General features: G+C 51.3%; 51 protein-coding genes (1 of these 51 only partly in view). 15 read left to right on the plus strand and 36 right to left on the minus strand.

Going from position 1 to position 57,671, the window contains the following annotated elements; genetic code table 11:
• The 12 genes from ACODSV_RS02635 to mobH form a co-directional block, all read right to left on the minus strand.
• A protein-coding gene (locus ACODSV_RS02635; protein WP_489044930.1) for an Ig-like domain-containing protein crosses the window boundary here: on the minus strand, positions 1-5,922 show its 5' portion. Its footprint begins 855 nt before the window's first position; the window shows 5,922 of its 6,777 coding nt (coding positions 1-5,922); the start codon lies at positions 5,920-5,922; its stop codon lies beyond the left edge, outside the window.
• A 78-nt stretch (positions 5,923-6,000) separates the two neighbouring features.
• Complete coding sequence (traA, locus tag ACODSV_RS02640) at positions 6,001-6,372, minus strand: TraA family conjugative transfer protein (RefSeq protein WP_185710069.1); 372 nt, start codon at positions 6,370-6,372, stop codon at positions 6,001-6,003.
• A 34-nt stretch (positions 6,373-6,406) separates the two neighbouring features.
• Positions 6,407-6,934, minus strand: a complete 528-nt coding sequence (traV, locus tag ACODSV_RS02645; RefSeq protein WP_185710068.1) for a type IV conjugative transfer system lipoprotein TraV — start codon at positions 6,932-6,934, stop codon at positions 6,407-6,409.
• A gap of 66 nt (positions 6,935-7,000) precedes the next feature.
• Positions 7,001-8,353: a TraB/VirB10 family protein gene (locus ACODSV_RS02650; protein ID WP_218538204.1), complete on the minus strand. Its 1,353-nt coding sequence runs from the start codon at positions 8,351-8,353 to the stop codon at positions 7,001-7,003.
• A gap of 9 nt (positions 8,354-8,362) precedes the next feature.
• Complete coding sequence (locus ACODSV_RS02655) at positions 8,363-9,538, minus strand: TraK domain-containing protein (protein ID WP_489044732.1); 1,176 nt, start codon at positions 9,536-9,538, stop codon at positions 8,363-8,365.
• Positions 9,528-10,166 (minus strand): TraE/TraK family type IV conjugative transfer system protein, encoded by a 639-nt coding sequence (locus ACODSV_RS02660; RefSeq protein WP_185710065.1) that lies wholly within the window; start codon positions 10,164-10,166, stop codon positions 9,528-9,530. The genes ACODSV_RS02655 and ACODSV_RS02660 overlap by 11 nt, the downstream gene beginning before the upstream one ends.
• A gap of 7 nt (positions 10,167-10,173) precedes the next feature.
• Positions 10,174-10,455, minus strand: a complete 282-nt coding sequence (gene traL / locus ACODSV_RS02665) for a type IV conjugative transfer system protein TraL (protein ID WP_010466560.1) — start codon at positions 10,453-10,455, stop codon at positions 10,174-10,176.
• Positions 10,455-11,267 (minus strand): DsbA family protein, encoded by an 813-nt coding sequence (locus ACODSV_RS02670; protein ID WP_454838458.1) that lies wholly within the window; start codon positions 11,265-11,267, stop codon positions 10,455-10,457. Before ACODSV_RS02670 ends, traL begins: the two co-directional genes overlap by 1 nt.
• A 122-nt stretch (positions 11,268-11,389) precedes the next feature.
• A complete protein-coding gene (locus tag ACODSV_RS02675; RefSeq protein WP_489044735.1) occupies positions 11,390-12,043 on the minus strand; it encodes an IncC plasmid conjugative DNA transfer DtrJ family protein in 654 nt (217 codons plus the stop codon).
• 2 nt (positions 12,044-12,045) lie between these two features.
• Positions 12,046-12,459 carry a hypothetical protein gene (locus ACODSV_RS02680; RefSeq protein WP_198865508.1) on the minus strand — a complete coding sequence of 138 codons (414 nt, stop codon included), beginning with the start codon at positions 12,457-12,459 and terminating at the stop codon, positions 12,046-12,048.
• A 23-nt stretch (positions 12,460-12,482) separates the two neighbouring features.
• Positions 12,483-14,354: a conjugative transfer system coupling protein TraD gene (gene traD / locus ACODSV_RS02685; protein WP_185710061.1), complete on the minus strand. Its 1,872-nt coding sequence runs from the start codon at positions 14,352-14,354 to the stop codon at positions 12,483-12,485.
• Between the two features lie 5 nt (positions 14,355-14,359).
• On the minus strand, positions 14,360-17,950 hold the full coding sequence (gene mobH / locus ACODSV_RS02690) for a MobH family relaxase (RefSeq protein ID WP_489044738.1): 3,591 nt from the start codon (positions 17,948-17,950) through the stop codon (positions 14,360-14,362).
• A 138-nt stretch (positions 17,951-18,088) separates the two neighbouring features.
• On the opposite strand from mobH, the gene ACODSV_RS02695 reads away from it, so the two are divergent.
• Positions 18,089-18,628, plus strand: coding sequence for a hypothetical protein (locus tag ACODSV_RS02695; protein ID WP_185710059.1), 540 nt, complete (start codon positions 18,089-18,091; stop codon positions 18,626-18,628).
• 32 nt (positions 18,629-18,660) lie between these two features.
• Here ACODSV_RS02695 and ACODSV_RS02700 read toward each other — a convergent pair whose 3' ends face one another.
• Positions 18,661-19,029, minus strand: a complete 369-nt coding sequence (locus ACODSV_RS02700) for a hypothetical protein (RefSeq protein ID WP_185710058.1) — start codon at positions 19,027-19,029, stop codon at positions 18,661-18,663.
• Positions 19,030-19,313: 284 nt separating this feature from the next.
• Here ACODSV_RS02700 and ACODSV_RS02705 point away from each other — a divergent pair, with 284 nt between their 5' ends.
• A complete protein-coding gene (locus ACODSV_RS02705) occupies positions 19,314-20,447 on the plus strand; it encodes a ParB/RepB/Spo0J family partition protein (RefSeq protein WP_489044740.1) in 1,134 nt (377 codons plus the stop codon).
• A 67-nt stretch (positions 20,448-20,514) separates the two neighbouring features.
• Here the strand turns inward: ACODSV_RS02705 and dnaB (ACODSV_RS02710) are convergent, their stop codons facing one another.
• The 3 genes from dnaB (ACODSV_RS02710) to ACODSV_RS02720 all read right to left on the minus strand — a co-directional run bounded on the left by dnaB (ACODSV_RS02710) (position 20,515) and on the right by ACODSV_RS02720 (position 24,128).
• Positions 20,515-21,909 (minus strand): replicative DNA helicase, encoded by a 1,395-nt coding sequence (dnaB, locus tag ACODSV_RS02710; protein WP_489044742.1) that lies wholly within the window; start codon positions 21,907-21,909, stop codon positions 20,515-20,517.
• A 66-nt stretch (positions 21,910-21,975) separates the two neighbouring features.
• On the minus strand, positions 21,976-23,499 hold the full coding sequence (gene dnaB, locus ACODSV_RS02715) for a replicative DNA helicase (protein WP_489044744.1): 1,524 nt from the start codon (positions 23,497-23,499) through the stop codon (positions 21,976-21,978).
• A 140-nt stretch (positions 23,500-23,639) separates the two neighbouring features.
• Positions 23,640-24,128, minus strand: coding sequence for a hypothetical protein (locus ACODSV_RS02720; protein ID WP_416146500.1), 489 nt, complete (start codon positions 24,126-24,128; stop codon positions 23,640-23,642).
• Positions 24,129-24,269: 141 nt separating this feature from the next.
• Here ACODSV_RS02720 and ACODSV_RS02725 point away from each other — a divergent pair, with 141 nt between their 5' ends.
• From ACODSV_RS02725 to ACODSV_RS02755, 7 genes are all read left to right on the plus strand, one after another.
• Positions 24,270-24,491: a hypothetical protein gene (locus tag ACODSV_RS02725; protein ID WP_185710054.1), complete on the plus strand. Its 222-nt coding sequence runs from the start codon at positions 24,270-24,272 to the stop codon at positions 24,489-24,491.
• A 78-nt stretch (positions 24,492-24,569) separates the two neighbouring features.
• On the plus strand, positions 24,570-26,684 hold the full coding sequence (topA, locus tag ACODSV_RS02730; protein ID WP_489044747.1) for a type I DNA topoisomerase: 2,115 nt from the start codon (positions 24,570-24,572) through the stop codon (positions 26,682-26,684).
• A gap of 95 nt (positions 26,685-26,779) precedes the next feature.
• Positions 26,780-27,244 (plus strand): hypothetical protein, encoded by a 465-nt coding sequence (locus ACODSV_RS02735; RefSeq protein WP_489044749.1) that lies wholly within the window; start codon positions 26,780-26,782, stop codon positions 27,242-27,244.
• Positions 27,223-27,432 (plus strand): hypothetical protein, encoded by a 210-nt coding sequence (locus ACODSV_RS02740; protein ID WP_010466535.1) that lies wholly within the window; start codon positions 27,223-27,225, stop codon positions 27,430-27,432. The genes ACODSV_RS02735 and ACODSV_RS02740 overlap by 22 nt, the downstream gene beginning before the upstream one ends.
• Positions 27,433-27,528: 96 nt before the next feature.
• Positions 27,529-27,720: a carbon storage regulator CsrA gene (gene csrA / locus ACODSV_RS02745; protein ID WP_218538191.1), complete on the plus strand. Its 192-nt coding sequence runs from the start codon at positions 27,529-27,531 to the stop codon at positions 27,718-27,720.
• 149 nt (positions 27,721-27,869) lie between these two features.
• Positions 27,870-28,193 (plus strand): hypothetical protein, encoded by a 324-nt coding sequence (locus ACODSV_RS02750; protein ID WP_185710043.1) that lies wholly within the window; start codon positions 27,870-27,872, stop codon positions 28,191-28,193.
• A gap of 105 nt (positions 28,194-28,298) precedes the next feature.
• The gene (locus ACODSV_RS02755; RefSeq protein ID WP_489044752.1) at positions 28,299-28,994 is read left to right on the plus strand and encodes a GNAT family N-acetyltransferase; all 696 of its coding nucleotides are present in this window, start codon (positions 28,299-28,301) and stop codon (positions 28,992-28,994) included.
• Here the strand turns inward: ACODSV_RS02755 and ACODSV_RS02760 are convergent.
• The 4 genes from ACODSV_RS02760 to ACODSV_RS02775 all read right to left on the minus strand — a co-directional run bounded on the left by ACODSV_RS02760 (position 28,980) and on the right by ACODSV_RS02775 (position 36,656).
• Positions 28,980-34,271, minus strand: coding sequence for a hypothetical protein (locus tag ACODSV_RS02760; protein ID WP_489044754.1), 5,292 nt, complete (start codon positions 34,269-34,271; stop codon positions 28,980-28,982). The genes ACODSV_RS02755 and ACODSV_RS02760 overlap by 15 nt on opposite strands.
• A 171-nt stretch (positions 34,272-34,442) precedes the next feature.
• A complete protein-coding gene (locus ACODSV_RS02765; RefSeq protein WP_489044756.1) occupies positions 34,443-35,120 on the minus strand; it encodes a hypothetical protein in 678 nt (225 codons plus the stop codon).
• The gene (locus ACODSV_RS02770) at positions 35,092-35,616 is read right to left on the minus strand and encodes an SEL1-like repeat protein (RefSeq protein ID WP_185710040.1); all 525 of its coding nucleotides are present in this window, start codon (positions 35,614-35,616) and stop codon (positions 35,092-35,094) included. Before ACODSV_RS02770 ends, ACODSV_RS02765 begins: the two co-directional genes overlap by 29 nt.
• Positions 35,617-35,720: 104 nt before the next feature.
• Complete coding sequence (locus ACODSV_RS02775) at positions 35,721-36,656, minus strand: hypothetical protein (RefSeq protein ID WP_489044758.1); 936 nt, start codon at positions 36,654-36,656, stop codon at positions 35,721-35,723.
• Between the two features lie 154 nt (positions 36,657-36,810).
• Between ACODSV_RS02775 and ACODSV_RS02780 the strand changes: the two genes are divergently transcribed.
• Positions 36,811-38,280: a 3'-5' exonuclease gene (locus ACODSV_RS02780; protein WP_185710038.1), complete on the plus strand. Its 1,470-nt coding sequence runs from the start codon at positions 36,811-36,813 to the stop codon at positions 38,278-38,280.
• Positions 38,281-38,901: 621 nt separating this feature from the next.
• Here the strand turns inward: ACODSV_RS02780 and ACODSV_RS02785 are convergent.
• The 6 genes from ACODSV_RS02785 to ACODSV_RS02810 form a co-directional block, all read right to left on the minus strand.
• Positions 38,902-39,837 carry a DsbA family protein gene (locus ACODSV_RS02785; RefSeq protein ID WP_489044761.1) on the minus strand — a complete coding sequence of 312 codons (936 nt, stop codon included), beginning with the start codon at positions 39,835-39,837 and terminating at the stop codon, positions 38,902-38,904.
• Positions 39,838-39,925: 88 nt separating this feature from the next.
• Positions 39,926-40,495, minus strand: a complete 570-nt coding sequence (locus ACODSV_RS02790) for a hypothetical protein (RefSeq protein ID WP_010466512.1) — start codon at positions 40,493-40,495, stop codon at positions 39,926-39,928.
• 103 nt (positions 40,496-40,598) lie between these two features.
• Complete coding sequence (locus tag ACODSV_RS02795; RefSeq protein WP_489044763.1) at positions 40,599-41,012, minus strand: TraR/DksA family transcriptional regulator; 414 nt, start codon at positions 41,010-41,012, stop codon at positions 40,599-40,601.
• 274 nt (positions 41,013-41,286) lie between these two features.
• A complete protein-coding gene (locus tag ACODSV_RS02800; RefSeq protein ID WP_489044765.1) occupies positions 41,287-41,532 on the minus strand; it encodes a hypothetical protein in 246 nt (81 codons plus the stop codon).
• Positions 41,533-41,628: 96 nt separating this feature from the next.
• Positions 41,629-41,787, minus strand: coding sequence for a hypothetical protein (locus ACODSV_RS02805; RefSeq protein ID WP_489044767.1), 159 nt, complete (start codon positions 41,785-41,787; stop codon positions 41,629-41,631).
• Between the two features lie 200 nt (positions 41,788-41,987).
• A complete protein-coding gene (locus ACODSV_RS02810) occupies positions 41,988-42,887 on the minus strand; it encodes a hypothetical protein (protein ID WP_489044769.1) in 900 nt (299 codons plus the stop codon).
• Between the two features lie 157 nt (positions 42,888-43,044).
• On the opposite strand from ACODSV_RS02810, the gene ACODSV_RS02815 reads away from it, so the two are divergent.
• Positions 43,045-43,428, plus strand: coding sequence for a DUF4870 family protein (locus ACODSV_RS02815; protein ID WP_489044771.1), 384 nt, complete (start codon positions 43,045-43,047; stop codon positions 43,426-43,428).
• 412 nt (positions 43,429-43,840) lie between these two features.
• Here ACODSV_RS02815 and ACODSV_RS02820 read toward each other — a convergent pair whose 3' ends face one another.
• Both ACODSV_RS02820 and ACODSV_RS02825 read right to left on the minus strand, forming a co-directional pair.
• Positions 43,841-44,293, minus strand: coding sequence for a hypothetical protein (locus tag ACODSV_RS02820; RefSeq protein WP_489044773.1), 453 nt, complete (start codon positions 44,291-44,293; stop codon positions 43,841-43,843).
• A 46-nt stretch (positions 44,294-44,339) separates the two neighbouring features.
• Positions 44,340-44,879 carry a hypothetical protein gene (locus ACODSV_RS02825; protein WP_489044775.1) on the minus strand — a complete coding sequence of 180 codons (540 nt, stop codon included), beginning with the start codon at positions 44,877-44,879 and terminating at the stop codon, positions 44,340-44,342.
• Between the two features lie 222 nt (positions 44,880-45,101).
• On the opposite strand from ACODSV_RS02825, the gene ACODSV_RS02830 reads away from it, so the two are divergent.
• Together ACODSV_RS02830 and ACODSV_RS02835 are read left to right on the plus strand one after the other, a co-directional pair.
• Entirely contained in the window at positions 45,102-45,461 is a 360-nt protein-coding gene (locus ACODSV_RS02830) for a histone-like nucleoid-structuring protein, MvaT/MvaU family (protein WP_489044777.1), read from the plus strand.
• Positions 45,462-46,104: 643 nt separating this feature from the next.
• Positions 46,105-47,589, plus strand: coding sequence for a hypothetical protein (locus ACODSV_RS02835; RefSeq protein WP_489044779.1), 1,485 nt, complete (start codon positions 46,105-46,107; stop codon positions 47,587-47,589).
• A 69-nt stretch (positions 47,590-47,658) separates the two neighbouring features.
• On the opposite strand, the gene ACODSV_RS02840 is transcribed toward ACODSV_RS02835, so the two are convergent.
• Complete coding sequence (locus ACODSV_RS02840) at positions 47,659-48,486, minus strand: hypothetical protein (protein WP_185709532.1); 828 nt, start codon at positions 48,484-48,486, stop codon at positions 47,659-47,661.
• A gap of 196 nt (positions 48,487-48,682) precedes the next feature.
• Here ACODSV_RS02840 and ACODSV_RS02845 point away from each other — a divergent pair, with 196 nt between their 5' ends.
• Positions 48,683-49,201, plus strand: a complete 519-nt coding sequence (locus tag ACODSV_RS02845; protein ID WP_489044781.1) for a hypothetical protein — start codon at positions 48,683-48,685, stop codon at positions 49,199-49,201.
• A gap of 427 nt (positions 49,202-49,628) precedes the next feature.
• Here ACODSV_RS02845 and ACODSV_RS02850 read toward each other — a convergent pair whose 3' ends face one another.
• The 5 genes from ACODSV_RS02850 to ACODSV_RS02870 all read right to left on the minus strand — a co-directional run bounded on the left by ACODSV_RS02850 (position 49,629) and on the right by ACODSV_RS02870 (position 54,524).
• Positions 49,629-50,024 carry a hypothetical protein gene (locus ACODSV_RS02850; RefSeq protein WP_489044783.1) on the minus strand — a complete coding sequence of 132 codons (396 nt, stop codon included), beginning with the start codon at positions 50,022-50,024 and terminating at the stop codon, positions 49,629-49,631.
• A 417-nt stretch (positions 50,025-50,441) separates the two neighbouring features.
• Positions 50,442-51,926, minus strand: coding sequence for a DUF5710 domain-containing protein (locus ACODSV_RS02855; RefSeq protein ID WP_010466487.1), 1,485 nt, complete (start codon positions 51,924-51,926; stop codon positions 50,442-50,444).
• A 119-nt stretch (positions 51,927-52,045) separates the two neighbouring features.
• On the minus strand, positions 52,046-52,522 hold the full coding sequence (locus ACODSV_RS02860; protein WP_489044786.1) for a hypothetical protein: 477 nt from the start codon (positions 52,520-52,522) through the stop codon (positions 52,046-52,048).
• A 76-nt stretch (positions 52,523-52,598) separates the two neighbouring features.
• Positions 52,599-53,663, minus strand: a complete 1,065-nt coding sequence (locus ACODSV_RS02865) for a helix-turn-helix domain-containing protein (protein WP_010466482.1) — start codon at positions 53,661-53,663, stop codon at positions 52,599-52,601.
• A gap of 159 nt (positions 53,664-53,822) precedes the next feature.
• Complete coding sequence (locus ACODSV_RS02870; RefSeq protein ID WP_489044788.1) at positions 53,823-54,524, minus strand: hypothetical protein; 702 nt, start codon at positions 54,522-54,524, stop codon at positions 53,823-53,825.
• 148 nt (positions 54,525-54,672) lie between these two features.
• Here ACODSV_RS02870 and ACODSV_RS02875 point away from each other — a divergent pair, with 148 nt between their 5' ends.
• Positions 54,673-55,482, plus strand: a complete 810-nt coding sequence (locus tag ACODSV_RS02875) for a hypothetical protein (protein WP_489044790.1) — start codon at positions 54,673-54,675, stop codon at positions 55,480-55,482.
• Between the two features lie 432 nt (positions 55,483-55,914).
• Here the strand turns inward: ACODSV_RS02875 and ACODSV_RS02880 are convergent, their stop codons facing one another.
• Positions 55,915-56,346 (minus strand): hypothetical protein, encoded by a 432-nt coding sequence (locus ACODSV_RS02880; RefSeq protein ID WP_489044791.1) that lies wholly within the window; start codon positions 56,344-56,346, stop codon positions 55,915-55,917.
• A 121-nt stretch (positions 56,347-56,467) separates the two neighbouring features.
• On the minus strand, positions 56,468-57,280 hold the full coding sequence (locus ACODSV_RS02885; RefSeq protein ID WP_489044793.1) for a hypothetical protein: 813 nt from the start codon (positions 57,278-57,280) through the stop codon (positions 56,468-56,470).
• Positions 57,281-57,671: the final 391 nt, after the last annotated feature.

The raw sequence follows: 57,671 nt of genomic DNA on the forward strand, positions 1-57,671 counted from the left end.
ATTGATCCAAGCGCGGTAGCTCAGATAAGTGCGCTCATCGGTGATATCAGAATCCACGGGCGTGTACTTGGCCTCTTGGCCAGGGACGATTGTTTTCCCGTCCGGCATGATGAATTCACCATCCATTGTTAAATCCATGTTCGGGTACGGCATAAGCAAGTTCGCTACCCATGTTGACTCTTTCCCAACTTCCGGACGACGCGGTCCGATCAGCTGCACTCTGGGTGGACGCACCTTTCTGAATGCAACGCCAGAACGAATCGTCTTCCAAACCCGAGGATCGTCGGTCGGAGAATCTTTGTACCTCATTCTCATGTAGACATAGACGCGCTCCTCGGCACTACGAGTAAACACAACGCTATCGCTACCTGGTGTCCACGTGACACCACGGTCATAGCTCCACTCGACATCGATATTTGTAAGATCAATTGGCTGTGCATTCACCTGCAGCACTCTGAATCGAGCATTCGCATCAAGAAACGTGTTGCCCGCCCCTTTGAGTATCCCCTTGGGAATGTTGTAGGCAGCAATCTCAATTTCGTCGGTCATCGATTTTGCGCCAGAGTTCTTGTTCGTGAGCTCCGCGCGAATCTTGTATTTCCCCTTGGCCAGGGTCAGAGCAATTCGTTGTGGTGTGCGGCTTTTATTTGGAATTTCAGTCCATGCACCACCTTCAGTGGATTGCTCCCACCGGACATTACCGAGGTCTTTGGTCCAGGCACGATTGGTGACATCCGCGAACAGCGTTACCCGGAGGGGAGCTTCACCCGTTAACCGCAGCGCACGAATCGATCCGTCTAGCGCTGCGCCGTTCAAAATTGCAAGTGACAGTGGCTGTGGCGATGTTCTGGTAACGGTGTACTCCGGAACGGGAGATATGATCCGAGCCTCCGCGAAGACGCGAAGGTTTTTGCCAGCAAGATCTGCAACGTTCAAAGCGAATGACGCATGACCGGCACCATCAGCTTTTACCCATGGTGCAACTTCCGTCACAGTGTTCCAAGTCGGCTTCTGAATCAGACGAATCTCCCATGACCCCATCGTTGACTCGTTGTAGGTCTTGGTTGAGTCGTATGCATCACCGATCCCAACATTAACCTCCAGTGCCTCAGTGGAAAGAATCTTCCCATTTTCGTTATCGATAATCGGAACAATGCTCTCGTCAGGAACCGCAAGAACGTCGACCAGGGAGTGTGTGATCAAATCAGGTAACAGCGTGTAGTTCACATCAACGAAGAGCGAACGTTTTTGCCATAGAGCGGTGAATGGGGCCGTGTAAATACGGCGGTACACCGTCATGATGTCCCCAAAGGAAGGCGCAACTTCCTCACTTTGGACCTTACCTTGATTGACGTTGTTTTTGAGCTGTAGCCGTGCACTCACAGAAGTCACGACGGCATCGCCGATGTAACCACCGGCCAGCGGTGACACCAACAACGAATCGTTTACCTTCGTCTTGGACGTATAGGTAACTGTAGGGAACGACGGCTCAATAACGTCAAAAGTGAATTTGTCCGATCCTAGTTCAATTTTTTTGCCCGACGGTGTGAAGACAGAAAGCTTCCACTGAATCTTGTTTTCGCCGAGCATTTGTGCGTTGCCAACCAGGTATGGCCTTTCCCAATTGGGTCGAATGGTGAGACCTGGAGAAATCTCCTCCCACTCGACAAAGCACAGAGGCTTAGTCGAATAAGACGAAGCTGCAGTCATTGCGCGGCGCTCAATTATCGTCAAATCACAAGCAGTTCCTGACTGCTGAACGAACTCAATATCCAGATCTTCGACTTTGAAATACGCTTTATCGAACGGGTATTTTGGCCCTATTTTCACAGTGGCTACTGGGGAGACAAAGGTCACCGCCTTTGAATAGGTGCCAAGGAGATACTTCTGACCATCAGGTCCAACAATGTAGGAAGAGGCCTCGATTGGGTACGAGCCGACATCCGCGGCGGTGCCCTGCAAAGCCAACGTAGAATCGCTGGACAGGTCCTTGTACTCCGGCAATGCCTTTGTAAACTCAAGTAGACATACCGGATTGTCGTAGGGGTTGGAGTTCTGGGCCGATAGTGTCCGAACCGTGTTCAGACAAACATTATTTCCCGGCTCGAATTGCGCTCGTACAGATTGCAGGCCCAAAGGCACGCTATCCGCTGAAGTCTTTATCGCGCCCTGCAGAGCCCATACTTCATATGGAATCGCAAAGGCCGAACCAGTCAGGTCGCCCCTAAACAGCAGTAGCCTCCCTTTGCCAGCCTCACCTGCAGTAAGGGCTGCGACAGCGGCACCCAGGCTATCAACTGTCACCCGATCAATAGGCAGACGAACTGCTTGACCTGGTTCTAGTGGTTTGCGACCTACCTTCAGACCAAGGCCTGATGATTTCTCTACAAACGCAATAATGTCAGTCCCAAGAGCCTGTATAGCTACAGGCTCTGTCACCATTAACCCTGGTCGACCGTCTGTTCTGTTGAACTCCTTAGTGATGGCAGGGGTGGACAAGCTATCTTTATCAATCTGTTCGATTGGCATCTGATCCACTACATCAGCGATGCTTTTCGGCATGAGCACCACGGTAACGTTCACCGACTCCCCATCCTGGTCTGTGACCTTGATGACGACTGAGGTCTGAGTACGACCGTCAGTCTTGAAGTTCATTTCGTCATTACCGTTGAACCATACATACCCATGCTCAGGCTGCGAAACGACCGCGAATGTATGGGAACCCCAATCGTTGGCGTCAACAGCACTCAGTCGCTCCTTTCCTCCAACCCCCTCGTAGAAATATACGACCGTTGGTTTAAGGCCTGTCGGAGGCGTGTTCTTCCTTAGAACTGCTACTCGAGCTAGAGACTCAATATATTCGCCACCTGCGTCGACCACTCGGAAAGCAAACGAATCATTGCCCACGTAGCTAGGGTTAGGCGTGTAGATGTAGCCATTTTGACTGGCGAGTACGCTACCGTGCGAAGGTTGGCTTACAACTTCGTAGCTGAAGGAATCCCAGACGTTTGGATCATCAACCTCAGGCTTAAAAGCGGCCGACTTGGTGTTTTCGTAGGTGGTAATACTCAGCGCTGCACTCTCTGGCTGCAGGTTGTTTGGGAGTACGTGAACGGCAACCGAACCAGTGGCCTTCAAGCCCCCTAAATCAGTTGCCTCAACGATAAATGAATCATCACCAATAAAATCTTTGGCCGGTGTAAAAATAAGCATATTGCCGGTCACAGCCACGGATCCGTTTGCAGGTTGGGTAACCACTTTCAGAAGGTGCTGGCCTTGGTCGTACAGATTCTTGTCTGTAATCACAGGGTAATAGGGTGCTGCCGGTGTATTTTCGAGGCCTGTGATTAATCCAACCAGTCCCTCTGGCGCCAGGTTGTTCGGTACTACGGTCACAGTGGCCAGCCCTGTTACTGTAGATCCCGCTGCGTCTGTAGCACTGATGAGGAAACTATCAGTCCCTGTCCAACCTTCACGAGGGGTGTAGCTAACTTTGCCTCCAGCAGCTATAGCGGTGCCTCCTACTGGCGTGCCAATGACCTTAAAGGCAAATGCATCCGTGGGATTTGGATCAACCACCGTTGGAACGCCGGACACAGGCGTGATCTCCGTGGTCTGCATATCAAGTGCGACCATTGTCGGCGGAAAGTTTTTAGCGATAACCGTCACGTTTGCCGTGCCGATCACCTCAGCTCCAGCTAAATCACGAGCAATAAATTTGAACGACGTTTTGCCTTGGAAACCGAATGGTGCGTTGTAAATGAGCTTATTGCTCACGACCTCTGCGACACCCGTCATTGCTTGGATTGGCACACTGAATGTGTGCTGACCAGCGTCATACAGGTTTTTGTCCGCGACTGTCGGCGCTACAGCAGCTGACGCTTCACCTTCGTATGCTGTGAGATCAGCACTCGCTAATGTTGGTGCAAAGTTGGTTTTATCGACAATGATTACGCCGTCTTTAACAGCTGATTCCGAGCCGGCTGTATCCCGAACCTTGTATTTGAATGATCCAGGCCCGAAGTAACCTTCAACGGGGGCAAAGGTTACATTCATTCCGACCGCTGTGATTACCCCGACATTTGCCGGCGGTTGTTGCACGATGACAATAGCGTGGGTATCAGGCACGTCGGGATCGTAAGCAACAATCTGATCCGCCTGAACGTTGAATGTAATGGACTGGCTCGCAGAGACAGCGCCGGCAGTATCTGTTGCGGTCACCTTAGATGTCGCCGTTCCTATAAACCCTGTAGCCGGGGAAAAAGTAAGCACATTTTTTACAAGCGTCAGTGAACCCGCAGCGGGTGCTACCGATTGTGCAATAGCAAATGTTAGTGGCGAGTCATGGTTCGCATCTGTCGCGGTCAGCTCCACAGAAACAGGCGTCTCGATCGATGTCAATGCATCAATGGCGTCTACAACCGGAGCTACGTTTACAGGTAGGACTTTGACTGTGATGAACCCCGTATCAGAGCTAAGGCCGAAAGAATCTTTGGCCGTGTACGCAATTACACGACTCCCCACGAATGATGGGGACAGTGTTAATGAAAGCTTTGAGCCGCTGAAAGAATACGAACCAAAGGTCGCGTCTTGTGGTGTTGCGCTGGATAGAGAAACGGTGTCGACCTTGTCGGGATCTGTTACTGAGAGAGTCACCGACGTCGAGGCGCCCTGATTCATTGTCACCGTCTTACTTTCTACGACCGGCTTGTCTGGAACCGGGTTGACGTTGATTGACACTACTGCAGGTTTTGAAGATGTGTTACTGGCGTCAATTGCCGTAACTGAGCATGTGGTTTGGCCGTTCCAGTCTTTCGCGGGCGTGAAAACAACATAATTACCGTCAATACCGCATCCACCAATAGATTTTGAGGGCTGGCCACCTACGGTGAAACGATATGGCGCTTGACCATCTTGGTCGGTAAAAATAATCGGCGCCCTGCCGGCGACGTCCTCTTCAGTGGTAATTGATATTGCATCAACATTCGGAGCGTCGTTGACCGGCTGAATGACAACCCGAATGTCCGTGACGGTACTTTTTTCACCTGCAGCATCCATTGCAGTGATCTTGATAAAGTCCTCACCATTCCAGTTGAGTTCAGGTGTGATTTTCAGGGAATGGCGATCATCCGAAACCGATGCGGATACGTGCGATCCTTGGGCTTCGACAACGAGCTGATAGATGTCGACGCCATCAATATCCTTCACCACCGGTGTGAAGGTAAAAGGGATGTCCTCTGAACCGACTGCAGGATGAGGTATTACAATTGGCGGATCATTCATGAGGCTGGTGACGATGCGAACATTCGCCACATTTGAGTAAACGCCGTGCTGATCCTTGCCTCGATACGAAAATCCTGTAATACCGCTCCAACCTGGTAGGGGTATGAACGTGACTGTGGTGCCTTTAAGAAGGATTTGCCCTACATTCGAATCAGGCAAATTTTCTAACTCAAATGAATCCGCTGTTACTCCAGCGCCCTTCAATACGAGCGGAATTACGAGAGTTTTATCTTCATCATTCAGCACCTCCATGTCTTCAGCGACTGGCTGCGTTTGCTTGGGTTGAACGATCGTCTCGGCTAATACCCCTCCTACGCTAATAACCAGCGGGCCCGTGAATCCAGCCGGCAATGCTGCAGATCCATTACAGGAAAATTCTTCCTTTGTACGAACACCCTCACATTTTCCGAGCTGCGCACCCTTTGGCCCTCCAATTGCGATCGGAAGACTAAATGAGCCCGTCGAAGTGCAGTCATTGCGCTTCAGTGAGTACGAGACAGTAACGGAACCGCCTTCGAAGGAAGCTATTGGGTTGATGGCCAGCGACTCGGCGCTTTCAATACATTGAGAAGCAGCATTACCGGTCAGCGACCACGATAAGGCCAATGCTGAAAGCGCGAGAATTCCCTTTTTTTTCATCCCGTTCACATTCGAACTCCGATCCCGTTAAGAAAGCCCAAAAGCCGGCAAGGCCGGCTTTGGTTATTGCGTTTGAAACTAGATCTGCTGAGCCAGTGGTACGGCCGCGGTTACCAACGAGTGGGTAGCCGGCAGAGTAGCGGTCATGATCGATTCGATGATGGTCGGAGTGTTGTAGAGACCGACGCCGCCACCGACACCCGTCGCGAAACTCATGATCGACTGTCGAACGATCCCGGAAACGATGCCTACGAGAACCATAGAGCCAGCTACAACTCGGCCCAAGGTGCCTTGCATCCAGTCGGTCAGCGTTACCCAGATGGAGTCGAAGCTGTCACCACCGGTACCTGCCATAGCCTGGGTGGCCATGACTGTAACCATCAGTGCAACGCCGAATTTCATAACGTCTTTTGCGCGACGTTTTTGGTGGTTGTTCATGCTCAGTTGCATGGGGTGTCTCCTGCTTATTGCTTTTTGGGGGGTGTTAGTTTTGTACCGTTGGCGGCACGGCTTTACGCGACTCAAGTGGTCGAATCGAGGCAGTTGGTTTCGGCGCTGGGGTGCCGATCTCCCAGCGACGTGGCTCAATTTCTGTGTACATGTAACCTGGTACGTTCAGATCGCCCTTGTCGGACTCCCATGGGGCAACCCAAATACGCATCACTGTTGCTTGTGAACGAATCGGTATCGGATCACGGGCTGGTTTTGGAACGACGTAGCGCTCACCAGCGGCAATATGCGGGCTTACCGCCGGCATAACTTCCTCGATCGTCTTGCCCTCTTTAATTGCCTCGTCCTTTGCGGCCTGACGTTGCTCTACAACTTGACGAAAGTTCTCGTTTTCCGTCAGCTGATAAACGTCACGTGCAGACATACAAGTAACGCCATCAGGCATGCCCTTACATGAGTAATCCGACTGACCAATCTGAAGAAACGAGCAACCGCTCAGCGCTGAAACAAAGCCAGCAGCGATAAGCAGGCGCGCGAATGTGAACCGTGATTTCATTTTCATGGTTGGAGTATCCGTATTTGAATTTGTAGACAGGGGCTAATCTGCCCCTGTCTAGGGTCTGCGAAATCAGCGCTTTGTTTGAAGCTTTAACTGCACACCCTTCTTCACGACAAAGTCGATTTCACGAGCAGCATCTACCTCAATGACTGGGTAGAGGTTCTCAGCCATCTCGAGGTAGAAATCAGCAATGCGCTCCAAGGCCTTGCCGGTACCACCGATCGCAGCACCTTGCATTGCTTGCGAGCTGAAGGCCTGTTCGTAAACGGGGCTTACCACCTTGCCCGAGCCACCGCTGCTGCTACCGGTACCCGTAACGTTGATGCTTGGTACTTGGCGGACACTGAATGCTTCACTCACACCCTGCATGAAGCCGGCCATGAGCGACCTTGCCAAAATCGCACCTTGCTTCGAAATCAGTCGACCACGAACGCCAGCTTTACCGTCCTCACCAGAGGCATATGCATCCATACCAGTTTCGATCACAGCGCCGTCGTCACGTACGCAAGAAATCGTCTCGGCTCGCATGTAGGCGCGTTCGGAGGAAAGATCACCAAAGGCACTCGCGATGAGGAAACATTCACGCACATCCGCCCTGAAGCGGTTAGGCAGAACAGCCTCTTTCTTCACACGAAGCAGAACTGGGAAAGGATCTTTCCGAGCTCCACTACCGGTTGGCGCGTCGATACCAGTGATGATTGCGCCAGATAGGATCGAGCCAGCTGGGAGGTAAACCTCCTCTTCCTTGTTCTTGTCCTTGCTTTCCTCAGGCTCAGTTGCGCCGATAGTGCTGATTGTGAGTCGCTCTTCTTTCTTTGGACTCTGCCCTGGCTTTACCGGATCTGCGGCGGGTGCCGGAGCATTGGCAAAAAAAGCACCGATGTTTTTGTTAGGATCAACGGCTGCATTGTTATATCGACGTTGAGCCAGTTGCTCAGCCTTGACTCTCTCTTCCTTCTCTTTAAGAACAGCCTCCTTTTCAGGCGGTGGCGCCTTATCTTGAGTTTCTTTTAAAGCTTGCTGCAGCCTTTCATTGTCAGCCTTCAGTGCTTCAGCTGTCTGAGTAGTCGAACTCAGCTGCGTCGAAACATCCGCAACCTGTTTTGATAGGTCTTTCAGACCATCGCGTAGCTCCTGCTGCTGTGTGGCCCCGTCAAGCAGCGTCTTCACGTTCCGCGTCAGATCGTTGAGATTTTTCCCCTGTTGACGCTGGGTGGCATTTAACGCATCTAGACCGACTGCACGTGGATCGCTGTCAGTTAACACGTTACCGATGGTTTGCTTACCACCAGACTTACGTTTCTCATTGCCGCCAATGGCACTGAGAGCAGTAACTATCGCCAGCACGACAACAATACAGCCGCAAATGACAAGCACTCGCTTAGTGGTGGGGCTCAGGCGAGCCCAGTATGACTTGAGCATGTCCCCTCCTTAATTAAGCAAACTTGGGCGTGCAGATTCATCCGCCGGCGCTTCGCCGACCCTTGTGATGATGTAAACCTCGGTCTTGTCGCCTGGCTCAAGCATGTTCCGCGGCCATGCCGCGGACGCCGCTAGCATTGGATGAGTGCAAGATGTCTCATCGAACATAACCGGTACATTCAATGTATTTCGGACGACGCCAACGAGAACTTTGAAGTTGTGCCCCATCATCAATTGGGACCGTGAAAAATCGAACTGGATGCCGTCCTGGTAACACGCAGGCAATGTATCGGTGCTGGCCAACTTGCCCATGGAGTAACCTTTTGGAATTCCACCCAATGCTAGCGCCCGCATGATCCCCTTGATGGATTCCATGTAGGGCTGACCCTCCTCCCATTTCTTCGCCTGGCCAGAGTACCGATAACCACCAGCCCCACTTAGACCGCCAGCCTTACCGCCCGAACCAGGTGCCTGGCCGAGTACAAGATTTGCTTGAATTGGAGGAACCTTTTTAGGAGCCAGCGTCAAGCTAATAGCGACTGACTCATCTTCCTTGGGGGTGATGTACATCGTGATGGGAGTTTCATCGTTCGCCGTGACGTAGATGACGTTTTCCTTGATGGTGTAATCCTTTGGATTGGAGGTCGTTTGAACAATCGGCTTTTCAAACGGCGTCACAATCCGGTTCAAATGGTTGATTGCCGCGGGAATGATTGTGTTAACCCCAGGTTGAACAACCACATCAACGAGAGACGCGACCATCTCAGCTGCCGCTTCTGGTGCAGCACCCTTTGCGACCGAAGCCGGTACTGCTTGTAAATCATTGGCCCGACCACCGCCGCTGACTTGCACCAGGTCCTGGGTACCTTTTGGATCAGCCACGGGCTCCTTCTGCTTTGCACCGCTGGAAGCCGCCGACGCACTCGATGCTGGTGCTTTTGGTTGCAAAGGTTGGACGGTCTTCTTATCTTGAGCCTCGCTAATTGCTGCGCGCGCTGCGTTTTCGTCTGCCTCTTCAAGGCCATATTCCGCAGGATTAATTTGTGCGGGCGGCACCGCCTCGACAACTTGCTCCTGACCCGTCGACGATGGCATCTGTGGGATTTTGAGTTCGCGAGCAGAAGCCATTTGCGCGGTTGCAACCGCAGCCAGCAAGATCGCAAGTTTCATGGTTTTAGTTTTCATCGTTATTCCGATCCATACGCTTACGAGCCTCACCAGCTTTCTCCTCACGACGAATTACGTCTTCTGTTCGTGGGGCACCCGAATACACATCAATGAAGTACAGGACTGGCTTATAGTTTTTAACGCGGAGATCAAGCTCGTAGGTTTTATTGTCCCGGACAGGTTTGCCAGTAGGACCACTCATAACGGAGCGGCCAACAACATAGAACTTGTTCGTTTTATTCTTATCCCGAAGAACTTCTTTTGGCTCAAATGCAAGAACAACGCGATCCTGACGAATCTGTTGAACCTGGCTTTCAATTTTGTTGATGACATCCTGATAAATATCAGCTGAAAGAAGTGGCTCAAGAGAATTTCGAATCATGCTTGCAGACTTAGGCTTTACATTGCCCAATCGATCAGCAATGTAAAGCGCCCAGCCCTCCACATAAGCATCCGAGGCACGACTTTCATCAACCCAGGCACGCTCTGCCAGACCTGGCGGCTGCATATCGATCACCGTGCTTTTATTGAGCCAACCAACAACAGATACAAAGTTAGTTGCTAGCAAAGCCGCGATAATAACTCGATGAAATTTGCTCTCATCGACAAGCTGGCGATAAGTTTTTCTTAAATTATCAATATTCATAGATGCCTCAGTGAAACTCCCGAATGAACGAGTTCGGTATCGTTCTGGCCTTGGCGCCTGTCATTCCAGTAAACCAATAAATCATGTGAACCATGAAACCGTCGGGATGATCGTCACGATATTTACGATACCAGCGAGTTAATAAAAAACCGCCGATGGTGCATACGGCTGCGTAGCCGGTGAACATCCCAAAAACGAGACCAATCCCGATTGGCGCAATTTCGTCTGCCTGCCAAAAAAGTAAATGGGGTGGATCATCTACATACTGAGGAATATTAATAGGCTGCATTATTGTGATGCTCCACTGCTTTTAACTAGATTGGCCATCGCCTTCAAAATATCTTCAGGCGTCTTTGCACCGCTCAGAACAACTTGTTTATTGGTCGGGTTGTAGCGAACAACCGTCGTAGGCGTTTCTTTGATACCAAGATCGATAGCTTCTTTAAAATCTGCTTTGATCTTGTTGTAAAAATGGCCTTCGTCTATGCATTTAGACAAGTCAGAACCTTTAAGCCCGATTTTGTCTGCAACGACACTTAAAGGCTCGTTAGTTCCAGTTCCATTTGCTTGAGTCGAGCTAAATATTGCACCGGCCATGCGATAAAATGCGTCGTTGCCGCCCTGCGCCCCTGCACATTCAGCTGCGTAAGCCTCCTTCCTAGAGGCCTCACCATGAATAGGAACATGCTTAAAGATCACCGAGATATTTCCGCGGGAGCCGTCTGCTAGAGCTTTAGGCACAGGGAAAAACTGACTACAGAAAGGGCATTCAAAATCGGAGTATTCGATCAGAGTAAATTGGGCTTTAGGGTCACCGTAGCGACGCTCAATATCTCCGGGGTAGCTCTGAGGGGTTGTCTTGCTCGGCTGAGAAGTTTCTTTTCCAGAAATCAACGATTGAAGCCGTGCTTCCTCCAGGACCGCGTCCAAAGCATCGCGCTGCAAAGCCCACGGCTTAACCTTTGCGAACGAGCGATTGGTTTGCTCAGATAGACGAGCAGCCTCATCAACCTTCTTGTTTAACGCAAAAAATGCACCTGCGCTGGCTACCGTCAAGGTCGCCAGGCAGATGGACAAAACTGTGTTGGAGTTGAGCTTCATAGATACCTCACCGTATGTATAAATAGTGAGGCCTTAATAATCAGCGGGGTGGCTAATCTGACCCGACAACGGGGTCAAAATGCAGTTTCCAGATGGGACCTGGATTCAGTACGAGCGCCGATCTAGAGGCGTTTCGGCAGGTTACCGATCAGCAAGCTGGAGGCTATGGGCATGAGCACAATGATGACGACCGGGATCACCATCGGCGGTATGGGTAGCGGCGCAATAAAGCTAATCATCAAGGACACGACGATGAACGATATGATTTTCGAGCTATATGTATTCAGGAACGGGGATGAGTGCTGAAACGTATATCGCTTTATGTTCCAAGTCATATACCCACCCAGAACAGATGGCACCAGTATCACAAGCATGTAAGGCAACCACATTACTAGCAATAAAAATCTGTAGTAAACATGGTACAACACCTTCGTTAGTGCCTCTCCACGATTGGATAGAAATTTAAACCACAAATTACCAAGATTTTCCCAAGCTTTAGATTTCTCTCGCTCTTCATCTGTAGGAACGAAAAGGCTCCCCACCCACTTGTTAAGACCGTTATCTAGATGTAACTGTGTGTAAAGCGAATCTGTATCTCGAATAAGCTGCTCATGTTGAGATTTACCCATGAGAGCCTCTCCCCAATCCTGCTCCTTAAGGATGGCTGTATCGATAAAACTGTTGGGCACAAGTACGACTATCAACAAGATTTCAATGCAGATAAATACAAGAGCAGCCCAAAGAGTTTTGGGCATCTTCTCTTCAACGTCAGCCATTGTCAGATCGCCTTGATGTCGCGCCAGACCTGGCCAATGGAAGAATCTTCTGGAAGCAGAAGGCTCTCGATTCGATTACGTGCCACTAGATTCGCATCGGTTTTTACCAACCCATCCAGAAGCGCTTTTAATTCCAGGACAGCTTGCGTTGGCGCAGGGTCAAGAAGCAATAAGTCCGTGAAACCTGACAGAAACGGCTCCAAAAACGCTTCGAGACGATCGCGATCGCGACCACCTAAAGACTGCTGGTATGAGGCCAAAGATACTTTCAACAACGCAACGCATTCTGGACTTGTAGATTCCCTACTCACCATTTTCATTGCTTCTGGAATAACCTGTACGGCGGTAGGCCAATCTGCATCAAGAATATTGAGCACCATGCGTGCTTTGTCATCTTTATCAAGAAGTCGCGTCACGCTATCATTTCGTAGTCGCACGATTAAGCTGCCTCTCTTACAAGCAGTCGAGCTTTTTCGACTGCTTTATCAAAAACTTTTGGTCGAGTTAGAACTGGAATTCTGCCCTTCTCAATTTGTCCGCCCGCCAAAATGGCAACAAATTCGAGATTAGGTAATTGCCCAAATAGCTGCGCTGGGAACAACTCTCCCTCCTCATCCATCAACCGTTCGCCCACATTCAAAGAGTGCATATGAGGATCATCTTTGGTCGAGTTACCTTGTGTGCGCATAACGTACTTGTAGTACGTTTTAGGGATCTTGTCGGCAATATACTGCTGTGTATCCTGATCAGTGATACGAAGTGCAATTGTATGGTTAGTGTTGCCAAGCACCTGTCTTGCTTTAGCAGGCGACCCCATTCGAGCTTCAAAGTCCGCAATTGTCTGAGTCGCAACATAAAGGCGCATCCCTGCTCCACGCCCTTTGTTAAGAAGCTGAACTAATTGATCATTTACTGTTTCTGCAGCCTCATCAACAAAGATATTAACAGGGCGGCGTTTTAATTCTTCCGCATCACCGAAGTTATACCGTTGACCTGCCACCGCAGCCAAGTCAGCCAAGAAGATAGAGCCAATCGCGGAGCCGACCATGGAGTCGGACAGAGAGTCAAGCCCCATGTATAGGACTTCTGCGCCCTGGATAACTTTACTGGAGTCAGTAATTTCACGTTCGTCCTCTGGATCATCCATATTAGGGGAAAGAATCGGTCCCATATGCCCAGAAGTAAGCATGTTCAGCACCGGCAGCAGGGACGCAATCATTTTGCCGAAGTGAGCCTTGTCGTGCTCGAACATCGAAAGCAAACCTTCAAGATCCGAACTTGGTTGCAGCGGAACAATTTCCTCACGATAGAGTTTGAGAAGATTCTTGGCCTTCATCTCATCATTTTTTGCCGATGCCAAAGCACCACGCTGCAGTGCTTCATAGAGTGGGTGAACCTTTGAGCCGTAAGCATTAATAGCTCGAATCACCAACGGTGCTAGGCCACCCTCAAGGCAGCGGCGAAGCTCCACCAGGGTCGGCAAAACTCCACAAAGCAACAGAGCCTGGATAACGTTGTTAAGCGCCATCTGAGCAAATGCTTGGAACGGGTCACCGCCCTCAGATTTCATAAGTGCAGCGATGCGTGAGGCAACTTCTGTCGCCCGACCAAAGTTCTTGGTTGGGGAGATCCGAACGCTTATTTCCGGGAACGCTGGGTGGAAGTACTTAAACCGCTCAGGGCGACCTGCCAATTCGCAAGCTCGCTTGGCGTTCTCGGCCATCTCCTTATCGCCCTTCGGATCTAATATAATTACAGCTTCATTTCTAAGAACGGCCTGACTTATAAGTAAATCGAATAGGCGAGTTTTTCCGGAACCTGTTGTACCAACAATTAGGGTATGGAGCGACGACAGGTCTTCCTGGAAACCAATAGGGCGATCAGGCTGTAGCGAAATCCCATGAATCCAAGGCGAGCCCATGTATCCATCAGGAATCTTGGGCATGATCTTGGTAATGTCCCGCTTAAGCAGTTCGAATACCTGCTGCCCTTCCCTTTGAGTCCACTTAAACCCGGTCCCCAGGAATAACTTGCCGCGGTTTTCCAGCATCTGCTCAATGAGTTCATCCTGCCCCATCAGGACAACGTCTTTTGCTCTTAAACCTTGACGGACTCGATAGAGATGGACAGCAGCTGGCACACGCCTTAGGGCGAATCCTCCCATCACAATCATTGAGAGATAAAACGGCTGAGATGGCAAACTGGTGTAGAAGTGGACAGCACTTGTTGCCGCCATTCCAAGGACCCAGCCTCCTACCTCGAAAGCCTCAAAATTTGGCCTCCAAGGCATCTCATATGCCCACTCACTCATCTCTATCAATCCATCAATTCAATGACATGATTGTTCCTGACCATGAGGTATTGATGGGTCGCTATTAGCGCCCTCTTGAGGGTCGATTCGTCGACCTGCAGGGCATTCGAGATTTCGCTCAACTTTCGAGGTTGGATACTTACGACTCGCCGCCCGTTCATCTCATGCTCTTTGCACAATGAGATTGCCGATTCAGCGACGTTGGCCAAGTATCTCGCCTCCTCACGATTACGAGCCGAAGCCATGGAGTGTCTGTACTTGCCTTTTGTGAGGTACTCGAAGATCTCACCAAGGTAACTCGTAAGAAGCACCCCTTTGGGGTTCTTCCAATTTATTGTTCCTGTGAAGTCGTCCCACAGCCACCCGGCACGCTCCAGCTTAGGAATGTCATCAATGACAAAACCCTGACCTTCGAATGTGAAAAACGGTTTATAGCTATTCATTGACACTGTCTTATCGAGATTTTCCGCATACCACTTCAATGCCCTCCCCAATTCCGGAGTGACTTCAAGGTACGCATCAAATTCCTCAGCCAAATCTTGCGCACAAAAATAATCCCCTCCGGAAGACGACAGTGGCTGTACTTCAACCGTAGCTGGGGGCTTAACAGGAGTGGCAGACAGCGGCTCGCGCGGTTTACGTGCCTGGCCTATGCGGATTTCTGAAGAAACCTCAGAACCGCTTTGTACCTTGATACCGCCAGGGCCTCCCGGTGATCTACCACTATTTTTTTGTGATCCAATGCCGCGTTTCACCGTTTCTTTCTTGGGCAGGATTTCTGGCGGAGGCTGAACACGATTTTGTGGCTTCAACTCTTGGCCATCGCTTGTTTGTAACGAGCTGACAGAAGTGCTGCCTTGCACAGTGTGAGTAATTGCTTCCTGAAACAGTGGCTCATCGAATACTGGCCAATCGGCGTCACGATTTAAATCGGGACCGTCCCAAAAAACCTCTGGTGGGGGTTCTAGAAGGACGCCGGCGCTTAAGTTAGGAAGATCGTACTCTTCTGTAAGAGCACTAAAAGATTCTTCTTGGGGTGATAACTCGACGGTAGATGGATCGTATTCGTGGTTTGTCAGATCTGAAGGAGGAAGGTCAAAGCCTCCAGACGAATCATGCGACGTTATGCCTACAGGATCTGTAAACCGCTCTACTCCCTTTGGCAGGTTCACAGTTAATGGTGAATCCGCAGGGATTTCTCCGATGAACTGAAGCGAAAGGTCCACGTTAAAGTTGTTGAAACCAAATTCATCTGAAAGAGCCAGTTCAGGTGGAATAACCAGTTGTGAACTAGCAGTATCCAGCTTCTTTTCAGTCCGAGGAGATTTGAACTCAACGGAAGGCACGCGAGGTAGTTGGGGCTCCGCGAAAACATCCTTATCGAGGGCAGGCTCAGAAGCCGAGATGGGCTCTTCATGCTTAATATCCAGACGCAAGGATCTATCAGGCAGATCCATGCCGGCCAGCTCAAGGACTTCGTCATCGATATCACCAAAGTCGTAAGTATATGCCCTGGCAGCATCGTCATTAGCCGCAGAGGCTTCACATTCCGATTGCAATTGGTCAGTTGCTGGCGGATGGAATGCGATGCTACCTGAATCGCTCTGGTCGCCAGGCACATTGAAAGTTGAGTTAGCGTCAGATGCAAAATCACCCAATTCTAGCTTTTCACCGCGGGCGGATAGATCCTGTTCGGTCCTAGTTTTTTTCTTGCTTTTCTTCGCCTGAGTTTGTCCCGCAGGCGCAAGAAGTGGAGCTACCCCCCCTCCGACACGAATTCCCAATTCCGCGCCAGGAATCGCACCAGCCACAACGATCGCACCGTCCGGCTTCACGCCTGTGCTATCGGCACCTTTCACCCTTATGGTGGTATCCGTTGCATCTTCGATAGCTACCAGGTGAACTGCGCCTGCACGCGGCGTTTTTTGGCCAGATTGACTTGGCCCTTTTGGAGACGCTTGCTTGATTGGAGCAGATGTCTCAGGTCTTGTGCTTGGCGCCTGAATATGAGGCGGAGACTGTGGGATGGACTGAGCAGCTGATGGTTTCGGCGTCACAGCGCCGAATGGGTCCTGCATGCCGGCCGGAACAGAGAAATCAGGAGCTTTAAATTGCTGATGGACAATCTCCGCAGCTTGGGGCGTCGAGATGGCCTCCTCACTTGGCATCGTGAACATGGCGGGCATTGCACCATCTGCAGACAGCCCAGCGAGGTCAGAGTTGGACCCGTCAATTACTGAAACAGTCAACGGGAGACTTCCAACAGGATCACCAGTAGCAGACGAACCAACGCTGAATCTCATTTCATGCTCATCATCTCCCACCGTACCTACAGCAGACGCAGGAAGCGGTTCGAAAGGAAATAACAGCGTCGACGATGAAAGCTTTACGCATTTGAGCTTTATTGGCTTTGACCTTCCTGCATTAAGAATGTCAGGCGCTACAGACCAATATATCGAGCCCTCAGGCGAGCGTTCAATGATGTTGTGGTCGAGCAGCATCTCACCCAAGGCATCCGGGCTTCTTGGCACTGCCTTTATCCCTTTCTCCACCAATGATTCAGTGATATCACGGACACCTTGCGCCCAAACGACAAACACACCGTCACCGAACACCCATACTCGCTGCCCGCTTTCATTGATCTTCCACGTACCAACACTTTTTAGTAGCCTCATCGCATCCACAACCAGGGATGCAACTGGAACACCAATCCCCATAGCAGACTGACCAGAAGCATCTCCTCCATATTTACGAAGATCCGCTTCCACAGAGCTTGAGTCTGCCTTGATAACAAGGCCAGTTAGAAGCCGCTTTTCATCCTCGCAAGCAATGGCGCTGATCATTTCAAAGTAGAGATCTTGGCCTGCCTCCATCAGCCATAAACGCAGATCCCTGTGCAGCAATCGCTCAACCATCGTCGTTGAGAGGTGCTTATGGATTTCGTGTCGATTAGGGTTCCAATGAATAAAGTATCGATCAACACTATGTTCTTCAGCCCACTCCGGAATTGTGTTGGCCACAGGGTGCCAGATCTTTTCCGCGGAGCCATCCGTGACTCTCAAATCGTAAAGCGGCTTACCAACATCATGCAGAAGAGCGGCCAGAACAGCCGCAACGTTCCAGCGGTCGCGCCGCTTGATGCGTTCAGCGGGATAGCGATCATGGTCAAAACTTGTCACTTGACATGAGTTGAGAGCATGAACGGCTGCCTCTAGGGAGTGAGCAAGCAGCCCCCCCGGCCCTCTATGATGATGTGCCTGTGATGCAGGCAGCATGTGAACAAAGTCGGCGAAGGCGTCCAAAACAGGAAGGATTAAACGATTGAATTCAGCAGGCGGAAGACCAATGCCACTGGCGATCTGTCGGACTTTTGAAGCCTGAGCATCCAAAAGTACGCGGCCAGGCACATTCGCCAACCATCCTTTTTGGAAAGGCGGATATCGCAGTGATGCCTCGTCACCGGTTTTCAGATACTTCTGAATTTCAGGGGACCTGAGATCGAGTACTTGAATCTGGTTATCTGTGAGGCTGCCTGGCCGTTTTGACGCAGGCGCATTCGCCTTGCCGAGGCCTAATAGCTTTTTGAGAAATTGCATTCCACTCTCCTGTTGCAATGCATTCTCCGCAGCCCAACCCTTCCCTGTTGACCAATCCGAACCCATAAGGGGGACAGACTCGAATCCGTACGCTTAATGGCACCCATATGATCCCCAATACACAAACCGGGGGGCGACATGCTTAAGACCAAACTCATAATCCTAGCCACAGCGGTTTTTCTATCCGCATGCTCTACGCATGAAAATCCATACGATGCTCAGTCAGCAGCAACCACCACCTACGTGCCTGTTCGATTAGCACACGAGTTTTACAGCAGCTGGGGACACGACGGACGCGGTGGAGCGGCCTTAAGGAAGCCTGCCTATCAACACGTGATGGGCAGCGAAGAAATGGTCATGACTACGCACGGTAACTATGCAGATCTGCGCTCAGGGAGCGGAGTTCCTCCTGGAGACAGCGTAATTGTGACTGCCCTCAACAGCGGGATGAACTCGGCGATCGATAAAGCCTTAACCGTCGCGCCTGAACGGCCAATCACCACAACCTCGTTTCGTCCTCCCTTGGAAGCTACAGAGGCTGAGTATCTGATTGCCTATCGGAAGTTCTGCAAGGGCGCCGGTTCGGAGCTGACTGAGCGCGAATGGGAACTCGTTGCTCGTGGTGGTCCTAAAGGCATTCCACCCTCATTGCGAGGGAAATGCCTTCAGATGAAATGACCTTAAAAAAACCCGCTCGTGAGCGGGTTTTTTTAGATTCCTAAGAAGCTAAGAGTCGCTTCACACGCACTGGAGCCGTATGACAAATAACCAAGGATTGGCCCAATAACAAAGCCAACACAAATTGCGAAAAGGACGGCGTGGCCAGGTCGGATTTCAAGCGCACCGTCATTATCGGAAACCATAACGGCACCTACGTTACCTTTCGCCCCTCGCTTTTCGTCATGCTCGATCAGCTCGCCATTTGCGGGTTGAATCTTTGACTCTAGCAGTCTTGAGATATCGCTCAAGATCGCAGCAAGACCATCGATGGACTTCACGATGCTCTTGATACTGCGGGCAGGTTCATTTTTCCGAACAAAGATGGTCATAAATCGTCGTCTTGTCTGCACACCGTTCATAGCAGCTCCTCGGCCATTTGGAATGCATAGACGGTAAACACAATCAACCCCAAACAGCGGCCTATTCGGTACCAATCATGGGTTCGATATACGGACTGCGCCGTGAAATTTCTCGATATGGTTGTCACAAAAGCTGAGTCGGTTATCGATGCCCTGGTATCACGCCCCTAGCCAGACATTCAAAAACGATCGTTCTCGGACGATGTTAATCCCGATCTGGTCAATGCCGGCTCCACGGTCTCATGCACTCAGCGGCCAATCACAATCTTCGAAGAATCTGACTTATGACTAATCACGAGAAACTCACTGATAGCATTCCAACAGACAATGAAACCCAGAAGTCGAATGACCTACAAAGCTTCGCGGAAGCAGTAGCTGAAAGGGATCAATCGCTTGTCGGCGAAACGCAGATGACCTGGCTGTCGCCTCTTCTGATCGAGGAGGAGGAAGGCTTCAATGAGCGTGACTACAACCTTCCGCACACGATCGCGCATATCGAGATGCTTGCCAAAGCGTGGGCCCAAAGTGCTCAGATGAAACCAATCGAAGTTCAAGTCGTTGATGGCCGATGCTTCGTTCGGGACGGGCATTGCCGCCTGCGTGGAGCCCGCCTGGCAATCAGCCGGGGAGCGATGATCAAACGCATTCCCGTGATCGAGCTCAAAGGTAACAACCAACTCGCTAGCCTTCGAATACTGACCTCGAACGAACAACTAAAACTGACAATTATGCAACGTGCCAGAATCTACCAGCGACTGCGCAGCTGGAACTGGGATGACCATCAGATAGCCGAACACATTGGTAAAACCTCCACCCATGTGCGCGAGACCCTTCGCCTCCTTTCACTACCGGCACAGATACAAACCCTGCTCGAACAAGACGTAATAAAGCCGCATCTTGCGTTGGACCTCTTTCGCAAATACGGTGATGAGAGCGTCGAAATCATTATGAGCTCCTATCGTAAGCGCCAAGAAGAGATTGAGGGTGCGGCCCCGCTGCAGCTGGACATTGATCAAAGCTCCAATACCGATGCAAGCGATCTTCTGCAGGCAGCTTCAACCCAGGTCAATAATGAAGCATTCGAATCATCGCAAGTTGGGCAGAATCCGCCTCAGGTGGCGTCGGCGAAACCTGGGAAACAGATCAAACTGACTAGTAAAAACATCGCCGTACCAACCCGGCGAATAGGCAAAAAACTGGTGACGAACATGACATCCTCTATGACAGGCATTTCGCAAATTATGCGCAAGACAGCCGTGGTTGACGCTAAGGGTGGCACCGTTGCAGTGGCCATTCCCGTCGAGCTGTACGAGCAGTTTCTCCTAGTCTCGGATGAAGCAGCGCGGCATCGTAAAGAGGAACCTAAAAGCTCAGAAGGCGATCAGGAGAAACAAGTAAACTTGAGCCTAGCGAGTTAATTCGTTAATTTAAAAAAACGCCCTAGTAGGGCGTTTTTCATTGATACCCAAGAAAAGCTAGCGTTGATCACTCATCGTCGAAGTTATAACTGCCCGGAGCCAGGTTCTCGAATCTGGTGTATTTACCGATGAACGCCAGTCGAGACGTACCGATCGGACCGTTCCGCTGCTTGCCGATGATGATCTCGGCGATGCCTTTGTGCTCGGTTTCCGGGTGATAGACCTCGTCCCGGTAAACAAACATGATCACGTCGGCATCCTGCTCGATTGCTCCTGATTCCCGGAGGTCAGAGTTGATCGGGCGTTTGTTCGGTCGCTGCTCAAGAGAGCGGTTGAGCTGGGACAACGCCACCACCGGGCAGTTGAATTCCTTAGCCAGTGCCTTCAGGGAACGGGAGATCTCGGAAATCTCATTGGTCCGATTGTCCCCCCCGGAGCCAGGAATCTGCATCAACTGCAGGTAGTCGATCATGATCAAGGCCACGTCGCCGTGCTCACGCACCAGACGACGGGTCCGCGCGCGCATTTCCGAAGGGCTGATGCCGGCCGTGTCGTCGATGAACAACTTGCGATTGTTTAGGAGGTTAACCGCCGAGGTAAGGCGCGGCCAATCGTCGTCCTCGAGGCGACCGGCACGGACTTTGGTCTGGTCGATGCGCCCGAGGGACGACAACATACGCATGATCAGCGATTCGCCAGGCATCTCCAGAGAGTAAACCAGTACGCATTTGTCGCTGCGCAACACGGCGTTTTCCACCAGGTTCATCGCGAAGGTGGTTTTACCCATCGACGGACGGCCGGCGACGATGATCAGGTCGGACGGCTGCAGGCCGCTGGTCTTCTCGTCGAGATCGGTGTAGCCGGTGGACAGACCAGTGATGGCGTTATCGGTGTTGAACAAGGTGTCGATGCGGTCGATGGCCTTGGTCAGCAGGTCATTCACGCTCACCGGGCCACCGGTTTTAGGCCGGGCCTCGGCGATCTGGAAAATCTGCCGTTCGGCTTCGTCGAGAATCTCCTCAGCCGTGCGGCCTTCGGGGTTGAAGGCGCTGTCGGCAATCTCGGTGGCGATGCCGATCAACTGCCGCAAGGTTGCCCTCGCGCGAACGATCTGCGCATAGGCCTTGATGTTGGCGACGGAGGGCGTGTTTTTCGCCAGTTCTCCGAGGTAACCGAGGCCACCGACTTGCGAGGTCTGACCTTCCTTGTCCAATTGCTCGGCCAGGGTCACGACGTCGATTGGCGAGTTCATGTCCGCCAGTTTGGCGATCGCACGGAAGATCAGGCGGTGGTCATGTCGATAGAAATCACCGTCGGAGACTTGATCGAGCACGCGTTCCCAGGCGTTGTTGTCCAGCATCAGACCACCAAGCACTGCCTGCTCGGCTTCAATGGAATGTGGTGGGACCTTTAAAGCGGAGGTTTGAAGGTCGTACTGAGAGGGTTCAGTAATCTCGTTCATTGATCGCCTTCTATTTTCGCCCTTAAGGGCTGTTCGTTAAAGACAAGCGAAACTCACGATCTAACACTAAGGAGACCGGCGTTTAGCCCTTGGGGTCCTACTCCTGCGTTCTTTCTCTGCCTTCACAGCGGTCGCCACAACATGTGCGTTAACACGCCCGAGCCTTGGGTTTCGAATAACTTGCGGCACGCCCATCTCTGCATCTGTAAATTCGTGCGAGCCAGCCTTGAGCTCCTCAAAGCGAGTGTATCGACCATCAAAGCCTAATCTGACGAAGCCAATAGGGCCTTCACGTTGCTTCCCAATAATGATTTCCGCTGTCCCTTTGAATCTGGAGTCAGGGTTGTAGATTTCATCCCGGTACACGAACAGGATCACATCGGCGTCCTGCTCAATCGCGCCGGATTCACGCAGGTCTGAATTAATCGGCCGCTTGTTGGGTCGCTGCTCCAGCGAACGGTTGAGTTGCGATAACGCCACAACTGGGCAGTCGAACTCTTTAGCCAGCGCCTTGAGCGACCGCGAGATCTCCGAGATTTCGTTGGTTCTATTGAGTCCGCCAGCTCCAGGCACCCGCATGAGTTGCAAGTAATCGACCATTATCAGACCGATTTCACCGTGAACACGGCGAATTCGCCGCGTTATTGATCTCATCTCTGATGGACTGAGGTTCGCCGTATCGTCGATAAATACACGGTCATGCTGATTAATTATTTCCGCAGCACTGACCAGCTTGGGCCAGTCCTCATCTAGCAACTGGCCAGATCTGACACGTGACTGCTCTATGCCGCCGATAGAGGAAATCATGCGGCTAACCAACGTGTCTCCTGGCATCTCAAGCGAATACACCACGACAACCTTTTCTGATCGTTGTATGGCGCTTTCCACGATGTTCATAGCAAAGGATGTTTTGCCCATCGACGGTCTTCCAGCAACGATTACAAGATCAGCAGGCCGAAGGTAATTGAGACGCTTATCCAGCTCCTCAAATCCAGTGGAAAGACCAATAGCCTCCCCACCAGATTGGTTCAGTGTGTTGATTGTATTTACGGCTTTACTGAGAAGCTGCTCCAGTCCAACCGGACCGCCCTCCTTCGGCCGCGTACCAGCCACACCCAGAATCGCTTGTTCTGCCAGATGTACTAGGTCGTCAGCGGACTTGCCCTCTGGTCTGAGTGCGCTTTCTTCAATGTCATCACATGCCTTAATGATGCTTCGAAGTCTTGCACGCTCACTGATTACACGCGCGTAAGAGACGATATTGGCAACAGAGGAGGTGTTTTCATACAACTCGCTCAGATAGCTGAGACCGCCGGCGGCCTCCAGGTGACCGTTGGTTTCAAGAACGTCGTTTAAAGTCACCACGTCCATCGCTTTACCGGATTCAGCCAGAAATTCGAGAGCCTTGAAGATCAGCCTATGATCACCACGAAAGAAATCATCTCCGGCCAGATAACCTGAAACCTTCATCCAAGCCTGATTTTCACGCAGCAGCCCGCCCAAAACCGCCTGTTCAGCCTCAACAGAATGCGGTGGCTCCTGATTGGATAACCCGACAGCTTCGGAAGGGGTGAATAGGAGATCGTTCAAGCGGTTAGCCTTGGTAAGTAAGTCTTGTTTGGATGGTTGATCAGGGCACGGCCCGGAAGATTAGCACGGCAGATGATCAACAACCCGCCATAACCCAGACCAACAGTCGGGGGCAAATTCACAGCCTAGAAGCCTTGGAACTACCGGCCCCTCCTACCCACTGGGCAATTGAGTCGCTTAGGGCAACCGGAGCAAGAAGCGGCATTGGGATGCGTCGGACGCGCCCTGAGGCCTTCTGAACGCAGAAACCAATAACGATTCCAAAGGCTGATTACTTGACTGCTGTTCAGCAGCTGCACAGGCTTGTATTCAGTACCACGGGGGGTCACACAGCGAACAAATCCAGTAGCGGAAACAGGGTAGTTCACACCAAACAGTGCAGTGGACTGGCGTGCCAGAATGAATGCATAGACACTTAACTGAATCACGTCCTTCATGTACACGCGTGCAATTTTTCGCCGCTTTGTATCAACGGCAACAAGCCAACCGCGGGCAAGAAACACTTGATCTCCACGACCATGCAAAGGGACGGGGATTTCAGTCGATAAATTGCGCTCAGACAGCACTACCTGCGCACCACGCAGTTGCTCTGGTAACGCCTCTCTCCAACTACCTATCCCGTTGCTCATCCTGTCACCTTACCCGCTTCTTATTTCCACACTATCAGCCTTTGGTGAATTGCAACCCGTAAGCTAAGAAGATGGAAAATTGCATTTTTGCTGACCTGTGCGAAGGTGGTTTTGACAACGAGTCAATGAATGAGGTGAGTGATGGCAGAACGAAAAAGACGGCTCCATCCGCATTCCGTTTCGGCAACAGAGCTTTCCAAGCTTGGACACTGTGAGCTGATGGTGGCGTTGAATATTCAGGATGACGGAAACAGCGATAGCGCTGTGGCCGCTCACGAAGGCAACCAGGAACATGATCGTTTCCATGTCCGAGCGGTACTAAATGCGGGTTCAGCAGCAGAGGTTGAGCGTCTACATCGGTAACGGGGTAGGGATCGAATAGCCGCCCCGTTCACCTGTCCTCTTGGCATTGTGGTCTCAATCATTAGGAGACCCGCCATAGTGTTTGATCTGGTCGTTGTAGAGTCGCCGAAAAAGGCGAAAACAATTTCAAAATACCTCGGTGATAACTTCAAGGTAGCGGCTTCAGCTGGACATATTCGTGACCTTCCGGCAAGGGAGATGGGTGTTGAAGCACCCCACTATCGACCTCAATATGAGGTGTACGACGAAAAGAAGAAAACGGTTGGCTGGTTAAAAAAACTAGCGCAGGAGGCCCGATCCGTTTATCTCGCAACTGACCTTGATCGTGAAGGTGAAGCAATTGCCTGGCACCTGCTTGAGGTGCTCAAGCCGAAGCATCACAAAAGAATGGTTTTTAACGAGATCACTAAAAAAGCACTATTGGCTGCGGTCGAAAGCGCAGGCCAGATCGACATGGCAAAGGTCGCAGCCCAAGAGGCAAGACGCGTTAGCGATCGAATTGTTGGTTACACGGTTTCTCCCCTCCTTACAGAACTGACTTCTGCTCCTACCCACCTTTCCGCTGGCCGAGTGCAAAGCTCTGCCCTCCTTTTGGTAGTTGAGCGGGAGGAGGCGATCCGGGCATTCAAGTCAGTTGACTATTACAAGTTGTCTGTCGGATTCCCTTGGCCAGGGAAAGAGGAAGGCTGGAAAGCCCAATGGCTACATAAACCGTTCCAACAGGCATCGCAAGTAGCGGTTACTGAGGTTTTCACTCAGTTTGATGTTGTACGCGGACTCGAGGATGCAATCAAAAAGCTACCCGTCTTCATGGTTTACAAGGTTGAGTCGAAAGAGGCGCTTCGAAATGCCCCTCCTCCATATACGACCTCGACACTTCAACAAGCGGCAAGTAACTCATTAGGAATGGAGGTCGACGACACCATGAAGCGTGCACAGGCGCTTTTTGAAGCCGGTCTGATCACCTACCACAGGACTGACAGCGTCAACCTTTCCGAAGAGGCCACGATGGCTATTAGGGAGTGGCTGACCTCAAACAAATATCCAGTACCGGACAAGCCGAATAAATGGTCATCGAAAGCTGATGCTCAAGAAGCGCACGAAGCAATTCGACCTTCAGATGTGGCAAATCTGGAAGCAGGTGAATTTTCAGCCGACAGCCCAGAGGGAAAGCTATACAAGCTCATTTGGCAGAGAACGATGGCCAGCCAAATGCTCCCAGCCCGGTACAACGCCAAAAAGATTCTTTTACTCTCCGCAGTGAAAGTTGCAGACCAGCACCTCCAATTTTTAGCCACTGGCAGAACACTTACCTCGCCTGGTTGGTTAGCGCTAACCCCCGAAGATGCCGCCGTCGAAGTTAGTGAGGATGAAAATGAAGAGGGAAATGCTCTCCCAGAGATCGCTGAAAACACGCGACTTCAATGCAAGGAGCTCAGTGTTACGCGGTCTGCTACCAAGCCGCCACCGCGGTTCACTGACGCATCACTGGTAAAAGCACTGGAATCGCACGGGATAGGCAGACCGTCGACTTATGCGTCCACTATGGCCACGTTATTTAAACGATCCTACATAAGCAAAGAAGGTAGAAAGCTGTTTGCCACAGAGCTTGGCATGGGAATCATCGGCCTTACACGAGGGCGCTTCAGCTTTGTGTCCCTCGACTTCACTCGCATGATGGAAGGTGCCCTCGACCAAATTGCGCAAGGCCAAGCATCCTACATCGGGGTGGTTGCCTATCAGCATGATTTGCTTCTTAAGGAAGTCGCCGGAATCAAAGCCGATCCCACGATTACGGCCCTCGCCCAGGAAAAGCGGCTTTTGATGTTCGGCCCTCAACAGATCTGCCCCATCTGCAAAGTAGGCGAGATGAGGCGGCGAGGCTCCTCCACTAATGGGTTTTGGGGGTGCTCAAACTATCCCACCTGTACAGCTACATGTGGTGAAACAAAGTCTCGAGGAAAAGCACCGGCACCTGACTTGGCCTCTATTAGACTCAAAAGCACAGGCTCGGAAGCATCCAGCAAAGCTGAGCTGGTAAAGTCGGATGAGAAATGCCCCAAGTGTAAAAAGAACCATTTAGCCTTAAGAAACGGCAACAACGGACCATTCTGGAGCTGTCTCGGGTATCCGAAGTGCAAATTCTCCACGAACGATGATGGCGGGAAGCCCGCTGTCAGTTCTGGAAAATAATCGTGATTCGCCCCATTTCAAGGGGCGAATTCATGAAACAGCGGCAGCCGAAGCTTTGATAATCCGCACCACGAATGGATCATCGGAAAAAAGTTATGTGCATCGACGCCGCGATTGCGGTTGCCAGCTATTCATCTGCCAATCACAGACTTCCAATTGAGATTGGTATCGCCACGGGACATAACACGCTCAATATCGTGATCAGGCGGGTTCCTGGCCAAATTGAACTTCATGAGGAGCATGAGGAGGCAGTGGGCCTCAGCTCCATCGAAATGGATGCTGTAGGCCTTTCAGCCGAGAAGGCCTGTGACCTCATAAATGAATTTCTGGTCGGCGGCATCGTTGGTTGCAGAGACGCGCGCGAGAAAGAGGCCCTCGACTGCCTTTTCCAACTGGCCAAGCAAGAAAAGGAATTCCAACTCCATGAGCTTGGTAGCTTCAACATCATTGCGCCACCGTGTGAGGACAAGTCTTGTGTCGAGATGGAAGCCAGAATGATGGTCTTCATGGCCAAACAACATCGCTCAAGGAGCCAGACATGCTTCGTAGCCACGGCCTGACTGGTGAAGTACGAGAACAGCTGCAGAGACTTGTTGATTTAACCGCGGCACTTGAGCGAACCCAGACGAAGATTCTTTACGGGCATCAGCCCACACCCGACGACTACCAGATGCTTGGCGAGGGCCGTCGTGAGTTCGGCGACTTACTATCAGCTTTTGAACTACTCCCGCCGACGTCGAAGAGCTAGTTGCATACGTAAGAACGTAGGTTATTAGTAGTTCAACACTCAACAGACGTCCTTAATTCTCAAGGGGCGTCGCTCATACCGAAAGGATCGGAAACAATGCTCATACTCTCCCGCCGCGTTGGCGAAACCATCTGCATCGGCGATGACATAAAGGTCACCGTATTGGCTGTTAGCGGTAACCAGGTGCGAATCGGCATCGACGCCAAACGCGATACCCCAGTCCACCGTGAGGAGATCTATCAACGAATTCAATCCGGGACGGGTTACCAGGACAAAATTACTGCGTAACCTGTACTGCTCACTCAAGCCGGCCATGCGCCGGCTTTTCTATTTTGGCTGCCGCAAAAAAACTCGTCGCAGCAATCTCCGTATAAGGGGGCTAAAATCGCTAAGACACACGAGCGTCACGCCTATTTTTCTGTTGCGAGAACCCTACAATGAGTAAAGACCTGACTGAAGAGGAGATGCGCCAAGCGCTCTTTGGCAGTAGCCAGAACAGTCATCCGTCACAGAGCGAAAAACCGGCGCCGGTTGTCACTCCAACGGCAAAGCCAGTTCAGAAAGCCAAAGCTTCCGCAAAGCCACACTCCCCCAAATTAAGGGTCACACTGCACGTGTCGAGAGAGTTTGAAGGCGAAATTGACGTGTTCGTCCATGACGCGAACACCCTCAGTACCTTCGTTGCTGAGCAAGAGGCCAAGAACGAGGCCAAAAAAAAGAAGTACAAGTATTTTGAAGTGGTGTCGACAAAACCCATCTAGTCGTCTTTCCGCTCACTCGCGCCCCCCTTTGTCAGAGGCAAACCCTAGGCGCGTTCGGGCTCACTCTCGACTTTGAAGTTAATACGCCCATGGCACACATAACCAATGATCAAAATTGCACTCTACAAAGACGCAGTACCTGAGGCCTTAGCTGAGCAAATCATCCGTATGGCGGTTCTGTATACGTCAGAATTGGGAACAGATGCCTGCCCACCTGAGCATCCTCTGTATTTGATCTCCCAGATCTATCTGGGATTTGAAGTTCACGCGTACCTTAATGCGATTGGCCATCCAGGTGGTGGACATGGAGAGCTGCTCGTCGCTTTCGATGATGAGCAGCCAGGAGCACCTCTTGGTTTTCTTCTGTACATGCCAATCACAAACTCAGTGGATTCCTGTGGAGTAAATTACGGGGCTGTCCTCGAGGAATACCGCGGCCTTGGAATTTTCACGGCTCTGATGCGAAAAATGCTTTCACGATATCCGTTAGCTTCTCTTTCTTGCTTCGTGGAAAGTGTGCCTCTGTATGAGCGACTTGGATTCAGAGTTGAGGTCGCGCGTAGCACCCAGGTACAGATGACAACCGACCCGAACCCTGGCGACCAGACTATGACCGTCATAGACCTGTCGCGACTCCAGGGACATCCGGTAGTTATTAAAGCGCACGAAGATGCTGTTGCTAAGCATGGCCATGCAGCGATTGAGCAGGCAAATAATGAGGCAAGCGCACGCGTTGATTCACTTTTCAAAAAAGCCGAGACCTACGTTAGAGATCGTCTGCTGAACTCATTGACCGCCTAGGGTTCGCGCACCTGCTAGACGCTCCTCAAGCGCCCTGGCTAAGGGTGTACCACATTGCACAAGAATATCTACAACGGCTGCCAGATCCGCACTCTCTAGCGCTTCGGGCGAAACTGGAGGCAAAAGGAAGGCCTTATCAATCCAGTTACATATCCGCCGACCAATCCCATGTCCGATCCAAAACTCGGAATTGGCCCCCTGTTCACGCCACCATGCTCGAACTGATGTTGACAGGTAGGCCATTTGGCTAACCTGAGGCGACACCTCTAAAAATCCTAAAAACGCCTGAATGACGAAGGTAGAACCGGGCGCTTGCTCCACCATCTGAGTGAGCAATGGCAAAAGTAAATTCGCTTGCTCCACCTTGGCAGCCGGGACATAACAGATTGGCCCTTTACCTAGTCTGTGGTGCCCCATAAACATCGAGGCAACCACCCCGGCAATTTGCATGGCTATCCCCATCGATCGAGATGAAGCAACGTGATGCCAACACCTTGTATCAATCAACCTTCGATAAAGGGATTCGCGAATTGAGACTGCTGCAAGGTCCGTTACCAAGCCCTTATCCAGCCATAAGTGATCCAATGTATGGAGTTGTGATTCGGCTGCATCAAAGAAACGCTCCTCTGGAAGAGCTTCGAGATATCCATAAACAAACTCTTCTACTCCAGCCCCACCATCTATAACCCCTACGGCAAGCGCGGCAGAGAAAAAGGCATCATTCCACTCGTACACGAGCTCACCCGGTTCTTCGTCCGCGTCGATGCCGACACCATTCGCGCTGGCGGTCCATGGCCAACAATGGCGTACCAACTCTGCGAGCATATCTGGACGAGCTTCATGCCAAAGCTCGTTTGCCAGAGAGATCCATGGAGCCGCCTCCGCGGCGTCCAACGCGAATTCAGGTGATAGTTGAATCGAACGAATGCGTTTACGACGTACCTTACCCACACTGATTGAGTGCTTCTCCTTGGGTGGATTTGGGTCAGGTAAAACAGGCCAGCTTGGCTCTGGGCCTTCCCCTATCAGCCATCGCTGCTCAGCTGTTACAGCACTTTTCAACCTATCTTGTTCAGTCCTTTTACGGGCAGCTGTCATTTCCTGCTCGCGTTCACGATAGTCCTCGATATCTTCAAAATCGTCGTCATGGTGTCGCACGGCATATACTGAAGACCCAAGCCCTAAGCGAATGAACGACTGCGTTAGTTTGGGATCTAGGACCCGTGGCGCCACGGACTCTGCAAGCATCAGTGATGCCATACCCGTCTGTCGTCTAGCTGCCAACTGAAGCAGCCACTGCAAACTGTCACTGACTGGATTTTCTCGGTACGCCCCGAGTAAACCCACAGCCGCGATACCAGAGGTGTTGAATTGCAACTGAGGCACGTGCGCTCTTTCTGCGGGTTCAACCATTGCGATGTTTATCAAGATGTTCACCGCCCAATCTCGATGAGCATCCCTCAGTTTTTTATCGCCATCCCTCATCACCAAGGCCGCAACGATGACGCGAGTTCTTTCATCCCACTCTTGGTCATCGCCGTCTAAAATTTCGTTCGGCGGCAGATACTCATATCTCGCCCATTTAACACAGCGCTCAAGAAGCACTTGCGAGCTTTTAGTTCCGAGTAGTGCCTTCATCATTTCGAAACGAATTGTCGCTTCGTCATAACTGATTTGCGCCTTCGATTGGATCTCCGCGGTAAGCCTGGCCTCGTGTTCTGGAGGTATGTACTGGTACTGCCTTTGGCCAGATCCATCCGCTTTACACGCACCCACCTGGTAATTCGCCACATCAAGTCGATTAAGTGCACACATCGCAGCAAATCGTGCGTCCGTCATGCTTGCGTTGTCCGAGTCCGGAAGGCCAATTCGAGCTACATCTGATTGCAAAGAATGACGCATAGCTTCTCGAATCTCAGCTGGCCCGTGAACACCATAGTCTTCAAGCACTGAGTCGATTGTCGTACGACGAGAAGGTCGACGGACCAAATCCTCAAGTCTAGCTCCGCCCTTAGGTTCCGGATGAACCCATGAATCTAAATGCATATCCCCCGCTACGATGTCTTGTGCAAAGCGCTCACGATCCATTGCCAGTAATGACGCTGAAGCAGCAAATGGCCAGAGACTCGCTCTGGTTTTTGGCCAATGGGAAAGCATGACATCGACCGCCACCAGTATGACTGCGGTAGGAGAACCGTCAGGCCCCAAAATATCGTCGATGACCAAGTCCACCGATTCATCACGCTCAATCCGAATATGCGACCACGCTTCCAAGGCCATAAGGGCGGATGCGGCAACATAGGTCCCATCAGAACGCGACCACAGATAGGACTGGCACCAAGGAAATACACGCGATCCATTTAGCAGGGGGATCTCAATATGGTTTTCACCTGGATCCCGGCCGAACGTTTTCCGATATATCGCGTGAGAAACGACACCGCGAATCACTCTTAAACCGTGTTCTTTATTTGCTAGCAGCAAACTTAAAAACGGTGCGCGAGCAGGAGACGCTGGAAAATATTCGTTATCCCATCCAGAAAAAGCTCTCTCGCTGAAAGGATGTAGGTCATCAGCGTCCTTATCCTTTTCGGTCAATATCTTCAGGAACAAATCGGCCAAAGCCTCTGGTGCAGCGATGGCGGCAGTTCCAATGAACGGGATCAAACGGCGGAAAACAACGTGCCGATATGGGTGATCGCTCAACTCACGAAAGTAGGATTCGGCATCTTGAGGACAAAGCTTGCACCACATGAGAAAGCTACTCCGAAGATCGTTCTCCTGAGCAGTTGTCATTGATAGTGCGATGGTTCCTTTCGGAGAGGCATCACTGAAGGGATTCGCCCTCGAATGATGCTTTGCTTCGACCAAGACCAACCACTCGTAAAGCCGGTGTACGAGCAACGGCGACAAGTCGTCATATCCTGCTAACGCAGTACACCAACGACTATAGAGGTCAATAAATAGGGGAACGGCAGCTGGAGGCAGTCGATCCCCAAGTGCAAGCGACCAAACGATAAGATTCAGCCAGGCCGGCCCGCGCGGAAGAACAAAATCATCTGTTAACTTGCTGACGTCAGCACCGGCCTTAGCAAAAAGAGGCGCTGCAGATTGGGAGTCGATCGTGATAGCCGCCCGCACCAAATCTGAAAGCGCTTCAGCTTTATTTGCAGCCAGTGTAGGTGCGCATCGGTTCAAGACCTCATCAGACAATTCCGAGCGAACAAGCGATAACAAGACAGCACGCCTCCACGAACCATGACAGCCTGGTGCGCTCACTCGCTCGAGCAAAACCCGCCAGGCGGTATCGTCGGGTTCGAACTCAGCATGTAGCCGTGCAGCGAACTCCACCCCCCGAACAAGGCGCACAGGAACGGGGAGATTCAGAGGCAGGTTAGAGAATCGATCTGGCTCATCATGTAACAGGCAACCGAGAGCCCAATCACGCAGTACGTCGTGCGTGGGCTCTACGCGAATCGCGCTAACAATGCGAAGGGAGCCACTTGCGACAAGGGTTTCGATTGCCTTAGAGGATGAGGCTCTGGAATCCAGAGGGCCCGAGGTAGCCAATGAATGCTCTGCCAATGAATACAATAGACGACACCGATCTGTGCGATCTGCGGAGTCCGCAGAGTCTCCAGTGATCCACCATTGCCACGCCATCTTCGCTTCGCTGAACGCAGTTGTGGATTCCGCTGTTCCCGCTCGAGCCAGCCGATCCAAACGATAGGGATTTCGTACTAATTTCTCAGCTGGGTGGCCATGGCGCAGCAGTGAGGCAAGCGCAGGATCAGCCATCCTTAGAATTTTGACCTCATCGTTGCTCAGCTCATTTACAGTCAATGGACCAGTTTCACCAAGCTCTCCAATCGCCTTCGCTGGCAGCCACTCGCGCGCATCTGAATCAAAATCTGACCGCGCAGTGACCACTACTTTAACGCCTGAAACCTGTGCTGCTGCACGTATCAAATCCACGACGGTCGCTTTTTGTCCTGAATCCTCAAAACGATCTATAGCGTCGATAAACAGCATCCCACCGCCGTCCCCAGCCAAATCGACCAGGAATTCACGTGCAGACACCTCACACCCAAGTGTTGTTGCCATGGCTGGCCAACCACCGCCAGGTACACGGTTCGGTGCGACAACAACAACACGGGACTCAACGCCGATACGCATTGCGAGATCTTTGAGTACGCCTGATTTGCCAACACCACCGGCGCCCCGTATTTCAAGATACCTACCGCGTTCAAGCGCTGACAGCGCTTCCATGACCGATCCAGTACGGTCGATCGCCACGCCATGAACATCCGTTCTAATGGTATCTAATGCATTCTCAACGATCTCGTATAGACGCTCACGAGCAACATACAACTGACGAGATCCAGCAAGACGGTACCCTAGGGCGCTTCCAAGACGCGTTCGTAGGGACTGTGATTCCAAATCCCCGCCAGCGGCGTCAACCTCCAGTGCAATTTGCTTAAGGGAGTCCCAAAGGTCGCCAGCTCGATGAATATCTTGAGGTGAAAGCTGCAACGCACATCGTTCACGAGCCAACAATTCACAGATTGAACCCGCCTGCTCCAGGTCAAAGACCAACACCTGAAAGCGTGAAAGAAGAAACCAAACATCCTCATCTTCGTGCGATGCGCCAGCAGTCTCCATATGGCCACGAAACGCATTCACGAAATCCCTCATCGCCTGATGTGCTGCACCAGACTGATTTAATCGGATGAAGAAATCCTTTGAGCTCTGATAGTTGCGAGCCCACTTAAGCACCTCTTGGATATGTTGCTCAATTTTGGTTGAGGTACGCGCAACCGCCACGGCAAGCTCATAGCGCGTGGATTTGAACTCGGGTTTGATCGCAGACCGACATGCCAGAGCCACCACATCTGCAAAGGTCTTGTCGCCTGCAGTGAAAACGAGGGTGCGTTTAGCCTGCAGCTCAAGGGTTGCTACGTTGCCTTGGCGGTCGCGCCCCGTGATGATGACGTCATCCATCGGATGGCCTAGAGCGGCACGCTGAAAGGCAACACGGCTAACTACGACGCCCGGCAACCCGCGGGCCTCACCGCCCGAAAGCAGCGGTAGAAGATACTGCGCACCTACATGAGCCTCAAGAACAGCTCCTGAGGGTCCCGCTGCAGCTGGGCTTGCGACCGCATCCTTATCTGCAGCCCGACGTGGCTTACGTGAATTTCCACCTTTTGGTGAACTTGGTGTTTTGGCGGATTGCTTTGTCTGTTTTGACGAAGGACCAGAGGGGGGGCTTTCAGACATTGGTATGTTCGCCTGTCACGGTTCAGTCGCCTAGCGCCTGGTGACAGCTCCATATGGCACGCGACAGGGTAAAAATGGAGATTATCTCGCCTCGGGTGAAAGTGTATACCCGCGACGCTTAGCAGATCCTTCCCCTGTCTCGTTACCCCTCCTAGCGACCGCCCAGTTGTATTAGGTGCTTGGTGCGAAGCGGGCCAGCACTTTCGGTACCCCAGACCGGAACATCCGGACGAGTCCAATGGAATCGACTGCCAGGCCCTCGTTGCCGTCTTCAAAATCGATACCGATTTCTGAACCTTTAGCAACCCAACTTTTGAGTGGACCGCAGACGGATTGGACGATGAACACGGCCCCTTCCCTTTCACATGCTGCCTGTAGGTAGCAGTCAACGTGCCATCGGCCTCGAACACCGCAAACCATCGCCATATGTACGACGGTACCGTTCACCAGGATATAACCCTGCGATTCGTATCGCGGAAATGCGGCCGTATCAATGCAAAATGACCAGCACGTTCCGTTCATCTGGTCAGGAAATTGCCGCTGTCTGAGTGCACGAAAAATTGAGTTCGCCTTGTTGTCGAAAGGGATGACTTGCCTTCCCCACAACTCAGCAAGTCGACGCCTGAACATGTCTCTCTTAAGAGTCGTATCAGCGTATGAAGCCGCCCAGATCGCGAAGCCAAACACTGAGGCCAGAAGTCCAGCGAGGAATGAGAGCCCTACCACCAAATCAAGTAGGTTGGTGCCAGTCCTTAAGCTCCGCAGCAAGGTAAAAGCAACACCAGATCCAACAAGCAGTAGCCCGCCGGGCAGTAGATGATTAGCTAGACGTACAAGGGCGATCTTCATTTACGCCTCCTTTGTTCCGGTAGTTTTGAATCCAACGAGCACCGGCCTGGTAGCCCACTGTTAGGTCCATGCTTCCGGCAGCGAGCCGAAGAAGCTCTGTCGTGGTTTCAGTAGCCTCGGGACCGTCGATAAACTGAGCAACCTTGATCCATTTGGCAGCTTCTCTTAAATCATCAAGTGCCCTTGAGCTTGAAATGATGGTGACCACAAGGTCAGCAGCTGATTTTGGGACGCCACGCATTGCAGCCGCGGATAGAAAGGAACGAGCACGATCCAAATCCCTTGCCAGCATTCCGTTGCCAAAGAGATACATCCGTCCCACCCTGCTAGCCGCTATGGGATCACCCGAGCAAGCCAGTGCTTTAAGCTCCGCCAATGACACTCCTGCACCGTCTTCATCTCCTTGTGAAAGCGAAGAGGCGATGTGCGCTTCAAGCTCTATCGCAGAAGGTGGGGTTGATTCAGCAGCGGCTACATTGACCACCAGCGCCAGCAAGATAATTACAGACCTCATCGGCATCCCAACACTATTTAGACTGCATAAATCTAAGGGATCAGTAAAAGGTTCTGTGGCGGATCCGCCCCCAAAAATTGGACAAACTAACCTGGATCAACACGGCCCGTTTCGCCATCAATTGTTACAGGCGACTGAGGAGACTTCCTGAAAGGTTCGAATGTGGTTGAGCTGGATGCTGAACCACACATATTGGCGCCGGCCGGTTCGCTCAATCTTTTTATACGGCCCAACACTCCGACCAAGACACTGGGCAGAATCTGCAATAGCAGAGTACTGAGCGATGCAATGCAACAAATCATCGTCACGGCTTCAGTTGCCATATCCAGCCCAATGCATCCCCACGCAAATATTTTTACTTGGAGCAACCTGAATATCGGCGCTGCAGGCACCGACGCTGGTACCTCAACCTGAGAAATCAGCCCAAAAGCTGTGAGCACCAGCAGTACGCAGACTCCACCCCTAAGTGCCAATTTTAAGTCGGAAACCGACGGTACCGCGTGCAAGCCGATTACAAGCGTCAAAAGTCCCGTTACGCATCCAGCCCACTCCCCACTTACGAACGCGCCTACCGTGGCACTCCAGGCCTCATTGATTCCCAATTCATATGGGGTCGATGCGCTCGTAAATGGCAAATCAATTTCAGAGGATGTCGTAGGTAACAGAAACGAAATTATTGAATAACCCATCACAACGGGAGCGATACCCTGTACCAGCAGCCCAACCATGTGGACCAAAGAATTTGGCTTGTAGGCGAACTGGACGTACCCCAGAAGCCCCGTATGAGGGTCAGGCGAATACAGTTTCACCTTCAGTACTCTCATCCCGAAGACAACACAGGCAATGAAATGGGATAGCTCGTGCAAAGGGGTACCGATCACCCCTGTCACCGCATGCAGATAAAACGACCTCTTTACCAGCACCTTCGTGGAAACTCGCTGAAGGCAAATCACCCCTGCAGGAATCAAAAGAAGCATCAGGAACTGCACCCCAAGCCAGATCAAATTTTGCTGTTCAGCCAATCCGAGTCACCCATGATGTGAATTTTCCAAGATACTAGGCTGTGATTTGGAGGACCATCGCTCATTCCGTCCCGCGAAGAGGGTCGGTCTACCGCATGCAGCGTTTTGCCTCTTGGTAAATTGGGTTCAATTACCCGAGGGATATCACGCAGCCATGGCATTCAGTTGGACAGACGAGCAAGAGGCAATTTTCGCCTGCAAAGAAATCCGTTTGCGTGTCCGTGCGTTCGCCGGCGCTTCGAAAACGACCTCTTTGGTTGAGTACACCAAAAGGCACTCAAGGCGTCGTTTTCTGTACCTCTCCTACAATCGAAGCATTGCTGATGAGGCAACTGGAAAATTCCCGAGGAATGTAGACTGTTTTTCAACGCACCAAGTGGCATACAAGGCAGTGGCGGCGAAATACAAACACAAACTTGGTGAGAACTTACGGCCATCCGACGTAAAACGTGTTCTGAATCTTGATGACTGGAACCTAGTCCGCGCTGCAATTGGAACAGTCACCAACTTCCTCAACAGTACTATCGAGGTTATTCACGAAGACCACTTGCCCCAACTGAACGGCCGCCCCGTCTCTCAGATGAGTCCATCTTTTGTCGACGCAGTATTTCAATGCTCACAAGAGCTATGGAATCGAATGTTAGATCCGGATGATTTAGATATACCGATGCTCCATGACGGATATTTAAAGCTCTATTTCCTCAGCAAGCCTGACTTGAGCCTCAAGTACGATGCTGTTCTTGCGGATGAAGCTCAAGATCTCAATGGCATTACTCTTGGATTAGCCAAATCTCAGTCATGCCAGGTAATTCTCGTTGGTGACACGCACCAACAATTGTACTCGTTCAGAGGTAGTGACAATGCCCTCTCGGATCCTGATCTAGACACAGCAGTCGATTTGTATCTGACGAAATCATTTCGCTTTGGCCCTGCCGTTGCAACGATCGCTAACATCCTTCTGAGCTACAAGGGCGAAACCAACAAGGTGGTTGGTGCAGGATATCCGACCAAGGTCAAAGCAGTCCTAGATAGCGATGCTGTGCGTCCAGCCCTTCTGCACCGAACAGTGATGGGCGTCATAATGTCAGCGCTTGAATTAACATCAAAAAACAAAAAGATTTTTTGGGTTGGGAAAATAGACTCCTACAAAATCTCAGACATCGAGGATCTTTATTGGTTAAGCGAAGGTAATACGAGCAAAATCAAGTCCAAGAGGTTATTGAAAGAGTTTAAGAACTGGGACGACTACGTATCGATTGCGGAGGCCAGCAAGGACCGCGATATGGCGCGAGCAATAAAAATTGTCACTTCTTACGATCATCTGGACGAGGCTTTAGCTCAAATTCGGAAGCTCACAGTAAAAGACGAACGATCTGCAGACGTAATACTTTCGACGGCACATAGATCCAAAGGTTTGGAGTTCGACTATGTCAGCCTAGAGGAGGACTTCCCCGACCCCCTTGACCCGGAGATGTCCGAAAGCTCACGCGATGATGAAATCAACTTGCTTTACGTTGCTGCCACTCGCGCGAAGATTTGTTTAGCCGTCAACTCCATCATCATAGGCATGATGCGGGATTATGAGAGACGACGGAAAATCAGTATTCAAATGGCCGGTAACTGACTCAGGTATCGTGGGATTTAAGATTGGCGGGGACAGATCCAAGTCGAGATCGCAGACTGTGCAAGTCACATCCCCTGCCAAGACTCCTAACGGTGCAGAGGACCTCAATTTGAGCGTCAAGCTTCGCTAGGCATAAACCGCGACCGTGCGCGACCAAGCGATAACCATGGATAGAGAGAAGCTCCTGTAAATCCTCCCAGCAGGTCGATTCAGCAATCAGCTCAATAACGCCGGCTTTTGCCTCATCAGTCAACTCTCCTTCGAGTGGAGGGATGACACTCAGATCCTCGCGCGGGTCGATACTCATCAGGTTCTGCGGGAGGATCCTGACTGGCGATCGACGTGAAACTGCAGCGACTATTTCGTACAGACCATGGATCGCGAAAAGCGCACAGCACCCCAAAAGTCCATAACCAATCCATTCTGTAGCATTCGCTGCATCACCGGACATGCGCGCTGGGGCGTATCGCACCAAGATCTGAAATGACGCGGCTCCAAGAGCGATAGGGAAAAGTACGCCACCTACAACGCTTGGAGAAGATAAAATCGAAGAGGACGACAAACCAGGTCTCCTGTTACGGATTGAGGTACAGCCCCCTCCACAGGGGCTGTACCAAAGGATTACTTGGAGACAGGATTGGCGCCATTCGCCGGCTGTGAACCTGGTGCAGTGGGGGCGGCGGGGAGTTTGGCATCCACCGTGGGAGCAGCATCAGCACGGGAGCCATATCCAAGAATTTTCTGCGAGACGACATCGCCACCATCAATCGGCTGACCTTGTTCTTTCTGAGCCTGGGCCTGAGCTTCCGCTTTCTCCCCGACCATCATTTTCTTCATGATCGAAATGAACGCGCTGATTGGCTGCGCCCCTGATACGAATTCTTTCTCGCCGGTGAGATTGTCGATGATGACGGTGGCCGGCGTGCCTGTCGCGCCAATTTTCTCGCCCATACGCATGTGCTCGGCGATGCGGTCTTTGTAATTGTCGCTGCTCATGCAGTGGGCAAATTTGACTTTGTCGCCGCCAAGCCATTTGACGATGTCGGGCATGTCTTTCACACCACCACCATTGCCTGCAGATTTCTCGAAGATCTGGTCGAGGAAAACCCAGAACCCACGGTTACCTTTCTGTTCGGCGAAACATTCAGCTGCTTTAGCATCGTCAGTGGCAGCTGGGTTGTGAAAGCTCAAAGGCAGATGACGCCACTGCCAATTGACTGCACCATTGGAGCGATCAACGATCTCCTTGAGGTTTGGGTGAAGTTTCTTACAGAAAGGACACTCCATGTCGGAAAACTCGGCCAGAGTAAATCGTGCTTTCAACTCACCGTATACGCGCGCGTCATTCGGCACCTCGTCCGCGGCAGCTGAGAACTTCGCGAATTGCGCTTTCGAGTACTCCTCGATCTCCGCCTTTTCACGCATGGAGGCCGCGGTTTCCATCTTGCTGGTCAGGTATTGCTCCCCCCAGACGTTGAGTGCTGCGTAGCTGACAGCCTGGCTGAGAGCAACTGCGGTTAGAACAGTTGGAATAAACGTTTTGAGGCGAAGAGTCATGGCGATTCCTGAAGTGGTAGCACTGCAGGAAACATTAAGAAAATTGTCTAGCTGGAAGGGGCCAATCAGCCCCTCATTTTGGGCGCAATCACCGACTTGAGATAAGCCGCAGAGCAGGTGCTATTTGGAGGATAGGCGCATGGAATTGGATAGCCTGTCGTGCGTGGTTTGGCTCTGAAATTAACTGGCCATTCATTGCCAATAAACACGCGAGAACCGGCCCTCTTCCACCGTCAAGAGATGCTCCCTCGGCCTTATAGCGGGCGACTAACTCATGCAGTGACGCATTGTTCCACTTGTTGCCGGGGAGTTCCTGATATCGAGCGCTAAGCAGAGTAAGCCGATCATCAAACGTTGTGTAGTGATCCAGTTGTTCCAGCAGCTCATAGAAGGCGGTTCCATAGCTACTGAGGGTCGAAGCCAGAGCCCCCATCCTCACCCGATAGTAGGAAGCTTGGTCCTGGTAGGAGCGGTAAAGGAAGATGTCATTTCGGCTCAGCCCCCTCCCGCCGCCTTTAGCATCAAGGATCCCGAGGTTGCGTTCACATTCACGAAGACGGCTCTCCTCGCGACCAAAACGCGACAGTACGGATCGAGCTTCCTTCCGCTTCAAGAAAAACAAGCTGCGAAGTGATTTATAGGTTTTCAAGGGCTGCATCTCATTTTCCTTTGGGTGGGTCAAACCTAACACCTGGATGACCTATGGCTCAGTCAATCAGCCCCAGCCATAGGTGCAGTCCGGCTATGCGCAATAGGTTGTCTTAGGCAATTCGCTGTGACTGATGGCGAGCAAGACGCTCCTGGCGCTCTTGCTCCTCTACCGATAAACGAGCTTCCGGTAGCAGTAGCATTCGGGCTAAGCCGATCTCAGATCCTGAAATTTCACAGAACCCGAACAAGTCGTCGTGGGCAATTCGCCGGGTAGTTTCCTGAAGTGCTTTGATACGCTGTGTGTCGCGCTGAATCTCTACAGCTACACGTTGCCGAAGCTCTTCAAGCGTTGCAGTGTCGGTCGGATCGGAAAACGACTCGACACGTTCGAGCTCCGGTTTCTTCGCCTCAATTCGGGCTCGAATCGCCTCTACCAATTGCCCAACGAGTGTCGCAAAGAAAATACGTTGGTCTTTGTTCATGTAACTCGACGCCGGCATCGCCAGCAGTTCATTCTTGGTCACGTTTGCCTCCAGCAGTTATTTGAATCTCCATCATCCATGCAGAGTCAGAACTGCAAGTAACCTAATCACCTTGCCTTACGACCTCACCCCAACTCCCAGATGGCGCTTACCGAAAGTTTCTTTTGAGCCTGATTCACACCATACGGGAAGGCCTACCCCCCACCTGAAGTCAATGGCCCACCCGTTTGTTTTATGAGGTCGTAAGTCCTAAGCCCTAAAGGCATTTCTGAGGGCAAAAAAAAGCCGGCGACTAAGCCGGCTTTTCGTTGGGCATTTACTGAAGGTTATGCACATCCCTCAGCGTTGAAACGATCGCGGTTGTCTGAGGTGCCGTCATAGAGTAATTAGCCTCAATGGCGTCAGCGAACTGATCGAAACTAAAGCGGTGAACCGTTGGCGTGCCGTCTTTTAGCAAATGGCCGTAGCTACGCATAGCCAGGGTCACAAGCTGAGCCTGTTCATTTGTTGCGCGGTACGTGTCCACACCTAGTACTTGGCGGCATGCAATTAGAGGTTTCATGGTTACTCCATAATCAGGAGCGAGGCCACACCCAAACGGGAGTAGCCCCGCTCGGGTCATTTAAGGTTTACGAGATTGCTCGGCAAAATCCGAGGTTCAGTTTTTACTGCGATCCAGGCCCTTACCAACTCGAGCAATGCCCCAGAGGATCGACAAAGCGGTAAGGATGAGGAAGGCCATCAGCGACCAGAAAAACTGCGGGTCGTATTGGTATGAGCCACCGAACATGGCGATGATGTAGAGCAAAATTTCCATAAGGACTCCAAGAGTTGGAGACCCACGCCCCAGAAGGGGAATGAGGTCCCCTGGTGGGTTGAAAAATTGCTTGAATTAGCAAAGCTCAGGTCAAGCTGTACCTGCCCCGAAGGGATCAGCCAAAGGCCGTGTGAGAGATGATGGTACACAATGGCTGGGGCCAATCCAATACCAGCCCCACACCAGTGATAGCGCTGCAACTAGTAGACGCCAACCGGCCCGTTTTTCTGATCGGGAAGGTAAAAAGCCGTACCCTCTGGGAGATTTTTCGAAAGAGCCGAGGCTACCTCTGCGGCCGATACATTGCCGTTATCCAAGAACAGGACCTTGTCCATAACTGAGGTCGTTTCACTGTTGATTGGGATGGCAACAATTCGAGCCGCGTAACCACCCCGATCGGCCGGAGCATACCCATCAGATGCAAGTACCCCGCGGCGCCCCAGGAAAACTTTGGCTGTCTTAACACCTGCTTTGGTCTCTATTGATCCCGTGCGGAACTGACCATTTTGGACATCGATGGTTTTCGTCACGTTGGTGACTGCAGAGGCAAACATCGTATTCATCTTCTTCGAACAATTTGAAACGGCGTCCGCAACACTAGCCGTTTGATCTGCATGCTCGAAGCACACAAGAAATCCGAGGTTAACGCGAGGATCATACTTTGGAGAGCCAGCTACCAAACTGAGGGCCATGCCGGCGGCCCCCGCATTCCCGCCAATGGCATTCAAGCCGATTGCCTCGATGTCCTTACCAGTTCGACCGGCTGGCGTTGCGGCAGATGAGATGTATTTTTTCGTCTGTTCGGCCGTCGCCGTGTGGAGTTGATTTGCTGTGTATGACCCAGCTGGTGCAACTTTAAGCGAGGGCATTCCCAAAACACTGAACACCTTATCCACCGGAGTAGCATCTGAGCGGAACTGCAAAGGCGTGGCATTTGCATACTTGAGAGTTACCACATCCGAGTCACGAAACTCATATTCAACACCAGCCACAGGTGCGGAACCTACACCTTCAGACTGGACCTTGCTTACACGGTCGTGCATAGCGCAACCCGCCGTTGATGCGATCGCCACTGCAAGCGTCATTCCAAGGTAATTCATCGATCCCCTCCCCTCTAGGTATATATCCGAATGATGCTCAAATCATTCCATAGTGCGTTCTATCTGCAAGGTTACAACGGCATCCTTTCAGATGGTAATTGGCACCGTTTTGCATCTCGAATAGCGCCCTTCGTGTGCATTGATGGAGGCATGCTCGATGGAAGCACATTCAGAAACATGCAACGCCACAATGGGGATGGAAATGAAGGTCATTCGAACCGATCGCTTGTCAAAATTGCTAAGCCCAGATCGCCTTGCATTGGTGATTTACGGGTTGTACGCCGCTGGCTTTATTGTGGGGATTACTGCCGTCGTAGGTGCTGTCATAGCCCACATGAACCTTCGCTGCCAGGATGAGATTTGGCGAACTCATTTCCGCCTCCAGGTGAAGGTTTGCTGGTGGAGCATTGGCTGGCTTTTGCTGGGAGGTATAACAATCAAATTTGGAGTTGGTTACCTAGTCCTGCTGGCCTGGTTCACCTGGGTCTGCTTCCAGATTGGCACTGGATTGAACAAGCTCAGGAAAAACCTTCCGGCATAAAATAACCCCGATCACTCGGGGTTTTTTCTTGCGCAATAGAACACGTTTAAATGGTTTGCTCTGTTACGACTCCACGCGTAGAACTCCCACTGCGTTTTTCAGCTGGATGACCAAGCTCAATCCACATGCATTGGTACCCACTGCTGAACCGCTGACATACGGGAACGATTCGCGCTGGAGCGCTGTAAAGGTTTGCGTCCGGATCTTCCACTTGTGAATTGCCGGCGCAGCCGCAAAGTGCAAGAGACAAAAGCAATACAAACGTTATTTTCATGAGGGGCTCCAAAAGTTAACGGGCTCCTCCCCTTGACGGGGTATGAGCCCGCAAGGGTGTCGAGATGCTGCACCGCAGCTGGTTCGGCCTGCTGGCCATTGAATAACGAGCACATGCTCGCCAAACAAATCAAAAAATTCAGTTCTTAGCCGAGTGGCTCACCGCTAATCCCCGAGTCATAGCGCTCGCACGGATCATCAGGCACACCTGAATGATCCACCCTTGGGTATTCCCCTCAGCCTTCAACGTCATCGATCCGTCGGAGAAAACGGCTTTGAAGGAGCCTTCAGCATTGCGGATCTGGCGGTGGGAGATTGAACCCTCAACCATTTCCTGGAGCTCCGCTTTTAGACCTGCCACCGCAGCGGCCGTTTGGACGGTGCCATACACCCCGTAGCCAATAAAGAATCGAAGATCAACCCGGTTCGTATCCGCGCTGTCTGTCTGAATGGTCAGATCGGATCGTCGAACCTCGCATGCCAGGTACCGCGTATTACTCCCCTCACCGACGCTAAAGGATTTCGTACTTTGAGGCTGATGATGCTGATGAGCAGCCTTAAAAAACCGCCGAATTGGATTGAGCAAATCCATTGCCGAATCAGCAAAGTCTGGCCAACTAGTCTCATTAACGTGATTACTACTGAACATTCATTCTCATCCAGGAGGTGGCAAGACCAGTTAGCTCCGCTAGGGAAAGAAGCTCAGTTTCGCCGCGGTTTTGACTGAGCCATGTTAAAAACTCTGGAATCTGGGTGACCCCCGATTTAGAAGAGTGCTGGGGCAACATAGGAGCTATGGAAGTCGACCTCAAAAAAGGTTCAACCGCAGCCCTGATTAGCTTGGTGTATAGGTCACTTTTCAGTGCGAGCTCAGGCTGCAATGAAAGGACGTTTCGAATCAATTGGGTTACCTGGTCAAGGTCGGCAGCACCATTAGCCTCATTTGATTCGCCGGCTAGACTTAAATCGATGTTGTGGCTGGTTAGGGCCTCCAGGCTATGTAAAGCAGCGACAATCAGCTCTGCATAGGCAACTCCGATTACCGTGTTGCGGCATCGCATTATAGGTTCAGTACCTGCAAATAACGCTGGTGCGCCACCACTCAGTTCTCCAACAACCAAGTTCAGGGTAGGCACCATTTTCATCATTTCGCGAAGCGAATTATGACTCTGATTCATGGTGGATCTCCTCGTTCGTACGTCCATTGAACAGGAGAATTCCAAGATGCAAGAAGACATGACATGCCGAGTCACGACGCTTAGTACAGGAGGAGCTAATCTGACATTTGATGAACGTGCACTGGGGAGCGTTTGCTCCCTTTGCTGGTCAACCGCACAACGCTCTCATGGCTGATTGTCCGTCGCCGGCGCACAACCCCTATCCACTACTGGAGACCTCCCATGTCCCTAATCAATGAATACCGCAGCACGGAAGAACACATTAAGGAGTTGCAACGTCGCTTGAACGAACTTTCCAGCGATGAGCGTCTGCAAGCGGAGCTCGAATTCGAAAGAAAACTTAGGGACCTGATGGGACAGCACAATAAAAGTCTACGTGACATCATCCTGTTGCTTGACCCACAGGCTTTGAAGCGCTCTGGCGCCAAGCCTGTCGCACAGCGGCGACAGCGTGTCGTGAAGGTCTACAAAAACCCACACACAGGCGAAACGGTACAAACCAAAGGCGGCAATCACAAAACTCTCAAAAGCTGGAAGGAAAAGCACGGCGCCGGCGAAGTCGAAAAGTGGCTTCAAGCCTAGTGCAGGATCAACGTTGAGGCCCTTTGCGGGCCTTAATTTTGACTTAGTGTCAGATTTCACGGATAGAAAGGGCCACATGTTGCTAATCAGCATACGGGGTGGCATTATTCAGCCTCTTCTTCTGGTGCATGTTCACCAGTACGGCGTCAGCCTAGCTGCTTGCAGCAATTCTTAATGCTTCACCCTCCCGAATTTTGTCAAATCTCCAGCTCACCTGCGAGATCAGACGCCACTTGATTTTAGACGTCCAGAAGGCTGCCACTGTCCATAAAGCTGGGGTTCACACTTTTGTGTGAATCCTGTTCAGAAGATTCTTCTTCTGGACGGCGAGGTCAGCAGTCGGTGCCTCGGATGATCCTATCCAAAAAACAACTGCAGTCTGCAAGATGGTATGAGAGTCGGCTACATGGAGAGCGCAAGCTAACCAAAGGGCCCACTCGCCTCCACCCTGCACTGCAGGGTTTTTCCAGGCAACTGGCATACTAGGCTTAGACAAACCTCCACGATTGTGGATTAAAAAATACCCGACTTGGTCGGGTTTTTTTTTGCCTGGAGAGTCCTCAGCCCACATGCCCTATTTAGGTTGCTTTGCGAATGTCATTTGGCACATTCTTCCACCACATAACCGACGTGATAATCCACCGTGGCAGAATATCAAAAGACTGGTTCATCTACTTGCAGAGCAGAATTTTCTCCTGCAACAAAAATAGCTTTAGCAGCAGACGCTGGGCATACCTGTAGCTACGAACTATGCCTTGAACCCACAACAATGGCCGTTACCAAGAAAAATAAAGATGGCACGCCTACTGACCAGCTTAGGTCTGGAGGAATCGGAGTCGCAGCTCACATATATGGTGCTACTCAAACTGGATGCCCTAGACCTTCAAGCAAAACACCAGGCGAACTCAGCGATATCACAAACGGGATTTGGGTATGCCACTCGCATGGAACGTTAATAGACCAACATGAAAAGGCTTACTCTGCTGAGTATTTGATGCTATGCAAAGAGGTCCGTACCTTCGCCCACACATTTAGCATGACTTCCGCTGACATACGTAGTGTCTTAAAGCTAGTACCTCGACGAACTTACGAAAAAATTGTTTGGAAGTATTCCTCAGATCTAATTGGCTCGACTAAAGAGATCGAGCGCGATGTTATGGCCGAAGCAGGAAGACAACTGTCTCTAGACACTCTCACCTCTTATTCCCAGATCCCGTCGCCACCACCAAAATTTAAGCAGACATCACTAAGTATCTTTGCCAGTGAGGACGCTAAAACACCGTCAACTGTGAATGTTGAGACGAGCAAGAAAGCATCTAATTCAACCATAGCTGAGTTAATCAAAAGCTGGACTCGCGACGAAGAGCTCATTACTGATAAAAACTTCTCTATAATAATCGAAGATCTTTATGCCGTTATCTCAGCGAAAAATTCTGACACCGGAATTATTGCCGCTGAGCGCGTATCAGTCTCAGGAAGAATGCTTATTAGGGTAATTCAAGCTAGCGACCTGACAGGCATGCCACATTACCATGCGTTCGCATGGATGAGAGGTTCCTCACCAGTTGCATTTAATTGGAATTTAGTATCTGGCGTTAAAGGCGAAAGCACTTCAACAATCAGACGAAACAAAGATTACGCGAAGCTAATTACGTATTCCGACTCGTCAATACGCGATGCAAGACAGGCTGAGGCCCTTCTTGCAAAACTTATTGAGGGGTGGAAGCCCATTGGATTTTTTGGACTTCACAACTTAACCATCAGACGCGAGACCTTTCAAAATTCTTACTTTGAAATCGATCAAATTCCAAACCTTGACATTCTAAAGAAAATGCATAGGAACGCTGTAAGAACTCTGTATCCGTTGACTATACTTGATAAGTTTGGCCACTTATTTGACGTGTCCGATGCATTTTACGACGAGAATTTAACCGATGACATGATCAACACTGCTTTTGAAGAACTAAATATCGCTTCGGAAGGTGACACACTACCATCAAAATTCTGTTCGAAGCCATGCGTCGAAACTGACACCTGGACTTTATGCTTGATTTTCAGAACTTATATAAATGGTTTTTTCTTGGGATTTAAAAGAATACCAAAAAATTCAAGACTTGATTTCTACTGAAGAGATTATGCGCACGAATGAAGCACCACATAAACAACACCGGCGGATCAAAATCCGCCGTCGTATTAATTATTCTTGATTCTTTACACAAACTAAATCTTTTGAAGCCACAGTAATCAAGCTGCAATAGAACAGCCAACCACAGATGCTCATCAGTAATAGGACGACCCCCAACCAATTTGACGTGGCATCAAGCATACGGGCTGAGGCCTGCAGACAGACACCCCCAAGAACCAGTAAACGCATAGGACCCAAGCAAAATTTTTCGCTTTTAGTCAGCGATGACTGAATTTTGGAGGCTTCATCCCACGTTATACGGCGCGAAACCACCGCAGCAATGAGGAAAGGCTCCAAGCGGCCGCCCATGACCACGAAGAGAGGCATCAGCCCTAACTGCTGCTCAACCGCAGTGGTATACAAGATGACAAGCAGCGTGCGCTTCTCCGGATCGAGCAGCTCCATCGGAAAAGCGATTCTGGGCAAGACACCACTCTTCCAAGCTATCGCATCAGCACCAATCATCGCCACGAGCGCGATGAGGTTTAAAACTCCCCCAATAACGAGGGCCAAGGGCGTTGCAATTTTGAAAAATCTTCGCCATGGAGATCTTGGGCCAATGCTGCTTCGGACAACGGCACCTCCTGGTAGGATTCCTGACTTCCAAGCACATAGCGCTATAAGGACAAATACAAGCGGACTAGCCAAACTAAACAGATGGAATGCTGCCTTGCCAACCACCAGTAGCAAAGTGATCGCCATCACTGCAGCAAAAAACGTCAGTGAAAAAAAATAGGGCAGCACCCGAACCGCAACTGGAATTGCTTCGGCGATCCAGCCTGGCCATCTGCCAAAAGTAACTGCTGGTCCAGCCAATTGAGATTGATCAATGATTGCCAAAAATCGGTTTCCTTCACGAAGCCCAGCGACTGCCGGTGCGTTACTCAGCCCCCCAGGTCTTGATCCTAGGCATGGCATAACTATCGGAGGCTACAACGGACTCTTTAATTTGCAAGGTGATTTCGACAGCTCTAGCGGACCTTGCATTATTAGATATTGAGGCACTTTAAGGATTCTGATCATCAGGAATTCAATCATGCAATCGAACAATACGCCTCAACCCTACACCGTACTCGAGCTCACACCACAGGCTCTCTTTGACATCTACGGCACCTACTGCCATGCATTCGAGCAGACCGTTCTGACCGCGATGCGACGCCTCCTTCAGGATCAGTACACAGGCGGTGCTTACGAGCTTCGCAAGTATCTAAACGGAGCTGTCGCGCTGGTTCTCCCTGCGCTCGATCAGGTCAGCGCATCCTACGGCATGTCGGAAGAAACAATCACCCTTGAGGGCGCATCGATCGCCGCAAACCTGATTACCTTAGGTCAGCTAATGGTTGTAGCTGATGAACGCGAGGATGAATCCAACAAACTGATCCAGTACAACCAATTCTATGGCCTAAAGGACGCTTTGAAGGGGCAGGTCAACTTCATCATCGACACCACCCAACCTGATGGCTACCGCAGCCTAACGGAAGGAGAACAAGCCACACTTAAACCTGCTGCCCAGCGCCATCCTGACGAAGAGGCAATCCGTAATTTGATCGACTAACTGGGAACTCGATTGCCCTTCCTTGGTACCAATCAGGGACCCCAGGTAGGTTGCTCGGCGTAGCCTCAAGCAGGTCAAATCGCTTGAGGTCACTATCGTGCTGACAAGGCAAACAATAGCAACCGGCCTGGGGATCGGATCGCTTTTACTCATCGGCTTCAGTGCAGCGGTCAGCAACGGTTTTCTGGCTGCCGCAATTCCTACGGAACTGATCGGTCTATCAGGGCAAAAGAAAGGATGCGCTGCAAATCTGGAATCAATGTCCCAGATGTCGCTCGCAGAGATTCATCCACCTGACAGAACTCTGATCCACGACGCGAACGCCGGCGCGTACTGCAATGAAGTATTACCCAGACATAACACGCTATAAAAAAAGCCCGCCCCTGATTAAGGGACGGGCTTTTTTTCTATGCACGGGTCGGCTCCTTTAGGAGGCAATCACCAATAATTGAGATTCACCCAGGTGCTCCTTCGAGTGTTGCAGCCTGGTAAGCCGAGTTTCCTCGGACATGAACAGCCACTGAGTACCGACGGCATCAGCCAACGCACCAATCGCGTCAACCAATCCCCAGTAGCTTAATGAAACCGCAGTACCTGCAAAAACAGACGCAAACTCTCGCAACTTAACCATGAAGGCCACCGGATTTTTTGAATCCAGAAATCGAGTTAGAACTGCGTTGGTTCCTGCTTGCAACATCGTGCCGTGCAGACCGACAAACTGGCGACCGGCCTCAACACAGGCGGTCAACAGTTGGTCGACTTCTTCTTGATGCACACGAACGAATTGCGAGGATTGTTCGGTTTGGTCGGGTAGTTTTCTCATGGGTTCACTCCAAAAAAATGGAGGACCCATCCCCAAAGGGGAAGAGATCCCCCAAGGGTTAAAAAAGGTGCTGCAAGGTGCAGCTTCAAAGCCCAGCGAACAGACGCCAGGACAGAAACACAATTAAATCATTACTTTTCCTCAGGTGGAATAGCCTTGTCCACCGTGGCGTCCGCTGTAGCGCTACACAGAGGTTTTCCATCGTCGTCTGACACTCGCACCAGGCGAGGCGCCTTTTCCCCTTCCATGACGCTCCAGAGACACCCAAGGCGATCCTGCAAGATAGCCCCACGGCCGATTGGCATAGAAATACTCTCTAGCCGCTCCAACATCTGCTGCGATTTGATATCGACTTCGCTAGCATTGCTCGCCAATGGCAACCCATACACGGCAAGCAAAAGATACTTTTGCACTGCGCTACGCAATGCTGCACCAGTGCCAATCATTCTGGGTCTCCCCTTTCATTTTCAGTTGAACAAGCATCGTTTTGGTTGGTGTGACCCACGCCAGCGCGTCTTCCCTAAGGCGCAACTTTGTCGCGCTAGGCTTCCAAAATATTTCGTCGATGCCCAACACAACTTTTGTCGCAACCGATGCAACGAAATCCTGTGGGAAGTGAGTTGGGCTCTGCGAGGCCGCGACGAGCATGAGACCGAACTTTCGCGCCTCTTTTGCGATCGTGTTGATGATGTTGTCTTCGCTTTCATCCGCGAACACATGCGCCTCGTCCAGAATGATTACGTCTCGAATCCGATCCTGTGGCCCGCGTTCGACGGCCGCCAGGAAGATCTCCTCCAAACGAAACAGAACAAATAATTTTCTTTCCGTCATCGAGAGCGCCTGAAGGTGGTAGCGCCAGACAGGATTTGATTCGTGGAATGGAGGTTGTACGGATTTGAAAATACCGATGGCATCCAGATTCTGAAGCCGATCGACCACTGACTTCAGTACGTCTGTACTGTCGTACTTCATTAGCGATGTCAGCTCTCTGCCGGTGGTGATCGCCTCAACGTAAGTCGTGAATGAATCAATAGCCTTCGCCTTGGCCTTATCCAGGTCGACCTTCGCTGCTTCATCTTCGAAATTGGCTTCACCTTTACGTAACGCCTGAATGGCCTTTTTCCGATAGGCCGCTGCTGATCGGTTCGCAACCTCCAGGTAGCTAACTGCTTCAGCACTTGTTCCTAAAAACGACTGCTGGTGAATATTCTGAGCCATCCGGAGCACGTCTTTGATGCATGGATGTGTCCGCGCCATGAGCTTAGGTGGCCATCTCGTGATAGCGCCTTGGTACTGATCTTGCGCAACGTACCACGAATACAACGGCCCACCGCTCCAGCGAGCCCCGAGGGCCTTTGCCTCATCCTTCTCAGCTTTCGGGACATCAATGAACAACCTATCTTCGTGGCCGTCGGTCATGATGACCGCAGTTTCCTCCTCGACCACCCAGGTCGAAGGATCATCCTGTTTGAATCCGTACTGGGCATATACGTCGAGCAGAAGGTTACGTAGACAAGCCTCCTGCTTCGTTCCCATAGCCCTCATGCTTCGCTCTATTGTCGAAATGAAAGCTTGAACGCGCTTGCGAATACCACCGAAATGAGGATCGGGATTCACTCGCAATGGGTTTAACCCCCAGTTCGAACGCTCACTAAAGCGAACCTCAGAGGCGCCTGGTATTTCAAGGTCCCCGTGAATATCAAACACGTGAATGCGCGGGACTGATGAGCCAGACGTTTGGAGCATGTGGGAGATCATTTTCCGGAGTAGAAAAGTCTTACCCGCACCACTCATTCCTACCAGGAGCGTATGGCCGTTAACCAGTTTCTCCGAGTCCCAAATGACCTGGACTTGATTATGCTTTTTTAGCTCAAGGGCATTGAGGCCGAACCGTATCTGCATCTGATGAGTGCCTTATAAATCCCGCGACCTGGTCAAGCAGGCCTGTATGAGGCAACTCTATTCAGCTCTCGCCATCGTTTGGGGTGTGTCTGCCCCTTGAAACGGGCCCAAATACAATCCTACGCCGCGGAGACCAACCTCAGCCCTTGTTTCCGCCTCGCAATCCGGATCAGCGACTGCTTCAAGGGCTCGCCGCTCGAGGACGACAACGAAATTGATTCACACAGATCGTTTGAAGACCGATTCATGGTTGGGGATGGTGTTCTCAGCACTGCTGTCGCGGAGTCTCGAATCAAGTCGCAAAATGCTGCAGTGGTCAGCTCATATTGCGGATCGAGCAACACTTGATCGCTCCATTCGACATCAAGACAGAGTTTGATTGCTAAGGCTTGCTGCCAGTCGTCCATCAGTGACATTACTGCGAATGGATGCACCAGCAAGCTTTCGCCGGCGGTAACCCATAGGGTGTCGTTACCTAAGCGACTCAAGGCAGCTTTGAGACATTCCTCAACCTCGTTTTGCGAGACAGCAATGATCTCCATCGATATAGAGCTCGCGATTAGTTCAAGGTACGGGCTAACGTTCAGTAGTGGCATCTATCTCTCCTTTGCACCTCTAAACACTACGTTCAATGTCTCAAATGCAACACTCTGCCGACACTCTCACCGCGAACTAGCCACCTGAGTCTGCAGCAGCTTTGGCTGCATCGAGAAGAGCTGGTGCGAGTGCCCCAACGTCACGTCGACCTAGCACAACCTCAACGAGCGACTTTCCATCAGATACCTTGAGTGATATCTCGCCATCAACATGAGCTACAGCAACAATTCCCCGAGTTTTGCTAACGCTATGCGAAACGATCTGAGCCCCGTGAAATGTGTCCTGGGCAGCGCTAACGTTTCGATTTGCGGTGGGGAGCAGGAGAAAGGAACGGGTTTCTGTTGGCAAAGAATCGAATGCAACCTCATAAACACCGAACCGCTCGCGAATTTTCCAACCGAGGTTCTCACCGTGCATGATGATAAATGTGACGTCATTACCCATGCCTGGTAGCCCTGTCAAATCTCGCATGGGTAACCAGAGCCCTTCTGAAAGATCGAGTTGGTACTCCATTTTTCGATCAGTCCATCGACGCCCAACTTTGCGACGCGAAGGGATGGCCACACCTTTTTCATCGTATCTTTCTGGCCAGATTGTTTGGGGAGCGATACCTAAGCATGTAGCTACCAACGCTTGAAGCGAAGGTGACCGAGCGCTTCCCAGGTTATCCAGAGCTGATCGCGGAACACCAATGTGTGAAGCGAGGGTACCCAAAACAAACCCACGATTTCGAAGCTCAGATTTCACCCAAGCGAGCCTGGAAGGCTCCTCTGCAGGTATCGACGAAATATCGACCGCCATCAAAGATTTTTCTTCCACCATGGTGATGAAGAGCGGCTTCGGCTCCTCTGTCTCGGGCAGCGCAAACAAGCCGGGCATAAGTTCTTCAACTTGCGCCTGCATTTCTTGAGACCAAGACACATCGTATCGCTCAGGGAAAAGAATCTTCTCTGAGACGCCAAGGGCTTTGCCGATTTCCGCTTGAGCTGCTGGATAATGCTTTTTGCCGGCTGAGGCGATCCCCGTAACACCACTTTGCTTGGAAAGCGAGGTCAGCGAATACCCCTGTTTTTTCAGCGCCACCTTAATTGCATGCCACCTGAACGCGAGGGGGATCTCAGGATATTTTTCGGTCGTCATACCAAACACCTTTGGAGTTTGGATTGACGCTCTCATGGTTTCTCGAACATGCAAGGCAGCCACCAACAGACAAGTTACCGTCTCTTTAAGCCTCCTGCTTTAACGGGGAATTCCTAGCCCGGAAAAGATACAGGACGTTCAGAGGCGATGAAAGCAAGTCTAGGACGCTGATTTACCCTCGACTCGTTCTCCTTTTCCGCGCCAAATGCTCATCACCAAAACGCCGACAAGGCAAAGAAAAATGAATCCTGCGACCCCAGCGTATATCAATCGTTGATTATAAAATGCCTGGCCAGCGTCAAAACCAGACACACAAATCAGGATCGCAATAATGCCCATGCTCGGAGTGTACCTACCACGCATGTTTCGCAAATTCCTGAATCGGGCACCGGCGCCGTCCAGTTGCGAGCGAGCTGCTCCAATCTGATCTCTTAAGTTCTCCAGGCTTCTGTCGTCCATGCCCGTTACGGACAGCGGAATTAGATACAAGGTATCTGCGATATGGCTTATTTGGCGCTGGCCGCCAACCGGCTGCGATCGAATGAAGGCAAGGCCCTCATGAAGGACCTGCAAAGCCTCTTCCTGCAGAAAAGCGCGCTCATCTTCCACTGAAATCGAATTCATCATGATGCCAGCGCTGAATACTTCAGCGTCTTTTACCTCGTGGCGTCGAAGTACTTCGACCAATTCCTGTTGGTCGACGCTGCAGTATCGAACCAGGTACCCACCGGCTCGACCAGGCGCCACAAAGCCTCCAAGTACCTCATGATTCGATTGATGGCTCGGATAAGCTGTACCACCTGGGTAAATGGCTTTGAGACCTAGAACGCTAAGATCATTGAACAGGGATTCTATGTGCACAGTTTTAGCTCCATGGTTTCCCGCTAGCATCTCAACTCCGGGGCTCACGATGCTGGTGATCTGGCACTGAATATGGAGCAGATCTGGTCAGACTTGCAGTTTTGATATCTCGATGAAAATCGTGACAAATCAGAGCTTGAGCCAGACCATGAACACACCAGACCACCCGTGGCAGATTGCGTACCACTCAGGAATGACTAGCTTTTCAGACTTTCGAGCAATAGCTCAACTAGGTATGCCAGTAGGCGTGGTAGCGACCCTTTTGACGCTGGCCCAACTACACCTCGCCATTCCAAGACATCTAGACCAGGGGGGAATGGCGTTTGTCGACAGCGGCGCCTTCACAGCCTTCCAGAAGAAGCAGGAAATGGACTGGGGCAAAGTCATTCGCGCCTACGAGACGATTGCGACCAACACCATTCAACCTGCCAATCTGAGCGTCGTAGCGCCGGACGTAATTGGTGACCAGGTGGAGACGAGAAGGCTCTGGGTGCTTTACGCAGACTCAATACGGAAATGGGTTGGTATGGGCGTTCGAGTCATTATTCCGCTTCAGGTTGGCGAAATGAGCGGCGGTGAGCTTTTTGAAGAAGCTTGCGCGATCCTGGGTACGCGAAAACTCGCCTGCGGCATTCCATCCAATGCCGCGGCAATGAGCCATGCAGATTGCGCGACGATACGAAATAGTGATTTTCACATCCTCGGTCGAGTGCGAATGACTGATGAGTTACGACTAAAAGTTTCCGCCATTCTGGCTTCGAATCCGGGAGCCAACCTCACCTCTGATGCGAACTGGCTTAGGGCTAGAACTGCAAAAATCTGCAGGATCCGAGCACATTTACCTGCTTTCAGTGGTGACTTCGAAAGCCGAAGAATGCGTGCAGTTCAAGCTCTCCTAGCGACTGAAGGGTACCCGCAAACAAGGCCTGCCTTACCCCTTAATCAGGCGACCTACTAATTCCCATCATGGGACCCACACCCATCATCTATTTATATTTCAAAGAGTTGGACTGGCTCCCCTACCAGTCCTTTATATTCCAATGCTCGTGCAATTCCAGCTGGAGTTGGGTATCGCATCCAAATAACAGATTCGCCTGCATGAAGCCTGTGTGTCATACCGGTTGCCTTATAGACCCCGTCCAGGCCTAAAAGACGCTGCTCCGCATCGGTAATTGACATGAGCGGCTTAGACGGCTCGATCCTTACTGAAAGATGCTCGCACCCCTCTTCAGCGTCCTCCAGTCGCCCAAGCGTTGGAGCCACTTCGAAAAAACCAGAGACGCCTTGAATTGCGCACTGGCTCAATGAGACACAAACACCCACCAATACCGTTAAAAAATTTCTCATAAGCTCCCTGCTAGATCCGCTGAAACGTGAATGTAAAGACCAATCACAGCGCTCCTACACACTCCTTGTGGGTGGGTCTTTTTTGGCTGGCGGATTTATTGCGTTCACGAGCGGCCTGTCTACGCATCTCGACGATAGCCAAGTAACCCGCAGCCGCGCACATAGCTAACCCGGCCCACAGCAAAACAAATACGATTGATACGCTCACAAATGACCCGAGAGTCGTTTGCAATGACCCGATGCTCAGTGCTGAGCTAAAGCCCAACGTCGTTGCGGCAGCGAGCCAAGACAGATAACAAATCAAAAGGACCAGCTTGATAAAGCTCGGAGACCATCGATAAATTGCGATGCTGGAAATAACAACCAGAACAATCGCTACCGCATCGAGCATAAGAGGCCAATGACCAGCTGGTAGAGAGGCAAATAACAATCCGGCATTCAGCGATGCCCCGGTGATGAGTGTGATGAGCCGCATAGCTTCCTCGAGTCTCGTAGAGAAACTCAATGATCGGCTTGCACAAGCAGGAAGGGAGTTTAATTGGGCCCAGAAGTGAGCCCGGACAGGCATGAAGCGAACTGACTATGGAGTAAGGTCGTTAATCAATAAACAGCCTCCTCCCTTTGCTGGCACCGGTGTGGGCTCCGGTGTCGATAACTGGACTATCAGCTTTCGGCTTAGGCGACTCAGCAAGGGTCTGCAGTGGTGCAGGTTGGCGAATCGTCCTGTCAGGGGGATTTATCAAGCGCTGCTGCTCTTCACGCAACCTCGTCACGGTTGCCTCCTGCATGGTTGGCCCATCGATAAGGCGTCTGCGCGATGCGCGCACCTCGAAGACTCCAACGAGAACAACGCCAAGACAAACCAATATCAAACCCGCCACCCCGATATTTAAGATAATCGAGGCACTTGCTACACCGGCTTTGTCTTCTTCAGTGGGGCGCGCCACCGCAATGCTTTTGATACCGGACCGGCGAACCGTATGCCCATCAAAGCGTGCGCCAAAGAGTATTTCTAAAGTTCCACCCTTTTCTCGCATTTCCAGGATTCGTGCATCCTTTCCTGCAAGCAATTGAATAGCTTTTTCAGCTGGATAGGCTTCACCGGTAACCATTCCACCCAAGAACGAGTTGAGACCTTCGGTATCAGGCACCCGACACCAACTGGTACCCCGGTACCGACCAGGGCAAATTTCAATTTGTGTCTTGCCATCCACAATTACCTTTCGCCACTGATCGCGGCTAAGCAAAATTGATTCTTTAATCCCTAGTGACCCATTGAATCCACTGCTACTCGCTCCGTCATTGATAAGTGCGCCATCATTTTGGTCGCCGGAAGGTAGAGCGAACACATGCCCTCCCACACCAAGGACAAGTAGCAGTACAAGAGAAAATCGGCTTGTGAACTTCATGGCGCCCCCTCGCCCTTTTGGATCGATTGAGTGAAACGCCCCATCCTGTAAATTTTCTCTTTTTCGAACTTTATTGCCTCCTCCCGGCAATCGAAGGGACCGAATGTCGTGTTATCAATGCGCACATTCCATTGACACGACCATCGTCTGGTCCAGCCGGCAACCATAGAGGTGTCAGAGAAAAATCTTCTCAGCACCGTAAATACCATCTGTAGGAGCAACGATCTCGGAACAACGTGTGACACACGCTCCTTGCGGAACGTGTCGACCTGCAGGCCGACAAGGCATACCTCGTCAGCAAATCCGACAATAACGCCGTCACGGATTACGATCCTGCGCTTATGGGGGAGAGATTTATTCAAGAGGTGATCTCTGTTGAAAGAACCTAGCA

It is taken from the genome of Pseudomonas sp. FG86, assembly GCF_057808775.1.

Bases quoted from the DNA above. Each gene is read 5' to 3' on its own strand.
- traA (WP_185710069.1), bottom strand. From the start codon at position 6,372: ATGCAACTGAGCATGAACAACCACCAAAAACGTCGCGCAAAAGACGTT.
- traV (WP_185710068.1), bottom strand. From the start codon at position 6,934: ATGAAAATGAAATCACGGTTCACATTCGCGCGCCTGCTTATCGCTGCT.
- ACODSV_RS02650 (WP_218538204.1), bottom strand. From the start codon at position 8,353: ATGCTCAAGTCATACTGGGCTCGCCTGAGCCCCACCACTAAGCGAGTG.
- ACODSV_RS02655 (WP_489044732.1), bottom strand. From the start codon at position 9,538: ATGAAAACTAAAACCATGAAACTTGCGATCTTGCTGGCTGCGGTTGCA.
- ACODSV_RS02660 (WP_185710065.1), bottom strand. From the start codon at position 10,166: ATGAATATTGATAATTTAAGAAAAACTTATCGCCAGCTTGTCGATGAG.
- traL (WP_010466560.1), bottom strand. From the start codon at position 10,455: ATGCAGCCTATTAATATTCCTCAGTATGTAGATGATCCACCCCATTTA.
- ACODSV_RS02670 (WP_454838458.1), bottom strand. From the start codon at position 11,267: ATGAAGCTCAACTCCAACACAGTTTTGTCCATCTGCCTGGCGACCTTG.
- ACODSV_RS02675 (WP_489044735.1), bottom strand. From the start codon at position 12,043: ATGGCTGACGTTGAAGAGAAGATGCCCAAAACTCTTTGGGCTGCTCTT.
- traD (WP_185710061.1), bottom strand. From the start codon at position 14,354: ATGAGTGAGTGGGCATATGAGATGCCTTGGAGGCCAAATTTTGAGGCT.
- mobH (WP_489044738.1), bottom strand. From the start codon at position 17,950: ATGCAATTTCTCAAAAAGCTATTAGGCCTCGGCAAGGCGAATGCGCCT.
- ACODSV_RS02695 (WP_185710059.1), top strand. From the start codon at position 18,089: ATGCTTAAGACCAAACTCATAATCCTAGCCACAGCGGTTTTTCTATCC.
- ACODSV_RS02700 (WP_185710058.1), bottom strand. From the start codon at position 19,029: ATGAACGGTGTGCAGACAAGACGACGATTTATGACCATCTTTGTTCGG.
- ACODSV_RS02705 (WP_489044740.1), top strand. From the start codon at position 19,314: ATGACTAATCACGAGAAACTCACTGATAGCATTCCAACAGACAATGAA.
- dnaB (WP_489044742.1), bottom strand. From the start codon at position 21,909: ATGAACGAGATTACTGAACCCTCTCAGTACGACCTTCAAACCTCCGCT.
- ACODSV_RS02720 (WP_416146500.1), bottom strand. From the start codon at position 24,128: ATGAGCAACGGGATAGGTAGTTGGAGAGAGGCGTTACCAGAGCAACTG.
- ACODSV_RS02725 (WP_185710054.1), top strand. From the start codon at position 24,270: ATGGCAGAACGAAAAAGACGGCTCCATCCGCATTCCGTTTCGGCAACA.
- ACODSV_RS02735 (WP_489044749.1), top strand. From the start codon at position 26,780: ATGTGCATCGACGCCGCGATTGCGGTTGCCAGCTATTCATCTGCCAAT.
- ACODSV_RS02740 (WP_010466535.1), top strand. From the start codon at position 27,223: ATGCTTCGTAGCCACGGCCTGACTGGTGAAGTACGAGAACAGCTGCAG.
- csrA (WP_218538191.1), top strand. From the start codon at position 27,529: ATGCTCATACTCTCCCGCCGCGTTGGCGAAACCATCTGCATCGGCGAT.
- ACODSV_RS02750 (WP_185710043.1), top strand. From the start codon at position 27,870: ATGAGTAAAGACCTGACTGAAGAGGAGATGCGCCAAGCGCTCTTTGGC.
- ACODSV_RS02755 (WP_489044752.1), top strand. From the start codon at position 28,299: ATGATCAAAATTGCACTCTACAAAGACGCAGTACCTGAGGCCTTAGCT.
- ACODSV_RS02760 (WP_489044754.1), bottom strand. From the start codon at position 34,271: ATGTCTGAAAGCCCCCCCTCTGGTCCTTCGTCAAAACAGACAAAGCAA.
- ACODSV_RS02765 (WP_489044756.1), bottom strand. From the start codon at position 35,120: ATGAAGATCGCCCTTGTACGTCTAGCTAATCATCTACTGCCCGGCGGG.
- ACODSV_RS02780 (WP_185710038.1), top strand. From the start codon at position 36,811: ATGGCATTCAGTTGGACAGACGAGCAAGAGGCAATTTTCGCCTGCAAA.
- ACODSV_RS02785 (WP_489044761.1), bottom strand. From the start codon at position 39,837: ATGACTCTTCGCCTCAAAACGTTTATTCCAACTGTTCTAACCGCAGTT.
- ACODSV_RS02790 (WP_010466512.1), bottom strand. From the start codon at position 40,495: ATGCAGCCCTTGAAAACCTATAAATCACTTCGCAGCTTGTTTTTCTTG.
- ACODSV_RS02800 (WP_489044765.1), bottom strand. From the start codon at position 41,532: ATGAAACCTCTAATTGCATGCCGCCAAGTACTAGGTGTGGACACGTAC.
- ACODSV_RS02805 (WP_489044767.1), bottom strand. From the start codon at position 41,787: ATGGAAATTTTGCTCTACATCATCGCCATGTTCGGTGGCTCATACCAA.
- ACODSV_RS02810 (WP_489044769.1), bottom strand. From the start codon at position 42,887: ATGAATTACCTTGGAATGACGCTTGCAGTGGCGATCGCATCAACGGCG.
- ACODSV_RS02815 (WP_489044771.1), top strand. From the start codon at position 43,045: ATGGAAGCACATTCAGAAACATGCAACGCCACAATGGGGATGGAAATG.
- ACODSV_RS02820 (WP_489044773.1), bottom strand. From the start codon at position 44,293: ATGGATTTGCTCAATCCAATTCGGCGGTTTTTTAAGGCTGCTCATCAG.
- ACODSV_RS02825 (WP_489044775.1), bottom strand. From the start codon at position 44,879: ATGAATCAGAGTCATAATTCGCTTCGCGAAATGATGAAAATGGTGCCT.
- ACODSV_RS02830 (WP_489044777.1), top strand. From the start codon at position 45,102: ATGTCCCTAATCAATGAATACCGCAGCACGGAAGAACACATTAAGGAG.
- ACODSV_RS02845 (WP_489044781.1), top strand. From the start codon at position 48,683: ATGCAATCGAACAATACGCCTCAACCCTACACCGTACTCGAGCTCACA.
- ACODSV_RS02850 (WP_489044783.1), bottom strand. From the start codon at position 50,024: ATGAGAAAACTACCCGACCAAACCGAACAATCCTCGCAATTCGTTCGT.
- ACODSV_RS02855 (WP_010466487.1), bottom strand. From the start codon at position 51,926: ATGCAGATACGGTTCGGCCTCAATGCCCTTGAGCTAAAAAAGCATAAT.
- ACODSV_RS02860 (WP_489044786.1), bottom strand. From the start codon at position 52,522: ATGCCACTACTGAACGTTAGCCCGTACCTTGAACTAATCGCGAGCTCT.
- ACODSV_RS02865 (WP_010466482.1), bottom strand. From the start codon at position 53,663: ATGACGACCGAAAAATATCCTGAGATCCCCCTCGCGTTCAGGTGGCAT.
- ACODSV_RS02875 (WP_489044790.1), top strand. From the start codon at position 54,673: ATGAACACACCAGACCACCCGTGGCAGATTGCGTACCACTCAGGAATG.
- ACODSV_RS02880 (WP_489044791.1), bottom strand. From the start codon at position 56,346: ATGCGGCTCATCACACTCATCACCGGGGCATCGCTGAATGCCGGATTG.
- ACODSV_RS02885 (WP_489044793.1), bottom strand. From the start codon at position 57,280: ATGAAGTTCACAAGCCGATTTTCTCTTGTACTGCTACTTGTCCTTGGT.